Consider the following 57671-nt stretch of genomic DNA (forward strand, 5'->3'; position numbering starts at 1 on the left):
GGCTTATACTGGGCCCTATTCGAATACAACCATTAGAATTTACGAAACTAACGATCATTGTATATTTATCGGCTGTTTTTGCAAATAAACAAGAGTATATCAATGATCTAAAACGCGCTATTATTCCGCCTATCCTTATTGTGTTGTTTATTTGTTTCTTAATTGCTTTACAACCTGATTATGGTGGGATTCTACTTATTTTAGGAACCGTTTTAGCTATTGTTTTATGTTCAGGCATTTCAATAAAATCAATGCTAAAGATTGCTTTACTCGGAGTTGTAGGTGTGGTCGTTATGCTAATCATTTTATTAGTAACAGGACAGATGGCTACCGTTTTTTCTCCTGTTCGTTTGTCTCGTTTTACTGGTTTTCTCCATCCTTTTGCGAATCAGCAAGGAGATGGTTACCAATTGGTTAACTCCTACCTAGCTATAGGAACTGGGGGACTAGCTGGTCAAGGGTTAGGACAAGGTATTCAAAAGGCTGGTTATCTACCTGAGTCTCATACAGATTTTATTATGGCAGTTATTGCTGAGGAATTAGGTTTTTGGGGAGTACTGCTTGTATTAGGGTTACTATTTTTTATTATCTTGCAAGGCCTAAAAATAGCAAGAAGATGCAGCGATCCTTTTGGTGCCTTATTAGCTATCGGTATTTCGGTCATGATTGGCATTCAAGCATTTGTTAACTTAGGAGCAGTAACTGGCCTTCTTCCTATCACAGGTGTAACGCTACCTTTTGTAAGTTATGGTGGTTCTTCTCTTACATTGCTTATGTTTGCTGTAGGAGTGTTGGCGAATATATCCATGTTTAATAAATTTGAAAAGAAATACAAACACAAAGTAACAGATCCAAGGGAACTAAAAAGCGTCTAATGATTCACTTGAATGACATTTCTATAAAAATTATTCAGGATAAAATAAAATTATAAACAAAAGACATTGGTTAAGAGCCAGTGTCTTTTGTTTATATAAGGAGGTTAAGTTTGTAGTATTGTTAAAGGAATTCAAAGGTCTATTAGAAATCTTTTTATGTATGATTCATATACTTGCCTAAAAATCTTTATTTAGAAGATAGAAATTATGCCCTTCGGAAAAACTGTAAGGCGCTATAAACCATCCATAGAAAACAGGCCAAAATCACTTGTTTTTCTAGGCAAAGAATAATTGTCCATAGGATCACTAAGATTAAAATAGGAATAGATAACTTTCTTATCATTCAGATCTTCCCTTTCCTCATTCTTTTCCTATCTATATTCATGAAAACGTAGTGGATTGCCTTTTTTGTGCAAAAAAAGACGCCTATTATGGCGCCTATATCCAACAAAATAGGTTAAAAAAGGGGAAAAGTGTTAACTCCAAGAATTAACATGATCTTATTTGGTCCTTACCCTTTTTGAAAGAAAAAAACAATTGATATACAGAGCTACTTTACAGAAAACGTATTATCGGAAATTATTGTTCTTCCATCGCCTCCTCTAAATTTCAGCTTGATACTTAGGAGTGGGAATTCTATAATATAAATTATTAAAATAACTAAAAGCTGTAAAAGTCTGTTTACAGCAGGTGGATTTTTTGTTTAAATTTATTCTTTTACTTTTCGCCACCCATCTTCTATAGGAGATGGGTGGCTTTATTGTGTTTTATGGAGGATTTTATAATGAAAATTTTGAACTATGCTTTACTTGTTTTTCTGGGTGGTTGTTCTTATGGAGTGGTATCAACGTTTGTTAAATTAGGGTACAGTGAGGGGTTTAGACTAAGTGAAGTGACAGGAAGTCAATACTTCTTTGGTGCTATTATGTTGTGGGCTATTGCAGCCTTTGTTCCAAAGAAACGTTTGAAAGGTAAACAATGGCTTACTTTGGCCATAGGAGGCATACCGATGGGACTAACGGGTATTTTTTACAATCAAGCACTTGGTTATATTAATGCCTCATTTGCCATCATTCTTCTACTGCAATTCACATGGATAAGTATGGTTTTGCAATATGTCTTTACGAAAGAAGCACCAAGTCGAAAAAGCTTCATCTCAACGATAATTATTCTTGTCGGTTCTGTCCTTGCTTCTGGATTTTTGCAAACTGGCATCATTTTTTCTTTTGCTGGAATAAGCTGGGGGATACTTGCTGCTGTCTCCTTTGCTTTCTTTATTTATATAAGTGGGAACACAACTATACCTGTGCATCCTATTTATAAAAGCGCTATTATGACAACCGGAGCGTCATTGCTTATATTTATTTCGTTACCACCAGTATTTCTTATAAACGATGCACTTACAGATGGGCTATTCATGTATGGTCTTCTTACTGGATTCTTTGGTTCACTTGTTCCACCTATTTTATTTAATATTGGCATGCCTAAAATAGGGGGAAGCTTAGGCACGATTCTAAGTACATCAGAGTTACCAACGGCCGTAATTATGTCTACACTTGTTCTCCACGAAACCGTCACCTTCCTTCAATGGATCGGTGTGATCATCATTCTAGGTGGAATTGCGTATCCAAACGTTCAGATTCATAAGAACACTCGTTTAATAAAGAAAAACGTGTAACATTTATACTTATTATTTCTATAATTGAAAAGTTAGTTTTCCAAACAATCTATTTTGGCAGGCTAACTTTTCTCCTTAATGATATATAATATTCCATTCTAGCTCATATTGGGTAGGAGCTTTATTTTCTTCGCGATTATATACACGGCATAATAATGATGGAATATGCACAAATTAATCAATAAAACTAATTTAAAGGTGAATATAATGTCTTCTTCATTAAATAAATCTTCTCAAAATATTTCCAAGAGAATTGAAAGACAATTTCAAATCACAAGCGATTTTGAGAAAAGGACCATTTTAAAAGATAAGATTACACTATTTTATTTAAATACAATTGTAGAGAAAGACCAAATACAAAAATATATTATTGAACCTTTACAGCAAGCATGGGAAACGGTTAATGAAGATAATCCATCTATCCAGCAAATAAAGACTATTGTTAATTCTGCTTCTCTGAAAGAAACTCAGTCAGTTGAAGAGATTCAAGATGCTTTGGTTAAAGGAAATACCTTTCTTCTTATAGAGGGAGAAACAAATGGATTGCTTATACCTACAACTAAATGGATAGAGCGAGGGTTAGAAGAAACATTAGGAGAACGGGCGATAAGAGGACCAGCAGTAGGTTTCACAGAAAACCTAACGACCAATATAAATATAATACGACGTATTATTCAGACACCCCAATTAATCATTGATACAAAGCCCTATGGCACACATTTAAAAACAGATATATCTATTATTTATATGAAACACTTGGTGGATCAATCTATTTTGCAAGAAGTACAGCATCGAATCTCTAAGATAGATGTAGACTACATACTAGCTTCAAGAATAGTCGAGGATGCTATTGAAGGAAAGCCTAAAACTTTTGTTAACCTTGTTATGACGAAAGAGCGTGTGGACACAACCACTTCATCTCTCTTAGAAGGAAAAGTGATTGTATTAGTAGATGGGTCTCCTTATTCAATCATAGCTCCGAGTTTATTTGTCGATTTCTTTCAATCCCCAGATGATTTTCATTTGAAGACTGGACGTTTGGTCAATCGATTTATTCGATATTTTGGCTTTATCAGTTCAATTCTTATCCCTGGTATTTATGTTGGTCTAGAAAAATTCCATAGTGATAGATACAGTCAAAAAATCCAAAAAGATTTATTTAACCATGGAGAATTATTACCTACGTTTTGGGAAATAGCCATTTTACTTATTTTATTTCGCATATTAATTGATATAGGCACACGTGCTCCAAAAGGAACGGTTATTATTGTCACATTGTTAGCAACTATTGTGATTGGTGAAATGTCTGTTTCAGCTAAACTTATCCATCCTGCAAGCCTCGTAGTAACAGGGCTGAGTGTGTATCTATCTACTTTAGTTATTTATCGAGGGCAAACTGGAATAGGTTCATTAAGATTTTTATATTTTTTTACTTGCTATTACTTTGATTTGCCAAGTATTATGCTTGTTTCAACTATTGTTATTCTATACCTTGTACAGTTAAAATCAGTAGGTGTACCATATTTGTCACCACTTATTCCCTTTAGGTGTGATGAATTTCAAGATATATTCGTCCGTGGAAATTTGCGCAAACTCCAAAGAAAATCTCATGAATTTCCAAATGTTGAGTAAACAAAATATAAGCTTTTAACGATTTGAACAAACTACACAAGATGCCTGGAGGCATTTGCCACTGTTCTTATTTGAATTACGTCGTTCTAAACAGAAAAAACTCCCTACCGCCTGTGGAGTTTTTTCTGTTTTTTAGCTTTGTCGGGTATACACGTGCAGTTACCATAATGTAAATACTTCGAAGCTACGAAGAGAATAAAAGCAATGACCAACATTTTGAATAAATGGGTAGGATGTATAATAAGCAAAGGGCTGCCTTTAAAACGGAATTCTAGAATTTCGTTTTAAATATATCATACTCTGTAGTCCTTCAGTTTCTTAACTCCTCTCTTAGAGATAACTTTAAAGACTCACATTATAAAATCTACTTACTTAATTTTGTTTATTGCTAACAAGAGTGGCATAGGGAGTTTTACCTTTTGATTTCCTAGATGAAAGATAAACGCCAGCAAAGATAATAAGTAGTCCAATGACTACGTTTGGAGTAATTGTCTCTCCCAGTAGTACATAACCCCATACCATGGCCGTGGCAGGGATTAGGTAAGTAACCGTCGCTGCTAATTCAGGGCCACCATTTTTATTGATATAAAAATAGATTAACTGACCCAATCCTGAGCCAAAACAGCCGAGACCCACAATTGCCAGAATCGGAAGTGGATGAATTAACAAATCAGATTTGAATGGTTCAGTAATCAACATCCCAATTAAACCGATGATAGCGCCTGTTAGTAAGGTGAAGGTTGTTATAGTTAGTACGCTCACCTCAGACAAAAACCGTTTTGTTAACTGCCCAGCAAGCCCATAGCAAATACAAGCAACAAGCATTGTTCCAATTCCAACAAACCCTCTTCCGAAAATCTGACCAAATTGAAAATCCATAAGGACGAGTATCCCGAAAAAACCGATAAGAATACCGATCCACTGACGTCGGGTAAGTCGATAAGAAAAAAGAATAAATCCGATAAGACCTGTCCAGATTGGAGTGGTTGCATTCAGAATGGAGGCAGTCGTACTGTTTATCTCAGTTTCGCTTAAGGAAATTAACCCCCAGGCTAAACCACAGTTAAATATACCAACAATAATCAACGCCTTCCAGGGCAGTTTCTCTTTAACTTCTCTACGCTTCCACCATAGAAACGGGAGCAAGATGATAGTACCTGCTAGACAACGAAAAAATACAATTCCCCATATACCAGCTGAGGGAAGCAGCCACTTCATAAATACAAAAGATAAACCCCAAATTAAACTAAGCCCAATTAAGGCTCCATACAATCGAAACATAATACACCTCCTTACTTCACTTATTATGGCAAATTTTGTTGATTATTTCATTCTGAAATTTTGCTTTTTAGAACATTTTCTCATGTTTTTTTGTTTTCGTTATCTTGATATCTTTCTCTAGGTATATAAGGTATTTCTTTTTTAATAATAAATTCGAAGCTATTCATAGGAATAATGTCAAATTTAGAGTTTTTATTGAAAAGAGAACGTTTGTTCTTGTATGATATAGAGAACGAATGTTCTTTTTTTGAAAGTTCTTTCGATCGATTATGAGTAGCTACCAAACAGGTTCATTACATGTATCGACATGCAGGCATTCCTTGCTTTATTTTTTCTATTAAATGCAAACGTTGAAGAAGAGGAGAAAATGAGCTTGTTGGAGGATGTTGTAATCAGCGTGAAAGAAGCCCATGCGTTTGCTAAAACGATTGTTTAAATTTGGCTTTCCCTTCAAGAACACCCAACTATACCATCATCTTAAAGAGAAAAGATAACCAATATATAAATTATATAAAATTAGTTTTCTAAGGAGAAATAACATTGAACTCTACACTCAATAATTCAGAAGATATAAAAAGGGAAGAAGGACAAAAGCAGCTGCTTGAAAAAAGTCTTCAAGCTCATAGAAATAAAAAATGGATAATCAACTTTACTTGTACTATATCTCTTCTTTTATATGAGGGAAGATTAAAAAAGAGCCAATCAAACATTGATTTACTCTTTTTTATAAATGGCTGCTAAGAATACGCTTTATGTAAAGCGAAAAAATCTTTCACTGTACCTATATAAAAAACAATGATAGCTAAGAAATCACAAAGAAGGTTACAGAAAAAACTATAACCTCAATATTAAACTTCTACTCTTCTAAAAGTGTCCCCGAGGAAGTTATTCAATTCAATAAACTGTTTTTCGATAGGGGTAAATTCATAATTTAGCCGGGGAATGAGATAAAAGTCAGTGTACCGATAAGGTGGTGGAACTTCTAAATAATTATGGATGTTATAACGGTTTGCGATACGCTTAGATATTAAGGAAATTCCCATGCCCATTAACGCAAATTGTACTAATGTTTCTGGATCGCTGACTTCGATCATGTCACCTTGTTCAATATGTAAGCTGGCGTAAATAGTATCTAATATTGTCATGTACAAACACTTATCTGAAAGTACCAGTATATTCTTTTGTCTTACATAGTCATCGAATGTCGTGTGTTGATCAATATCGCGACCAATGACAACCATTTCTTCTACGCCTACTTTTTTATATTTTATCTTTTGGTTGTTTAATGATCCAATTGTATAAGCTACATCGATTTGTCCAAGTAGAATTTGATTTTCAATATATTCGGTTGAACCCGTTTTTAATGTTACTGCTAGATCTGGATAGGTGTTGTAAAGTTTGTTTAAAGCGCTTGAGAATTGAGTGCCCCCAACTGATATCATGGTGCCGATGCGGAGTTTTTCATCTTGTTTCTTCATCTTATTTTCAGTTTCTTCCCAAAGAAGCAATATTTTTTTAAATTGGTGGTACAATTTTTCTCCTTGCTTGGTTAATTTAACGCCCTTTGAGTTTCTAATAAAGAGTTCTTGATTATAATAGCTTTCTATTTTCTTTATTTTGGCAGTCATATTAGATTGAAGATGGTTCAATTTTATTGCAGCCGCAGATATATTTTTTAATTCGGCCACTGAAACAAAAGCTTTCATATTTTCAATATCCATTCATATTCACCCTCCATCAAAAAAAGTGATATAGCTATCATATTTTAATATTTAAAATGGTGATTCATTTTAATTATACTTGATTAAAAGGTAATGTTTTCTACAAAATGTTGGAGGAATGTCTAATGAAGGAGAAATTAATAAAAGTAGGGATTATAGGGGGATCTTTAAATAATCAATGGGCGAGCAAAACACATATTCCAGTACTGAAAGAAAGCCCTTTTTATCGAATAACCGCAATTGGAACATCAAAAGCAGAAACCGCCAAGGAAAGTGCGAGAGTACTTAATGCTTGCCATAGCTTTACAGATTATAAGGGACTAGCGCAATCTAAAGATGTTGATTTAGTAGTAGTTAGTGTAAAAGTTCCGTTTCATTACGAAGCTTCAATTGCAGCAATAGAGGAAAAGAAACATATTTATTGCGAGTGGCCTTTAGGTGTAGATACTAAGCAAGCAATTAAACTGGCAAAGTTAGCGGATAAGGCGGACATTCACCATGCGATTGGGTTACAAGCAAGACAATCTCCCGAGGTGAATTATGTAAAGCAGGCTATTAACCAAGGGGAAATTGGAAGAATTATCTCCTGTACCATGCAGGTAGCGACACAAGGAAAGGGTGGAATAACAGATGAAGCAAACAGCTATATCTTAAAAAAAGAAAATGGAGCGAACCTTCTTACAATCAATGGTGGACACTCGCTTGATGTTCTGTGCTACATCTTAGGTGACTTTAAAGAGTTATCGTCGATAATGAATACGCATTATACAGAAGCTCTCATACAAGGAGCAGAAGTTACGGTGTCAAAGGATACAGCGGACCAAATCTTAATACAGGGAACACTCAACGGTAACATTTCAGCTGCTGTTCATATTCAAGGCGGAGTTTATCCTGCTTTTCAATTAGAGATTAGAGGAGAAAAAGGTGTTTTCCGCTTAACCCAGAATTCTTCATCCGGTCACGTACAATTTGGTAATCTCAAAGTAGAGAAGGTTAAGTATCCTACTTATTTATTAAGTACTGAAAGTGTGTATGTTGAAGAGATAAACGTATCTTCGGTAAAAGATAATCATCCAAAAGATTACGTTGAAAAGGCTTATAAGGTGTTGGCAAAAGATATATTTGAACATAAAAGTCAAATTCCAAACTTCCACGATGCTGTTAAACTTCATCAATTATTAGATGCGGTTCGAACATCTGCAGAGACTGGTGAAAGGGTAACGCTTGATAAATAAACGAAAGCCTCTTTCTTATAAAGTTAAAATATTTATGATTTTAATAACTATCAAGTCAGTTGAAGAAGGGCATTTCCTGCATTTGAAGAATAGTAACACCATTAAATGAATTGAAGGTTGACTGTATGATTGCGAGAGAGACAGATTAAAAAATTGAATAGGAGTGTTCCTTGATGACAAATAGTAAAATGCATCCTAAGGTCGATGAGTTTTTAAGTAAAGCTAAAAAGTGGAAAGAAGAATATGAGACGTTGAGAAAGATTGTTCTTGACTGTGAGTTGACCGAAGATTATAAATGGATGAACCCTTGTTACACGTTTGAGAAGAAAAACATTGTTTTAATACATGGATTCAAAGAATACTGTGCGCTGCTGTTTCCTAAAGGTGCTCTGTTACAAGATTCTCATAGTATTCTAATCCAACAAACGGAGAATGTACAAGGAGCGCGGCAAATTCGCTTTACCAATGTGCAAGAAATAGCTGAAAAGGAAGCCGTCTTAAAAGCTTATATTTATGAAGCTATTGAGGTGGAAAAAGCCGGATTAAAAGTCAAAGACAAAAAGCATGAAGAACTCATTATTCCTGAAGAGCTACAGCATAAATTTGAGGAAATACCTGCTCTAAAAGATGCTTTTACTACATTGACTCCAGGACGGCAAAGAGCATATATTCTTTATTTTTCTGCGGCCAAACAATCTAAGACTCGAGCATCAAGAGTTGAAAAATGCATTCCGAACATTCTTAATGGAAAAGGATTAAATGATTAGTACATTTTATTTAAAACATGGCTAATATAAATTGTTAATGTATTTGAGTTAAAAATGAAATAAGGTTAAGTGAACTGACTGATGTTCCATTTGTATAAAAGTAGAGTAGATTAAAAAAATTATTTGAGGAGAAAATGCTATGGAAGTTTTTGCAGAATATTTAGCGCGTATAGATAGCCCTGACCACCGTGATCGAACAGAGGAAGTTTTGGCTTGGATTGCTAATACTTTCCCGAATTTGGAACCACAAATCAAATGGAATACGCCAATGTTTACTGATCATGGAACATTCATCATCGGCTTTGCCTCAGCGAAACATCATTTGAGCGTTTCACCTGAAGAAATAGGGATTGCGCACTTTAATGATGACATTGCCCAGGCTGGATACAGCGCTACCAAAGGCCTGTTTCGAATTCTATGGACTGAGCCAGTAAACTATGAATTACTTAAAAAAATAATTGAGTTTAATATGTTAGATAAGAAAGACTGTTCAACTTTTTGGCGGAAATAAAAAGCAGATTATGAACGGAGAAGAAGGAGGGTACAGAACGATGGATTTTGAAATGGTTATGAAAGAACTAGAAGCGCTTGGTACGGAACGAATTAAAAAGACTTACATAAACAATGGTGCACACGATCCGCTTTTTGGAGTGGCAACAGGAAAAATGAAGCCGATTGCAAAGAAAATCAAGAAAAACCAGGCTTTAGCTGAGCAGCTTTACGCTTCTGGCAATTACGATGCTATGTATTTTGCTGGTATCATTGCAGACCCAACAGAGATGACTGCTGAGGATTTTGAGCGTTGGATTGATAAAGCGTATTTTTACATGCTATCCGATTATGTAGTTGCAGTAACTTTGTCAGAAACCGATTTAGCGCAAGTTGTTGCTGATAGATGGGTGGCAAGCGGTGAAGAACTTAAAATGTCGGCAGGTTGGAGTTGTTACTGCTGGCTTTTAGGTAATCGTCCTGACGATGAATTTAGCACAAGCAAGATTGCCGATATGCTTAATCAAGTGGAAAACACGATTCACGATTCTCCAGATCGAGCGAAATCGGCTATGAATAATTTTATCTATACAGTCGGTGTTTCATATTTGCCACTTCATGAAAAGGCCCTTGCAACGGCAAAGACAGTAGGTCCAGTCGAAGTTAAGAAGGATAAGAAAAAAAGTAGTATTCTTCTTGCTTCCGAAAACATTCAAAAGGATATAGATCGAGGACGGCTTGGTTTCAAACGCAAACATGTAAGGTGTTAGCATAATTTGTAATGGAGCTGCACTACCTGAAATGAGACTAACAAGCATTCAATGATAATTAGCTTACTATACGCATGATGTTCTGTTTCTCCATAAACCATCCATTGAAGAAGTGGCAGGGGATAAAAGCTAAAAAATTCTTGAGCAAAGGAAAAATCAAAAATGAAAACCCAAAAGGACAACCTAAGAATCTGTCATAAAGGACACAAATATTATAAAAGCAGCAGCTGTCCGACCTGCCCAACCTGTGAGCAAGAACGCAAACCTGACAATGGATTTCTCTCCTTGCTATCAGCACCAGCAAGACGAGCATTGGAAAACAACGGAATAACTACTTTGCAGCAGGTATCAAAATTTAGTGAAAAAGAGATATTACAATTTCATGGTATGGGGCCGGCTTCTTTACCTAAACTTAGAACAGCTTTGCAGGCCAATGGATTAGCCTTTAAAAATTAAACAGATAGTTAAAGCAAGAAATAGATCTGGATAAAGTGTCCGAATACGCTGAATTTCTGGATATGGAAGGATGTTAAGAGATAAGTAGTGGAAAAAAGAAGGGTTGGAGATTTAAGTTGAATAACAAATTAGATAAAGCATTAGCGTTACGAAAGAATGGAAATCACAAAGAATCTAACGAATTGCTAAGTGAATTAGTTAAGGAATTTCCAGACGATGATTTATATAACTATCAATGTGCTTGGAGCTTCGACATATTAGGAGAAGAAGAAAAGGCAGTGCCCTTTTACGAAAATGCCATAAAGATAGGGTTACCTTCTAAGGATATGGAAGGTGCAGTATTGGGGTTGGGCAGCACATATAGAGCATTAGGGGAATATGAAAAATCAAAAGAGACATTTTTAAAAGGGATGGAATTATTCCCAGATAATCATGTAATTAAAGTTTTTTATTCCATGACCTTGTACAATTTAAAAGAACATAGCAAAGCGATGGAACTGATACTGCAATGCTTAATAAATACGACAAATGACAATGAAATACTAAGTTATAAAAAAGCCTTACATTTCTATTCAGATAAACTGGATCAGACTTGGAAGTAGCTTATAAAATTCGTTGAATATAAGTTCCTTTCCTGAAACGAGGAGAGGACTTTTTTTGAAACAATACTGGCAGACTTCCTTTGATAAAATGACTTTTAAAATGATAGATTGTGAAGAAATACATTTAAACTATAGGAGGCTTTGTTGGATAAGAAAGCCCTTACATATTATATATGTCTAATATGTAAGGACCCTTATAAGAATCAAGTTTGAAATAGGAGATCTTTTCTTTTAATCTTGCGGTTTTTGTTTTGTTGAAGTACTTATGTTTGTACCACTCTATCTTTACTAAACTCTTCTTCAATTAGCTTATCCATTAGAAAATGATAAAAAACGTGATAATTCGTTTTAGTTAGTTTGTCCAGTTCCTGGTGAGTGATGATATTATGTTGGATTAGTAAACCTATAGCAGCTGATATACAATTTACTTTTAAATCTTCTTCCCCTAACATATAAATCACCTTCCCTTATTTACTAAGTAACCCATTCTATATAATAGGCATACTTAAGACACGGACTGATGTAAGCTCTTTTCTCAAATTATGGCTCTCGTGCTGATAGAAAATGATCATAAAATTTTCTCAACACTTTTTGATGTATACTGTTATCTTTATATACTGAGCTTCCTTTTCCTGCAAAAAAACTAAACGATTTAAATTTTCCCTTATTTTGGAATGTTGTATTTGTTTTTAACAGTTAGAGAAGCTTTTGAGTGCTCAGTATGCATCTGAATGTCAACACCAAGAACTTATGAACACCATCCGAGGAAAGTGAATAATGGAATTTATTTTAATTGGTTCTTATTATTTAGCTTATGTAAATGTGAAATAAATGTGGTTTTCCTGTAAGTGAAAAAGGGGATTTTAACCATGCTATATAAACCTCCTTGTAGGTAATTATTAAATTATATAGGGGAATTTACATTTCAATAAAATACTGTTATTACAAGTTAGTGAGGTAGAAGTATGGAAGAAAACAATATTAAAAATTTAAAATCCGAAATTATAAAAAAGCATGAGGTATTATTTGCAAAGAGATTGGAACTTGAGAGTGAAGCAAGCCGTTTGATGCTAGAAATTAATTTATTAGATGCACAGAATACTCTTGATAAAGTAAGTCAGTTAAACCAACAGATAGATGATATAACCTCTGAAATGGATTATTTGAAACAAGCCCTTGAAGCCATTAATTAAGCTATATATATCAAAAAAGTGTAACTAATTCTATAAGTATGACCACGAGCAAATTTAAGAGGTATTCAAGCAACTCAAATTTTTCAGATGCAACTAGTGGAGAAACCAGAGTAATTTTAACATAATCCTTTTATATAGATGTAATTGCGTTAGTCTAATAAAAGCCAAATAGAAAAGAGTGATCAACTTGGAAGAAATAAGAGGCCAGATAAATTTCAACCTAATTGAAGCACTACATTCAAACAAACAGCCACTTGTTTCATACAAGTGGCTGTTTTACTTAATTCTCTCTAATATTATGTTTAATAACTTCATTGAATTCTTCTACTTCTTTTCGAATACTAATGGTTGGTCCCCAAGAATCGATAAGGTTTATAGCTTCTTGGATAGAATGTAATGCCTCTATATTCTCTCCTTTTCGTAATAGCAATTGGGCCATCCCGTAGTGATAGTATATTAATTCAATTTGGTTGGCTTTGTCTTTCTGATAAAGAAGGCTATTAAAGCATTTTTCTGCTTCCTCAAGCATATCACAAATGACATAAGCTACACCTAAATTAAAGTAAGCTTCAATGGTCTTTTCTCCTCCATATATTAAACTGATTTCATTAGCTTCTTCATATAATCGGATTGCTGCTCCATAATTTTTATAGACCATACATAGATCACCTCGCACTAATGAAATTCTATGTTGAATCACCGGTGTAGTGAAGATCTCCCTAACTTCTTCAAGAATACATTCTGCTTTGTTAGGATTATTTTTCTTCAACAAGAGCCTTGCTTTTAAGGCAAGTCCCCAAGCTTTCAAATCGTAAACATCAGACCTGTCTGAGCTTAACTGATCTAGTGTCTTTAGACCGGAATCTATTTGTAGTAGGGAACCATCTAGGTTATTGACCTCCATCAATGCCCAACCCAATGTATCAATTCTAAAAAATGCCTCATAGGTATGTTTTCTAAGTTGTTTTGCATAATCAGCTGCTATTTTTCCATATTTAATCCTTAATGGTAAATTAATTCGACTTAGAAAATGGCTTATGCGAAATACCAGTTCAATCAAAAGCTCTTTTTGATCGGATTCGTTTGCCCATTTTATAACCTTGAGTATATTTGGCCATTCTTTCTTAATTTCCTCTAAATCACGACCAAGCAAATAACTCCAATAAATCGAATCCGGAAGATCCCGTTTTAAATAGTTGTCTAAATAGTGGATATAGTATTGGCTCCAACGCTTACGTGCTACATTTTCAAATTGTTTATCTTCTAACAATCGTTGTTCACCATATGTTACTACGGTTTGATGACCTAGATAATGGATTTTTCCTTCTATACGTTCTCCTTGGATAAGCGCAAATAATTTCATTTGATCAACAGCAAAATGGAATTTTCGAGCGTCTAGTCCAGCCGCTGTTGCCCAACTTTTCTCGTCAGGAGGTTTGCTGAAAAAGCATAACACTTTCCAAAGATGTAAAGTATCTTCATTACATTTCTCCCATGTGCGTCCGAAAAGAAAATCAAATAATTCCAACAGTGAGTAACCGGCTTTTCCTAGTTCCTGAATAAGTTGCTGAGCAGGAATGTCATCATCTGCAATGTAAGCTATACTAAGAGCGATAGCTTTAGGATTTCCAGCAGTAGCTGAAATGAGTTGTTCACGAGTTTCAAGAGGGCTATTTAATAACTGTTTCATTTGTTCTTGTTTATTCGATGAATTAGACATTTTCATATGTTGTTTTACTTCGTAAGAAAGATAGTTAAGAGCATCGTCCTTTTCCAGTCCCTTTAGTTGAATGGTTATTATATCTCTAAAGTTGTTTCTATATTTTTGCTGTAGATTCTCGCGAGATGTGAGTAATACTTTAACGCCTTGTGGAAGATTAGTAATAAATTCATAAATTTCACTTTCAGCTGTATCGATGCTATCAATCACAAGTAATACAGGTTTTTCTTTTGCATAATTAGCTAATGCATTGCGAACCACAAAACGTTTCTCGTCAATGGATCGGTTGATTTGCTCTATCCGTCCAAGTTGGTAAGCAATTGTATTTAGAAAATCACTAAAGGTTAGTCCCTTCCAGTCAGCACTAAACCATACTATAGAATTGAGGTTTGGCCAATCCATCTCAAGGCTTTCTGTTTCCCTATAATTCTTCTGAATACACGCATATGCTACTTCAAGAGCAAGAGTTGTTTTCCAATACCAGCCCATCCGGAAATTAAACATAATGGAGAAGGGGAAGTTACCCACTGACGAATTGCCTCCAGGTCAAAGTGTCTTCCAATAAAAACTCCTGACCAGCGTGCTGGTAAGTTATGTATTGTAAAATGTTCCTTTGGAGTAGCAGCTTCAGTCTGAAGTTTATTATGAAATATTTTTTTTACTACTTCCTCAATATCTTTATTAAGGGGTGCACCAAATGAGTTGTCTGCCCCTAATATTTTTGCCTTTTCCAGACATGAAGATACCCAAGCTGGTAAAGCAGGTTTAAGAGTGGGTATAGAAGTTGTTTCCATCAGCTTTGAGAACCAACTGATATCTATATCCGTTTTTTTTAATATTATCCATATGATGCCGAAGAGCTTTCCATCGTCAATACGACCAGGAATATATTTTAATCCCATCTGACCTATCCAACTTTTAATTGTATTGGGAGATACACCTAGTTCATTTGCGATATTAGCTATATAAGATTGTCCTAGTGAGCTATCTTCGCCTTTTTTCCTTTTAATCTTATAATCAGGGTGAAGTTTTAGTTCTTTAACACCCAAAGATAACAGTTCTGCAAATGTTTCCCGATCTTCAATTTCAGCCATGAGAATCTTACACCTCCTATTAGCTTTATTTTAACGCTATATCTTTGTATGTATATAAAAAGAAAAGTACAGTGTTACTGTACTTTTAGACAGTATAAAAGGCTATTAATGGTGTGATGTTAGCAGGTAAAATTAGCTCATGTAATAAAAAACTCTAAAATGTATGCACTTACATAATAATAAAAATATATTTAAGGAACAGTCAAGTGCATTAGAAATTTATGAGTTGAAAGTAAATTCATATTTATTTTTACGTTATGGATTTATATAGAATTTCTATTAAAGAAAGGAAAATTATTGATGAATAACAACTTACCTAAAACTATGAAAGCAGCTGTCATGCACGGCACAAGAGAAATCAGTATTGAAACATTGCCTATACCACAAATTGATGAAAATGAAGTTTTAATTAAAGTAATGGCTGTAGGAATTTGTGGCTCAGACTTACATTATTATACCCAGGGTAGAATTGGTAAATACAAAGTAGAAAAACCATTTATCCTTGGACATGAGTGCTCAGGTGAGGTTGTAGCTATTGGATCAGCTGTTGAAAGATTTAGAGTAGGGGATCGAGTAGCCGTTGAACCAGGAGTAACCTGTGGACATTGTGAAGCATGCAAAGAGGGAAGGTACAACCTTTGTCCAGATGTTCAATTCTTAGCAACACCACCAGTTGATGGTGCCTTTGTTCAATATATAAAAATGCGTCAGGATTTTGTCTTTTTAATCCCGGATTCCCTTTCCTATGAAGATGCTGCCTTAATAGAGCCTTTTTCAGTTGGTATCCATGCAGCGACGAGAACAAAACTTCAGCCTGGGTCAACGATTGCGATTATGGGAATGGGACCGGTAGGGTTAATGGCTGTAGCAGCAGCGAAAGCATTTGGAGCAAGTACAATAATAGCAACAGACTTAGAACCATTGCGTCTTGAAGCAGCAAAACGAATGGGGGCAACTCACGTTATTAATATCAGAGAGCAAGATCCTCTTAATGAAATTAAAAATATTACTGAAAACGTAGGCGTTGACGTTGCATGGGAGACTGCAGGGAATCCAAAAGCATTACAATCTTCACTATCTTCAATTCGTCGTGGTGGAAAATTAGCAATCGTAGGTTTACCTTCTCAAAGCGATATTCCACTCGATGTACCATTTATTGCTGATAATGAGATTGATATATATGGTATTTTCCGCTATGCCAACACTTATCCAAAAGGAATTAAATTTCTTACTTCCGGTGCAATTGACACAAAGAATCTTGTAACAGATAGATATCCGTTAGCCGGCACACGTGAAGCGATGGAGCGAGCACTAAATTTTAAAAACGAATGTTTAAAAATTATAGTGTATCCAAACGAATAAAAACATTATACTTGAAAGCTAGATTTCTAGTTGATATTTATGACGAGATTCTTGAACTTTTAATTTTCAGATGCGGAGTTAAAATAAGACATTTGCAACTAAACCGCATCTGTTTTTTCTTTAAGGTAAATGTTTATAATACGGACTTTCTACTAGCTTTCTTAACATATCTTTGAAAACGCATTCTGGAGGTATTACCTATGTTAAACGCAGAACAATCACAAATATTAGAGGCTGAAAGTAAAGGTAAACCTAATTCTATTCCTAGGTTATCCTGGTTAGAACGGTTTGGATATGGATCGGGAGACATGGCATATAATATTGTTTTTCAATTCGTTAATGCCTATCTACTTTTTTATTATACTGATGTCGGAGGTATCCATCCTGCAGCTGTTGCAACGCTATTTTTAGTAGTACGAGTTCTAGATGCTATTTTCGATCCTATAATGGGAGTTATTTTAGATAAAACCAATACCCGTTGGGGAAAAGCAAGACCCTACTTATTATGGGTTTCACTTCCTTTTGCGTTATTTACCATCCTATGTTTTACCAACCCTCACTTAGGGTCAACGGGCAATGTTATATATATGTACATTACCTATATCTTATTAGGGATGACGTTTAGTATGCAAACGATTCCAGTTAATAGCTTAACAGGACGAATTACTAATAATGTTCAGGAACGCACAGTTTTAACAACTACTCGTATGATATTGGTTTATGTAGGAATCCTCCTTTCCATTTCATGCGCAACCCCTCTTGTAACAGCTCTTGGAGGAGGAAATCAAGAATTTGGATTCCAGATGGCTGCGCTAGTCTATGCTGTTGTAAGTATCATTTTAAATCTATTTAGCTTCTTTACAGTACGTGAGCGTATTGTTCCTAAAAAAAGTAAAAAACATGGACTTAAAGTAACTTTATCCGTTTTGTTTAAAAACAAGCCACTACTCGTATTAGTTTCATCTTTCTTAGCATTTGCTATCGGTTTTAATATCAAACTTAGTACAATGGTTTACTATTTCACTTACAATGTTCACCAAAAAGAATTAGTATTTTGGGGCACTGTTTTATTTTTTGGAGCTGCACTAATCAGTAACTTATTTATTCCTTTATTATCCAATAAATGGGGTAGAAAGAGTGTAATGATTGTATCAGCTAGCGTATCTCTTATTTCATATATAGGACTCCAATTTACTTCTTTTGATTCAGTAACTTTAATTTTATTTTGGCTGTTTGCTTCAGGATTTTTCACAACCCCATTAAACACTCTAGCTTGGGGAATGGTCGCGGATTGTGTAGATTATGCGGAATGGAAAACTGGAGTTCGAGCAGATGGCGTTGTTATTTCCTTAATGAGTTTTACTAATAAGTTAGGAGTTGCACTTGCAGGATCATTTTCAGCTATCTATTTAGGCATAGCAGGTTATGTAGCTAATGCAGAACAAACCGTAACTTCCCTAAATGCTATTAAAAATATGAATGCGTTAGTACCAGGAATTTTCATTTTACTTTCTGTATTAATCATATGCTTTTATCCTTTAACTGAAAAAACATACAAGAAAATGATTGTGGATTTGGAGAAAAAATCTAAGTAGGTAATTCAATTTTAAAATTTAGTAAATGAGTGTGATATAAATGCAAAATAAAATAAGCGAAAATGCTCCAGTTGTTTGTGTAGGAGAATTATTAATTGATTTCTTTTGTAGCGATATTGGTTCTAATTTAATAGAAGGACGCCAATTTTTAAAAAGTGCCGGCGGAGCACCAGCAAATGTATGCGCAACCATAGCGAAACTAGGGGGTAATGCATCATTTAGTGGTAAAGTAGGTAAAGACCCATTCGGTTACTTTTTAGAAGAAACCTTAAATTCATTAAACGTAGATACTTCGATGCTTGCTTGGGATGAAAAGGTAGCAACTACCCTAGCCTTTGTGTCACTGCAAGAAAATGGTGAGCGAGACTTTGTGTTCCATAGGGGAGCTGACGCTTTAATGACAATGGAGGACATTGACCTAAATAAAATAAATAAAGCTAAAATCCTTCATTTTGGTTCAGCCACGGCCCTGTTAACTTCTCCATTCCGTGAAACTTATTTAAGCCTTATATCTAGTGCTAGAGAGGACGGGAAATTTATTTCTTTTGATCCTAACTATCGAAGTGATTTATGGAAAGGAAGATTAATTGACTTCATCTCAATCGCAAAGAAAGCTATTGCGTTAAGCGATTTTGTGAAAGTAAGTGAGGAAGAATTAGAGATTATCACAGGCGTTAAGAATCATGAATTAGGTGTGGATACCCTTCATAAAATGGGTGCCAAAATTGTAGCAGTTACACTTGGAAAAAAAGGGACATTCATATCTAATAGTAGAAAAAAAGAACTCGTACAAAGTATCCCTATCAAATCCATTGACTCTACAGGAGCCGGGGATGCTTTTGTAGGTGCAACGTTGTTCAAATTAGCTAATGCACAGAATATCAAATCCATTAAAAATGATTTCGAGCAGCTACTCGACATTATTGCATTTGCAAACCGAGTTGGAGCGCTGGTATGTACAAAGATAGGAGCAATTGAAGCACTGCCAAATATTGAAGAAATAGAAATTACTAGTGTATAAACAGCCTAGCAATACAATAACTAGACATCATTTTATATTAGTCCTATAGCAAAGCCATTTTATACAATATACGCCTTGTCTTTGGCTATAAAAGAAATACCTCAGAGAACGTTAATTTAGTTCAGATTTTCCATATGGAGATCGATATTTACATCTACAGGCTGTTAAGCGTCATACATCTAGTCAAGAAGTTATAGATAGAGTATTAGGTGGGTCTCTATTAAATATATAAATTCAGCACCTTCTATTTGATGTTAGCCTAGGTACTATGAAAAGAACTTGAAAAATGTGTTTCAAGTTCTTTTTTATATTTATTAAGATTGTTGGTTTTCCACTGTCTCTAATTTTTTATAGTGCGCAATTTTTTCTTCAATTCTCTGCGAATTTAACTCTAGTTCCTCTATCTTGCCTAAGACATCTTTATAATGTTCTTCTAACAATTCCTTTCTTGCAGTAATAGTAGAATCTCCTTTCTGTCGCAAATCAGAAAACTGCTTCATTTTAAGTATAGGCATTCCTGTAACACGTAACCGAATTAAAAACTGAATCCAAGCTAGATCAAAATCTGTATATTGCCGATATCCGGTTTGGTCTCTTTGCACATTTTTTATTAATCCAATTTTTTCGTAGTAACGCAAAGTATGTGTAGAAAGACCGGTCATACTTGCTACTTGTTGAATACTGAATAAATTTTCCATATTTATTATTATAACATGAGAAATAAAAGGCTTGCTTTAGAGCGCGCTCTAAAGCGTAATATCTAACTTGTAAATAAAATAACTCAGTTGTAAGGAGAGATTCAGTTGATGAATGAACGTTACGAAAATGGTTGGAAAACGTTAATGGAGGTAGATGGAGAGGGTGGAAAACGAGTAATTGAATCATTAAAAGACATTGCTCCTGACATTGGGAAATATGTCATTGAATTTGCCTTTGGAGATATTTATACAAGAGAAGGACTTAACCTACAGCAAAAACAACTGGTTACAATAAGCGCGCTTACGACACAAGGAGGGTGTGAACCACAATTAAATGTTCATATTAATGCTGCGCTTAATGTAGGTCTCACACCACATGAAATAGTAGAAGCCATTACTCACTGTATTCCATACACTGGCTTTCCTAGAGCGTTAAATGCTATTTTTATTGCTAAACAAGTTTTTACAGAAAGAGAATTAACCGTAACTTTGAAATAAAGGCATATGTGTATAAGGCAAGTCGATTTTAATTGAACTTTTAAACAGAGGTACGTCTTGATTAGGATAAACACAATAAATCGTAGTAGTACTCTGAAAAACACGATTTATGGTATAAGGTTAACCTTAGAATGAATACATTCCTTTTTTATAGGAAGGATCTTAATTGCTTCCTAAAATCAAACTTATATAAAATAAGAAAATATCTCAAAATAATGGCAGAAAAGGAATCCCAAAAGAGGTTACAGAAAAAACTGGAACCTCGATATTAAACTTCTATTCCTTTAAAAGTGTCAATAAGAGAGTTATTCAACTCAATAAACTAAACTGTTTTTCGATAGGGGGAAATTCATAATTACTTGATTTTGAACAGAAGGTTCCAAAAAAATATTCCTTCATTACTTAACGATTATCTAATGTGAGATACTTTTTTTATTTGAATTCTGTTTCCATAATAGAATTCAAATTCTCTTTAGCTTGGTGCCTGTTTTTCGTATAATTCTTCTTCACTCTATAAAAGAAACCTCGGTTCAAGTCATAAATTTGAACTGAGGTTTCTTATTATCTTTGAAAGGTTAAATTTATTTTTTATTTACTTGGCGTCCACTTTTTTTCTGGCTCTGGGAACTTGTGTTGCCAGTTTGAAATTCATTGCCTAATTCGACATCATTTCTTTTATCTTGCTTCTCTACTTGCTCTCTTGTTTGATTCTTTTTCTGTATCCCTTGTTTTGACATTACTTATCTCATCTCGCTTTCATTTAGTATTGTTTTTAATATGTGCAACTATAAGAAAAAACATATAAATTAAATAAATAATTTGTTATTTGCTTCTGAATCAAAGCCCTATTTGCCACTAGGCGAACCCAAGCATATAAACAACCTAGCACATTTTATTTTGCTGCCTACACCTCACCTAATGCAGTAATTACTCTTTTTTAGTTTTAGGGTGAACGGACAAGCTTTATGGGATTAATTTGATTTTGGAATAGGTGAGAATAGTATCGTAAAAGAGACACATAATTAGTAAAACAATTACTGTTGTTTAAAGTGTCAAGAGATGAAGATTTTACTCATTTTTGGAGGAAGTTGTAATGGAGAAAGATCAAACGTTGAAAAACGCGATGAATGAATGGGCACGTGTAACTGAGGATCCCCAAATGTTAATGACTTATGAAGTAAACCAGGAATTCCAAGTAGATGAAAAATTGACATTAAAAAAAGCTGAAAAGCAAGGGGGAAAAAGAGCTGTTAAGAGAGTAGCATTAAGAATGCTGCAAAAAGGTATGGATAATCAAACAATATCTGAATTAACGGAGCTTACAGAAGAAGAGATTGAACAGATTCGTAAATAACGAATGTAAACCGAGGGTAGGAAGGAATAGATCCAAAACAACATTTTATTTTATCACGATAAAAAAAGGGCTACCCCAAAATAGGAAAGAGGTAGCTTGCTCTATTCAAGCAAAAAGTTGAATACATTGGTTGAGTTAAAACAACTACATTATCTTAACATGTATAATTTTTTAGTAAAACGCTATCATTTCCAGTTTTATTACCTAATTTCCTCTGCTAAAATGGAATCATAGGGATGAAGAGAGAAGGGTAGATGAGGCACATGAGTACGAGTCTATTGCTAACTTTAGGGGTTATATTTTTGGCAACTATAGCTATAGCCATTTTAATTAAGATTCCAGAAGAAGATTAAATTGAATAATAAAATAAAAAGCTATCTCAAATTATGAACGAGATAGTTTTTTTACTGCTTTATGTCTCATTTGAAAAATTAAAATTGATTTTGTATGGAGGAATTAAATGCATAAAAATTAATTAAAAACAAATACTTTCACTGTCATAAATAAAAAGGAGGCTAGATAAAGATGGATGCACAAAGAGCACAAGAAATTGCCGATTCAGTGGATATGGCGAATGTAATATATAACGGGAAAAGCATTTACATTGAGCATGTAGACCAACAAAATGGAATAGCTACAATTCATAACCTGGATGAACCAAATAATAAGCAAAGTGTTTCTATATCTGAACTAGCAGAACAATAATTTACTCTTAAAATAAAAAAGCCGCTTTATTTAGGCTTTTTTATTTTTCTGTTATTTTTATCGAGAGAGGATGAGAAGAAAAAATAACCACATCAGAAAAGTGTGGTTAGATCAAGGTTGTATAAAAATCTAATCATAATGAACTTCACTTTTAAGTGGATGACTCAATATAATGAAACGCGACTCCTTATAACTTCCATCTTTCAAAGAAATCCCTTCCCAACAACAGTACATCAATAAAACATTGAGGGTTAGGAGTTATTTTTTCGTTTATGTTGACTTCTACGAAATTTTATTGTAGGATAATCTATATCATCAATAAACACATTAAATACTTATCCTACGATGCACGTTATGCCCTATTTGTTTTGAACCGTACTGTTTATTGGGGGTTCCTACATCTGTTGACTGATGCCATGCCTGTCTTTGAAACAGGATTGCTAGAACGTTAATATGCGGAAACCCACCTGCGAGATCGCGGGTTCACAAAACAGATTGGGAGGACGACATAAGTGGGAATTCCTTAACTATACATACCGTGCTAGACGGGGAGATGGCGGTGCCCTGTAACCTGCAATCCGCCTTAGCAGGGTTTAATTCCTAACAGAGGTATGAGTCAGGTAAGATCTGACTTGGACAAGTGGTGTTGACAACTAGGTCCTGCACAACAGAAACCTATGAACATGGTCAGGTCCGGAAGGAAGCAGCCATAAGTAGATTCTTCTGTGTGTTGCAGCACAGCCCGGTCGAGCTAACTGTACAAGTAACGCTTATTTGATCATGTCAATGACGGGTGCACGGTGTTTTTACTTAGCAATTTTTATTTAGTGTTAAGAAAACTATCTTTAATAGGTCTGGTGGCGATAGCAGAGAGGTCACACCCGTTCCCATATCGAACACGGAAGTTAAGTTCTCTAGCGCCAATGGTAATGGGGACTTTGTCCTCGTGAGAGTAGGACGTTGTCAGGCAAAAAAACAGCCCATCATATCAATGATGGGCTGTTTTTTTGTATATTAATTTCGTTTAAATTGATTTCTACGAAATTAAATGTTATGTTTGACGTAATTTATTAGTGTATGTAGGAGGATTTAGAGTGAAAAAAAATAGCCTAGAAGTTATTCCGTTGATTGATGACTTTAGCCAATGGTTAATAGAATCAGGCAAATCTGATAATACGATTAAAACCTATAGAGCAGTGTTAAACCAATTTCATGAATGGCTTCTAAGTGAAGGTAAACATTTAGATCAAGTAACAAGAAATAATGTCCAAACTTATATGATTAACCTTGAATCTAATAATAAAAGTGCGTCGACTATAGAAAAAGCTTTTGTAACAATTAGCGTTTTTGCACGCTTTCTTGAAAAACCAGAAATTGTTCAAAATATTGAACGTAAACAAAAAGAGAAAAATAACGAGGTTGTACCACAGTCATTAGAAGCAAGTGAGCGTGACCGCCTTTTATCTGAAGTAAAGCAAGAGGGAAACCTTCGTGATATTGCTATTGTATATACTTTATTACATACAGGGATTCGGGTATCAGAGATTTGTGCTTTGAATCGTAAAGACGTAGAGATTAACAAATCTGATGGTTTTTTAATTATCCGTAATGCTAAAGGATGTAAAAAGCGATTTGTTCCTCTTTCTACAGAAGCAAGGAATAGTTTGAAGAAATATATTGATTCACTTGATTCTAATCATGAAGCTTTATTTGTTTCTAATTTTGATAGAAGAATGTCTGCACGTACGGTTCAGTACATGTTAAAAAAATATAATGTAAATCCTCATAAATTACGCCACACTTTCTGTCATGAGTTAGTTAAGAAAGGGATAGATATTGCAACAGTTGCCGAATTAGCAGGCCATTCTGATGTGAATGTTACAAAACGATACCTAAAATCTTCTACAAGAGATTTAGAAAGTGCGATTACGCAAACCTTTTTATAAAAATAAGCTCTGTAACAAGAATCATGATTCTTGTTACAGAGTTTTTTTATTTAGGTGTATGTTCCTACTTAATAATTGCAAAATTAAGTATTAAAACACAAATTACATAGATGTTGACTTCTACGAAATTATAAGGTAAAATAATTTTTGTTGGTAGCGAAACAGATATTAATTATTAAATTACTAGTCCATGTTTCATATGAAGGGGTAGCATACGGATAAATGTAACTGACTATAAATAATTTCCATACTTATTGTTGGCATAGTCAGGGTCTGCAATACCTTTATCACCGGTTCAAATCCGATTGCCGTATCCACATTCTAATAGAGAGCTTAGAAAGGACCTTTAGCTCAGCTGGTTAGAGCAGACGGCTCATAACCGTCCGGTCGTAGGTTCGAGTCCTACAAGGTCCACCATTGACCCTGAAATATGGAGGAATACCCAAGTCTGGCTGAAGGGATCGGTCTTGAAAACCGACAGGGGTGTCAAAGCCCGCGGGGGTTCGAATCCCTCTTCCTCTTCCATTATATCTTTGTTATTATCGCGGGGTGGAGCAGTTCGGTAGCTCGTCGGGCTCATAACCCGAAGGTCGCAGGTTCAAATCCTGTCCCCGCAACCATTTTTCACATGCGGATGTGGCGGAATTGGCAGACGCGCTAGACTTAGGATCTAGTGTCTTATGACGTGGGGGTTCAAGTCCCTTCATCCGCACCATTTTAGGAAGCGCCCGTAGCTCAATTGGATAGAGCGTTTGACTACGGATCAAAAGGTTAGGGGTTCGACTCCTCTCGGGCGCGCCATAAACGGGAAGTAGCTCATTTTGGTAGAGCCCAAGTCTGATAAGCGTGAGGTCGATGGTTCAAGTCCGCTTAGGCCTACTATTATTCCACAGTATCTCAGTGGGAAATCCATACAGAGAAGTACCCAAGTGGCTCAAGGGGCTCCCCTGCTAAGGGAGTAGATCGTTAACGCGATGCGAGGGTTCGAATCCCTTCTTCTCTGCCATTTTATAATTTTATCTGGTCCGTTGACCGAGTGGTCGAGAAATTGTCCTTTTAAAAAGGTAACACGGGTTCGAATCCCGGACGGGTCATTACAAAAAAGGCAGTTTGCTGATAAAGCAAGCTGTCTTTTTTATTGAATAAAAGATATTGCTTTAATCCATTATGTAAAACTAATTTAAATGTTATTAGAATGAAGATAAAAAGCATTTGATAATAGTGCGGATAACTCGGAGTATGGCAACAGAGATATTTAATAAATTTCAACATTGTAGAAACGCTCCAGATATAATCCCAAAAGAACCACCCCCAACAAAAAAGCACTCACTAAAAGTGAGTGCTTTTTCATTAAATAAATAATCCAACCATAATACCTGTTAAAATCGATCCCATTGTCGCGACTAACAGCATCTTCAAGCCGAACTTCGCAACGCGTGAAGCTTGTTCGCCGTTGATTGCTTGGATCGTACCAAGAACGATACCAATTGAGCTGAAGTTGGCAAATGAGATTAAGTAAGCTGATACGATCCCAACCGTTTTTTCAGAAAGGTGAGGCATCATTTTTTGGAAGTCAAGCATGGCAACGAATTCGTTTGCTACTACTTTTGTTCCCATTACGCCGCCGGCTTTCATTAGTTCATCTGCCGGAATACCCATGATAAAGGCAATTGGGTAGAAGATATAGCCTAAAATGTCTTGAACAGTTAATCCGATGACGCCGTTTAATACGTAGTTCACTAATGCTAAAAGACCAACGTACGTTACAAGCATCGCTGCTACGATTAACGCAACGCGTCCGCCGTCTAGTGCTCCGTCGCCGATTGCTTCAAACAGCGTGCCTTGCTTAGCAGGTGCTTTGATATCGACTTCGTTTTCATCTTCTACTTTTACTGGTGCAACGATAGAAGAAACGATTAAGCCAGAGAATACGTTTAGCGGAAGGGCAATTAAGACGTATTCCGCCGGAATCATCTGCATGTATGCGCCTAGAATTGAACAAGAAACGGATACTAATGATGTTGTTGTAACAATAAATAAACGGTTTGGTGTTAAACCTCCGATGTGGTTTTTCACCGCAATTAGCGCCGTTGTATCACCAAAGATCATCGCATTCACGGCTGTGAAGCTTTCAATTTGGGGAAGTCCGGTAATTTTTGAAACAAGTCCTCCGATATATTTGATCCCAAAGGGTAAAATACGAGAGTAGTTTAAAATACTTAATAATGCTGAAACGAATACAATCATAACTAACGTCTGGATAAAGAAAATGCCTTTTCCTGCAAGATCTCCAAACACGAACGAAATTCCGTCGTTACCAAATGATAAGATCTTTGTAAATACACTTGTGATAAAGTCAAGTACCTTGCGACCAATCGATGTATTCATCATAAAAGCAGAGATAGCGAGCTGAATAAGCAGCATAACTGCGATGCCTTTGTAGTTGATAAGTTTCTTGTCGTTTGACATGAGGAACGCAACTGCTAAGACAATTACAATTCCGATAATTCCCATTAAAATTGACATTTACTTTTCTCCTTACATGTACTCTATATTTATAAAAGAGGGACGTACATAGAAATGACTATGTAAATCGGCCTCTATTTTATATAAAAATCAGGACTTTCACGCTAATTTTAGTAAAAATGGGCAAAATTTTTTAGGCCATTAAAAAAATGACGTAATTGTAAAATAATATTTACTATGTGCTAATATGTAAAAAAACATGCAGAGCTGACATAATAACTTATATTTCGACAGCCTCTACTATCTTAAATCATTTCGAACAAAAGAAAAAGAGGAAATGAAGATATTTTTAATATAATTGTGAAATATTTTTTAAACTTTCATGATATTGCCAAGATTTTAGTGGAATATACGAAAAATAAGAGATCTATCTTTAAAATGTGGTAAAATATGACGTAATTAGTAAGGGAAAATGGGGAAGGGAGAGATACAAATGAATCAACGTAAAATAATTCATTTAGCAACCGGCATGCCTGAACAAATGGCATACAGTCCCGGCAAAGAAATACGTACAGGCATATGCAAGAAGCAAGTAGACGAAACGTTTTTAGCCAAAGAAGGATTTCAAGGCGACGGCGTAGCGGACTTAAGGTATCACGGCGGACGGGATCGTGCGGTGTGCGTGTATCCGTATGAACACTACAAAAAATGGAACGAAGAGTTTGATACGGAGCTGCCAATGTCTGCGTTTGGAGAAAATCTTGTGCTATCAGGCATGGTTGAAAAAGACGTATGCATTGGAGACGTTTATCAAGTAGGAGACGCCGTTATTCAAGTGACGCAAGGTCGAAATCCATGTGACACGATTACAAAAAGAACGGGCGTTAAAGGAATTTTAAAACGAATGATTGAGACAAGCTATACGGGCTATCTTTGCCGCGTGTTAAAAGAAGGTACGATTACGCAAGATGCGGAAGTGAAGTTAATTCAAGCTCATCCAGATCAAGTATCCGTGTGGTTCACACTTGATTTATATTTCCACCGTTCAAAAGATGTAGAAGGAATGCAGCGTGCTTTAGAAGTGGCTGAGCTAGCTGAAGACTGGAAGCATAAATTTCAAACGCGTATTGAAAAGGCGCTTTCAGTAGCGCAGCGATAAAAAGTAAATGCCCTCTAATCGTTAGAACGTATCTAACGATTAGAGGGCATTTTTTTCTTAGAAGCGTCCGTATCCTAAGAAATGATCTTGATAATAAGAAACATCTAGGTCAGCTACTGCTACACCGTGTGAACCAGCATGAATCATTTGGCCGTTTCCGATGTAGATTCCCATGTGAGATGGGCCGCTTGTGTATGTGTTTTGGAAGAATACTAGGTCGCCTGGTTGTGGAGACGAAATTTTTGTCGCCATGTTCCAGTAGTTGGCTACGCTTGTACGTGAAATGCTGTGACCGCTATGATTGAACACGTATGCGATAAAGCCTGAGCAGTCAAATCCGCTTGGTGTGTTTCCTGCCCATTGGTAAGGTGATCCTACTAAACTACGTGCAACATTTACTGTGCTTCCAGAAGCCGTGCTTGTTGTTGGAGCAGGTGCTGGTGTGCTTGTTTCTTGTGCTGCAGATGTAGATGCTGTAGAGGTAGAAGGAGTTGATGTGCTTACACCTTTTACTTGGCTTGCGCTTGGTTTACCTGATGCAATTGTTACGTAGCTTGAGCTTTTTGAAATCCATTTGTTTGGTGCAATTTCAACTAAGCCGTTTGCTTCTTTTAAAATAGCAAACTCTTGACCTTGTGTTGCAGTTCCAACGACTGGAGATGAAAAGCTAGCTCCTTGACGAATATTTAACGCACTCACGTTTACGATGACTTTTTGATTAGTAGTAGTAGTTGCTTGTTGTTGAGGTACGCTTGCCGTTACCTTTTCTTGTACGGGTGCTGGTGCAGCGCCTCCGTCATTTGCACTTGCTGAAGTTGTGCTAAATGTTAGGGCAGCGGGAACAAGTAATGCTGCTAACCCCATATTCATAACTGTACGATTTGCTTTCTTTAGCATGTTCTTTCTCCCTTTCCATAACTTGTTTTATTCACAACTGTGAGTCTATCAATCCTGACAGGAAAAGTAAACATCTAATTCCAAATTACGACATTTTGTAACATAGTTTTAATATTAAAGGGCGATATAAGTAGAATTGTCACCTTCTCTGTAATAATTCTGACAATTTATCTAGGTAGAAATGTTTAGGAGATTCATAGATTTATTAGAAAATATGTAAGGAGGATGGAATTTTTCTATTTTTTCGTTGAAAAAGGAGAGGGGAATAAAAAAACAACAGCTAAATAGCTGCTGTTTCTAGAGTATATAGTTCGATGGTAACATAGTTTGTATCGAACTTAGTGAATAACGGGGCAAATTTCAACTAATGTACATGGAGAGAATACCAAACCTAAATAAAAAACCGTATTCGCAACTCGAATACGGTTTTTCGTTTATTCAGCTACTTCAGTTTCATTTGCTTTTAGCTTTTCATAAAACACACCAAGCGAAGTTGTTACGTACGGAACGAGCCATAATAACCCAATACCAAGCGTGATGATACTTAAAATGCCCCAGCCGATAAAGCTTAAAAGGAGTAAAAAGTAGGTCCACTTGTAGCCGTTCATTAACCGTCTGCTTTCAGTAATAGATTGGTTCACCGAATAATCGGGGTTATCGCGGAATACGTAGTAAGCCTGTGAATAGGCAAGACTTTTGATGATGCCAGGAATGATTAATAAAATACTCCATAGCACGGTATAAATAATCGTTAGTAAGTAAAGTCCGAGTGTTCTAAAATATAGTCCCGCAGATGAAAACGAATCAAACACATTTCCTACACGTACACTTTCTCCTCGAACCAGACGCAATAGTACCCAGTAGTAAGAGAAAAAGAGCGGTACGAGCAGCAGGGATACCATATTAGCTAAGGTAGACTGAGAGTATTCAGTTTCGGACCCGCTTGGAAATCCGTTGATTAAAAAGTCAATAAGTCCTGGAATACCGGCAGCGATTAAATACGTAACGAACGTAAGCAGTACGGCAAATCCCCAGCGGTTTTTCAGCGCTGCGAGTGCACCTTGCTTTACTTCTTTTATTCTCATAACTTGATGTCCCCCTCTAGATGAGTTTATACAGAGAATTTAACCTGTACATTAGTCAATATATTAGCGATTTTTAAATATATGAATGCTTGCACTCATAAGTTGTGTAAAGATTTTTTAGACGCTTGAAATTTGTGGGAAGTTCTTTAAAATGGAAGTATAAGGATATTTTTAGCCGGAAGGAGGAGTGAAAATGACGCTTGTGTATTTGCTGATTTTGGCAGTCGTTTATATCTTTCTGGATCTTGTCATGCGAAAAAAGCTGCATACAAAGATGAAAAAAAGCTATTGGAGAAGCTTTGAAGGAAGGCGTCCGCTGTTTATCACCATTGAAATGGTGCTGCTTGCTTCGTTTTTAGTGCTGATCTTTGTTATGCCTCCAGCCTACACATCCGTTTTTATGTTTCTTTTCTTGTTTCTCCTGTACGTGCTTCGAGGTTTCGAAGAATGGAAGTTTGAAAGAAATCAAAAAGAGCACTATCACTCGTGGCTTGGAGCAACCTTTTTCATGTTTGCTTCGTTTTTAGTGTTGATGAGAGATATGTAAAACAAGGTTGAGACATAACGAAATGAACCGCTGTTGATTTCCGTGCAAGACTTCGCTTTCTGCGGGCGGCCGGTGAGCCTCCTCGTCGCAAATGCTCCTGCGGGGTCTCACTTGTTCCGCTTTTCCCGCAGGAGTCTTCGTCTTGCCCTCCAATCAACCATTGGAAGCACCTACATATATGAAACAAATCTACTTTCACCATAACCATAAAAAATCCGAACGAATTGGATTCTCCATCAAGAATCCAATTCGTTCGGATCTTCCTTCAATCAAACTACTTTTATACAAGCTTCTTTTTTTACGTAAAGTATTGAACAACTCTGCCTTTATTTTTCTCTACGTTAACACTCGCATACGCGCCGTTAATAAGCGTGAGCTGAGGAGGGAGGTGTCCGCAGTCGATGTCATAGATAACTGGAATATGTAAGTCAGAAGCAAGGTCGAGATACACGTCTTCAGCGGTGTAGGAATCAACGGGCTTATTAGCGCTGCTTCTGCCGAATAAAATACCTGAGCAGTTATCAAACCAGCCCGCTAGCTTAAGCTGAAGAAGCGAGCGGCGAAGGTCAGCGGTCGTGAGTTCACAGTTGTCAAAATACCAAATGACCGGCTCAGCAGGAATGTATTTTTCTAGAAACGTTTTTACATCTCCAAAAGGAGTTCCTACTAAGTGCCTGATCACGTCAATACATCCTCCGAGAAGACGCCCTTTGATGTGCACGTCGCTTAACTCCGTATGCTTCCAAGCGGTTTGTTCCGTTAAATGAAACACGCATGGTGACGGGTTGTCATGCTGCCATTCTTTTTGATAGCGATCAGAAGAAATTTGAACCACGCTTTCTCCTTTTTTGGTCGTCAGCACCTGCTGCCACATCGCAGTCGTTGGATCCCAGTGCTCTCCTCGCAAGTCCACAAAGTTGGTTCCATGAGCCGTTGCAATCCCGGTGTTAAGTGTAATAGCCAGCAAAAGAACGCTGGTGTCAGAATAGCCAAGCACCCATTTTGCTGTCCATTTTGTAAAGTCGAGATGTTCAAGAATTTCAATCAGCAGCTCGCCTCCCCAAGGCGGGATAATGATATCAATGTTTCTATCTTCTATCATGGCTTGAAGCTCATTTGCACGTTTTTTAGGAGAAGCGGATTTTGCTTTATGCTGCGTCCACACGGTTTCTCCCGGTATAACAGAAAAGCCTTTTTCTTTCATTTGTTCACACGATAAAGAAAACATGGAATGAAGAGCTTGAGGTACACCAGAAGAAGGTGCGGTTATACCGATGGTTGGGTTGGATGTAAGAAAAGGATAGGTAATCATAGCGGCCTCCTTCAAAGGTTTTAGCTTATTTTACCAGCAAGAGAAATACTGAACAAGCTTATTTGTCATTTAATTTAGGAAGATTGATAGGTTTTGTAAAAAGAATCCGTATTAATAGATGTAAAAGCAAGCGGAAAGGAGCAATGTCATGGAAGATGACTGGATTGTTGCGTGTATAACGCGAAAAAAAGAAAAAGGATTAGAGCTGTTAATCGATCAGTACGGAGGATTAATTACGGCCATTGTACGCAAGCATTTAGGCACGCTGAAAAGCTACGAGGAAGAGTGTGTAAACGACGTATTGTTAGCGGTGTGGCATCATATTGATCGCTTTGATTCGGAGAAAAATACGTTTAAAAATTGGGTTGCAGCTGTTGCTAAGTACAAAGCCATTGACTATCAGCGCAAATACATAAAAACGCAGCACGAATCGCTTAGCGAAGCGGGAATGGGTGAAACGTCAGAAGTTCATAACATTCAAACAAACGACGTGGAAGAACTCTTAGGTCACTTAAGCGAAGGAGACCGCGAGCTGTTTAAAGCGTATTACTTACAGGAAGTCGAGCTGAAGCAAATTGCTGAAAAACAGCAGACTACCATCAGCAATTTATACAACCGGCTGTCGCGCGGACGCAAAAAGTTAAAAGCGATTTTCAAATAAGAAACAAGGAGGGACAAAGATGAAAAATCAATATGACTTATTAAACGGATCTTCTGTAGATTTTGATGAATATGAAGAAATTGAGCTAACGGCAAGCGAGAAAAAGCGTATGAAAAAACGCTTAAAACATGACATAAAGCCGACTCGAAAAAAAGCGCGTCCGCTGATCGCCGCTGCGGTGCTGCTGCTTGCTGTGACGCCTGTAATGATGCAAAACGAAACGGTATGGGCATCGGCTGTGCGAATCAGTCAGCAAATTGGCCAGCAAATCGAGCTGCTTATGAACAAGCCTGAAGGCAGCTTGAGCAGCTATAAAAAAATGATAAATGAAACGGCGACTGACCAAGGCATTCAAGTAAAAGTAAATGAACTGATGCTGGATGACGGACAGGTGCTGCTTGGATTAACGATCAGCGCAGATGAATTTAGAAGAACTGCACTAGGGCTTAACCGAGACGCATCAATTCGACCGGGAGAGCTGCGCGTGAAAATTGGCAACATGTCGTTTTTTGATTCGGCTTCCAGTATTAGAAAGGAACCAATCAAAAACAAAGACGGAAGCTGGAACTATCTGTACGCTTTAAAACTAACGCAAGCGGACACGAACGGAGACGGGAAAATCGATGTGGAAGGCTACAATGTACTAGATCATATTGATCCAAATAAAAACTATCAAATCAGTGCGCAGTTCACAAGTCTAGAATTTGAAAAGAATCCTGCTCAGACGAAAAGCGGGAACTACCGGGATTCCTACGGAGAAATTAAAGGAAATTGGACGGTTCATACAAGCGTAAACGGCTCAAAAATCATTACTGATACAAAAGTGTATCCGTTGAATAAAGAAATTCCGATTAACGAAAAAGGAATAAAAGGCGTATTGTCCATCAAAGAAGTTCGCGTATCGCCTGTTTCGATTAAGCTACACTATACGTTTACATCGTCAACAGGAAGCATTCGAAACGGAACGAACGTGGGCGTAAAAATAAAAGACCAAAATGGAAGAGATCTTTCTGAAAGCGGCAGTGGAGGAGGAACAGACAAGGTGCTAGAGATGGACGGAGAGTACCGGAATGATAAAGACGTTATTATGCTTAGATTTATTCCGTATGTAAGTGATTATGAAAACGACAGTTCAAAAGATTTAACTTCAGACGCCTTTAATTTGAAGGTAAACAACAACTAACCAAAATAAAAACCAGATGCCTGCTTAGCGTGCATCTGGTTTTTTATTAGATATCCATTTTATTTAACAAGCGAAGAAACGTTTGTAATTCTTCATCCGTAAAATGGCTAAGCTTTTCACCATATTCTTTGGTGAGTACTTTTTCCATTTCTTCTGCAAACGCTTTTCCTTTATCCGTAATGGATAAGTAGACAACGCGGCGGTCTTTTTGACTGCGTACGCGCGTGACAAATTCTCTTTCCATGAGACGGTCGCTGACGCACGTCATGCTGCTGTTTGAGATGTGCATATGCTCTGCAATCTCAGAAACGATATGATTGCCTTCTTTATACAGCAGGCGAAGCGCTAAAAATTCATTTAAAGGAATATATGATTTTAAAGTGGGGATAACCGATAGCTGCATTTTTTTCGTTTGGTTTCGCATCGTGGAAACCACATTTTGGATAAGTTGATCTCGTGTATTCATAGAGGTTGTATGCTCCTTTTTCCGTTCAAACAATTCTTTTTCTTCTATTGTACCATATTGTACATAAAGAGAAGCGGCAGGTTTTTTAGAGAGAAAAAGAGAAGTAGTACATATCTGTTGCGATAGAAAGGGGCTTGAGTGATGGAAAAGGTAATTGAGTTTAAAACGACGCTGCTTCCTTTTGATGGAGCAAAAAAGCTTGTGAATGCAAATAATTCCGAAAGTGACTTATTATACAAGGAATATTATGATCTCGGAGACGGCAAGCAGATGTGTACGCTTGTGTTTGAACGCTATTTTTTCCGCACCGGCGGCAGAGGATCACTAACGATTATTTTAGAAAATGTGTCCGGTCCAAACAAAGTAAAGTGTATTCCTTCAGGAAGCGCAGAAGGGATATTAAATATTGATTGGAGAGCAAGCAAGGATTTTGTACGATGGGTAGAAAACGCCCTCTCATCGTACACGTTAGAAGAACCGCAGAGATAAAGGCAAAGCTGGAGAAGGCAATGAGCTTCTTCAGCTTTTTTTATAAAGCGAAGGGCGAGTAGAGAAATGAAAAGATGCAAAAGCTACTGTAGAAATAAGAACTTTATGTGGACAATAAGCATTTTTTCTCTTTTTACCGGATAAATAAGTATAATATGAAATTGCAGGAAGACTTCACATTTACATAATAAAGGAGAACAACATAATGAAAAAACTCAGCATCGTATTATTTGTTTTAATGATAGCTATAGTAGGCTGTTCAAAAAATGATTCAAGTTCAAAAGAAGTAAAAGGAACGATTGAAGTACCGGAATCAATTCAAGCAAATGAACAAGTCAAGCTTAAAGTCCTTGTGACGCAAGGAGATAAAAAAGTGGAAAACGCCGATGACGTGCAGTTTCAAGTTGAAAAAGAAGGCTATATCAATCAAGAAATGACAAAAGCGCCGCACGAAGGAAAAGGTGTATACAGCACGGACTATACGTTTAAAGAAGAAGGCGAATATATGATTACCGCTCACGTGACGGTGGACGGTGACATGAAAATGTTTACGAAAAAAGTAGAGGTAGGCAAGTCTGAAGAGTAGTACCGTAATAGCCATTTAAAAAGAGAATGCCTTATGCATTCTCTTTTTTTTATAAGCTCGCTTCTTCAATATCCTTTACCGTCAGCACAAAATGGTTTAATTTTTTAATCATTTCGTTTCTTCCTAGACAGCAAACCAAACGTTAGGGAATTTGTGGTAAAATTAGGATAATAACAGTAATCTTGTTCAACTAACGAGGAAGTAAAGTTGAGCAAGCCCTTTTTTCTAAAAAAGAATATTCTCTTTCCTTAGGGAATTACCAATTGGGGATGAAAAGAATGAATCATTTTCTGAATCAAATTGCCAAGGACTTAACTAACATGAGCTTAGAAAGGTATTGGCCAAATTTTGAACTTGTTGCCTATGCATTGTACGACGAAAAGAGTGTAATCCTGTTCAATCATCCTAGGTATAATAACATTCCTCCTAAATCATATGAAATTTTAAAACGGGGCGAGCAGTTTGTGGGAAATACGCTTATTCTATTTGATGGCTATCCTACGGCTATTGCTGATATGGAATTGTACGATGACTATGAAGGACTTTTTTCGATATTGGTCCACGAATTGTTCCACGAAAATCAGTATATAAAAGAGGAAAAACGCTTCCCTGATGAAATGCTGGGAATAACCTATCCCTTAACAAAAGAGAATGTAGAAATTCGAAATCGCGAAAGGAAAAGTCTTTATAATGCATTGTTAGAAACTGATATCAGTAAAAAGAAGCAGTATTTGAACGAGTTTATCAGCCTAAGGGAAAAAAGGGCAGAAGGAATAAAAGAGCATCTAACATATGAAAACTTAATTGAATCTGTTGAAGGACCTGCCTGGTACGTTGAAATAAAGGCTTTTTCAGAAAAATCTTCGCTCGCTAATGATTTAGTTTTAGAAATATATAGAAAAAATCTAATAAACGCCGTTGAATCCACTTCCAATATAAGGCGGAGCTGTTACAGTTCAGGCTTATTTATGTGTTTGTTGCTGGATGAATTGTCACCCGATTGGAAGGAAAGTTTTTTGGGTACTAAAACAACACTATTTGAGTTAATCAAATTTCTTGATATTGCCCCTCGAAAACAGGCAATTGAAGAGGTTCAAATAAGCCCGGAAACAGAAGCAGCAGTAAATTTTGCAATTGAATCAAGGAAGAAAGAACTTGATGAATTCGAAGCACAGATAGGAACCCATCTTTTTATCGAAGGAGAAATCATTGCTTTATCCTTTGATCCGATGAATATTGTCCCTTTTGAGAACAGGTTATTACATAAAAATTATATAAAAGTAAGGATAAATAACCAAGAATACTTTATTCAACAACCATCTCTTACCTATTGTGCGGATGGATTAAAAAATATAAATAAATTACTCATCCTATTAAAGGATAAACCATTGGAAACTGGTGATTCCCTTTTAATTGCTGGTATTGGAGAAATAATGGGGCAGTATACAATACAGGAAGATACGATCAATTTGGTTGTTAATTAGATTGTAAGGGCGCATTTTATAGGAAGCAAGGTCCCTTACATAATAAAGAAAACTTGCAAACTTCTATTGCGAGTTTTCTTTTGAGGTCTATGATATAGCAACAATATTTATGAAAACAGCTCTTTTTAAATAAGGACGCTTTAATCTACGTAATTGGATAGCTCAATCAAATTGTAGTCAGGATCCCGAATATAGACAGAAACAATAGGCCCTACAGCACCTGTACGTTTTACTGGTCCTTCTTCAATATTTACATTATGTTTTTGTAAGTGCCTAATTACGCTTTCGATTTTTTCTATTGTGGTTTTACACAATGCATTAAAGGGTTATGGGATTTTATATTAATATTGGATAAGGAGTGGCATTTATTTTAGTAACTTGGTCTGGAAAGTTTGTTGATTAGATGTGTTAAAAATTTAAATACATATATGAATGGAGAGGCTCGTATGTCTATGGGAATACTTTCTTTAATCACTTTTGTTATCTGGTTTGTAGCCATTCAAGAGTTTTTAAAACCTGAAAAGAATCAGAGTAACCGAAAAATAATGATGTTAACATCCGCAGGCTCCTTGCTGACGTTAGTTCTGACCATTTCACTTTTTCAATCACTATAAAAATACCTCAAAAAGCAGTTTTTCTCGGCTATCAGCAGCGTAATGTAGGCAGCCCTGAGTTCTTCTATGGCTGTATAATTTGATTTTCTGCAATATCCGAAAAAATGATGGTAAAAGGGAAGGAGATTAGGGATAACCTTTCTTTTTTGCTCCGCTTATTTTGCAGAAAAAAAGAAAAAGAAGCTTATGAACTGATGGTTCGCAGGCTTCTTTTTTGTTTTATAAGACAATCTTATTTATAAACGCTGGAAGGAATTTTAAACGTATGAATGCCGTTAGAATACGGGCCGTACTCATACTCACCAAATATAATGGCAATGCCGCTACTTGTGTAGTAAAACTGATCTTCTTTTAAGTTTACAGACTTAAATTCATTAACCCAGAACTGAGCACCTTTTTTATTGCGAGCAATCATTTCATTACGAATATAGTTATTAACTTTATTCAACTTAGTGTTGTTGTTAATAATATCTTTTAAGCTAATTTGTCGAGCTTTCAACAAATCGTAATTATAAGTATCAATCCAAGCGTTGCCGTGAGCGCCGCCAGCGTACGCATCATTCGTAATAGCAACACTTAAAATATTATCTTGGTTGTAAGGTACAGAGTATGTCATATTACGAGAATAAGGACCTGGTGCCCAGCCGCTTTTGCGGTCTTCCTTTTCTTGTTCTTTTAGCTCGTTGTGTTCTTTTTGTACTTCTTTTGCAATATTTAAAAATTTTCGATTATAGCTAGCTTCAAATGGTTTATTGATAAGGCCGGATACCTGCGGATAGCTAATGTTGCTTGCTAAAGATTTCTTTGTAACTGTTACTCCTAGTGCTTGAATTTTGTCACTAGGCGCTTTTTCATACTTAATACTTGATGACTTTTGAGCATAGGTGCCCTTTGATACCCCATACAGACCACCAAATTTGCTGGACTCAGAATACACGCGGAATACTTGCCCTTTTGTCACTTTTCTAGCCGCTACTAACTTGTTGTTTTTAATGTTGTAAAGATTAGTGTTCTTTAAAACGGTAACGCGTCCTATTTGCCCTTTAACCAGCTCCTGATTCCCCCACACGACTTTTGCTTCTGCAACTGTTTGCGGAGCAAGCGGCGTGAATAACAAAGCCAAACCTAAAACAACTGCGCTAACTCTTTTGAACCTTTTCATAAAAGCCTCCTAAAGTGATTTTTTGAGGTTTTAAAGCTAATCAATACTTTATTTTCAAAAAAAACCCATTCACTAGTATAGCATATTTTTACAGTTTTTTATTTTTATCAATTCGTTTTTACTAAATTATTTTTCGACTTGATTCCTCTTATTAAATGATTAAATAAAATAGACCAGCGCACTTTATGCCTTCAGTAGAAATAAGAAAAAACACAGTATTTTACCCTAGACTAAAAAAGTTTCCTGTGGTAAACTTTTGGTATCATAACAAGTAAAAACTGAAAATTTTAAATAAATTATGCTGACATGTTCATTTTTCTGCACCAGCAGAATACCCTATTAAAAATCAACGAGCATATTTTTTTTACCTTAAAAGTTGGTCTAATGAAAAAAACATAACCTTAGGTAAAAAATGAGAAGGGACGAAAAATAGATGGCTAGTGTAAATAATTATCCATTGTCTACATTTACGACAGGTGAAACGGTACAGCTAGAGCGAATCGAAATCGAGGGTGCCTTAAAGCGACGCTTGTTAGATTTAGGATTTATTCCAGGAGCAATTATCAAAGTGCTTCAAAAAAGCCCGTTAGGAGATCCTGTTGCTTATCAAGTCAGTCATACAACGATTGGTCTCAGAAAAGAAGAGAGCTCAAAAATTTATGTAAAAAAAGTAGGTGATGACGATGAGTAAGTATCGTATTGCATTAGCAGGAAATCCGAACACAGGAAAAAGTACGTTATTTAATAGCTTGACCGGTCTTAAGCAACACACGGGAAACTGGACGGGAAAAACGGTAGCCAAAGCAGAAGGGACGTTTGAACACCACCAGCAGCTCTACACAATTGTCGATTTGCCTGGAACGTATTCACTGTATTCAAATTCGGCAGATGAAGAAGTAGCGCGTGACTATATTTTATTTGAAAGACCTGACGTTACGGTTGTGGTGGTCGATGCAACGGCGATGGAGCGAAATCTTAATTTAGCGCTGCAAGTGATGGAAATGACTGAAAACGTCGTGATTTGCGTGAACTTAATGGATGAAGCAAAGAAAAAAGGAATTGTGATTAACGAAAAAAAGCTCGCTGAATCGTTAGGCGTACCGGTTGTGCCTATATCAGCACGTAATAGAAAAGGAATTATAAATTTGCTCGATGCAATTGAAGGAGTCGTGCGAGGGCAGGTAAAACTTAACCCTTACCAGGTACAGTACACAAAAGAAATTGAAGCGTCACTAAAGGAGCTAGAACCTCAAGTCGCTTCTATTGTTGGAAATCAATTTCCTTTGCGCTGGATTGCTTTACGGGTTCTTGATGGAGATACGTCATTTTTAGAAACGATTCAGCTGCGTCAGCAGCAAAACATCAGTCACACAGAAAGGAGGAACAGCGCATATGGGAAATCCGTTAATTCCTGAAAACTCATTAGCAATGGAACAATTAACGCGCTATGCCCAGCAGGCAAAAGAAAAAGATCATCGTTCAAATATGGTGGCAAGCATTTATCAGTCGTCACAGCAAATATGTAAAAAATCAGTTGTGTACGAAGACCGCTCAAAGCTTCAGCGCACAGAAAAGCTAGATAAAGTCTTTACCTCGCCAATTTGGGGATTTCCAATTATGCTTGGTATTTTATCAGTAATTTTTTATATCACCATAGCCGGCGCAAATGTTCCTTCTGGATTAATCGCACAAGGTTTTGGCTGGGCGGAAGGGTACTTAACAGCTTTCTTTCAAGCGATGCATGCGCCGGAATGGCTGCACGGAATTCTTGTACTAGGGCTGTTTCGAGGTACAGGATGGGTCATTAGTGTCATGCTGCCTCCAATGGCCATCTTTTTCCCGGTATTTGCCCTTTTAGAAAACTACGGCTACTTGCCTCGCGTCGCGTTTAATATGGATCGTTTGTTCAAACGAGCAGGTGCACACGGAAAGCAGTCACTAACGATGGCGATGGGATTTGGATGTAACGCCGCGGCGATTATGTCGACTCGTATTATTGAATCGCCTCGTGAACGTATGATGGCGATTTTAACAAATAATTTTGTTCCATGTAACGGCAGATGGCCTACGCTGATTTTATTAGCTTCTTTATTTATGGCGACCGGCTTTACAGGGAGTGCTAAAACTTTCGTAACGGCGCTTGTTGTAGTCGGAACAGTGTTATTTGGAATTGTGGTGACGCTGTTTGTATCGTGGGCACTGTCTAAAACGGCACTGCGCGGAGTTCCAACTCACTATACGCTAGAGCTTCCGCCTTACCGCAAGCCGAAATTTGTTGATACAATTGTGCGCGCGACGCTCGATAAATCGCTGTTCGTGTTAAAACGCGCGATTATTGTTGCAGCACCCGCAGCGGTGTTAACGTGGGTACTGGCCAACATCTATATCGGTGATACGAGTATTTTAATGCATTTTGTTCAGTTTCTTGATCCGTTTGCTAAATCGCTAGGACTAGACGGTTATATATTAGCTGCTTTTATCATTGGCTTGCCGGCTAATGAAATTGTGGTACCTGTTCTATTAATGGCGTATTTATCAACGGGTTCATTAATTGAAATTGAAGATGCGACTCGACTGAAACAAATTTTCCTTGATCACCACTGGACGTGGCTAACGGCTCTTAACATGATGTTGTTTTCGCTTCTGCATTTTCCGTGCGGAACGACGCTTGTGAATATTTATAAAGAAACCAAAAATGCAAAATGGACGTTTCTTGCTTTTGCGATTCCAACAGTGATTGCGATTGGCGTTACGTTTACGGTTGCTCAAGTGGTAAAAGCGTTTAACCTTATTTAAATATGAAATAAAAGTGCAGGGCTTTGAAAAGAGCCCTGTATTTTTTATGAGTAGTCAATGAGATAAAGAGTATGATAGGGTGAACTTGATTGCTATTTGTTAGGTTAAATGGTAATTTGTATGATGTAGATTTGCTTCATGCACAAAAAGAGATTAATAGAAAAAAGCGCCAATGAAATGCTAAAAGGAGGCTGACGGTGGGGATATTTTTTAATAAAATAGATTCAAAAAAAGCTAATAAGTATCAAACAAGACTATACTCTTGTTTCACCATTCTCATCATAGTGAATGTGATTAACAGCTGGTTTCTCGATTGGCTTTGGCTTTATATCACCACAAGTAGCGTTCTTGTTATACTAGTGATATTCCTGCTCAAAACACCTAAACGTGATTTAGATGAAGAGTGGAAGCAGCTAGAAATAGAGAAAGACGAGACTTTTGAAAATAAAGTCAATCTTTTGATTCGAAATGGCAGAAGAGACGTTGATGTTATTAAATATATACGGAAAGAAAAAAATCTTGGTTTGCTTCCTGCAAAGCAGTATTTTGATCGAATTAAAGCGTCAAGTGAATAATAAAAAACGACCTCTGGTAAGACGAGGTCGTTTTTAGTTACAGGCAAATGGAACCCTGCGATGTCTCAAGTTAGATTAAAATAAGTCCAAAATAGTTAGTAAAAGGAGAGAGAAATATGCTCATACTTTATGATGAGCTGTACGGGAAATTTGAAGCAGACGGCGTTCTTTTAGAACTCATTCAAAGTGATCCTGTACAGCGTTTAAAAGGAATTTACCAAGGCGGAGCGAGCCGGTTTGTAAATGAAAACTGGAATACTACTCGATATGATCATTCCATTGGTGCGATGATGCTTGTAAATAGACTCGGAGGCTCTTTGGAAGAGCAAATAGCGGCTTTATTACATGACGTTTCACATACGGCATTTTCTCATGTGATTGACTATGTTTTGGGACAAAAAGAAGAAAATTATCATGAAATGATTTACGAACAAATTGTGACTCAGTCGTCTATTCCTTCTATTTTAAAAAGCGCCGATTTAAACTGGCGAGAGATCTTACTCGATGAAAGCCAGTGGACGCTGCTCGAACAGCAAGCTCCGCACTTATGCGCTGACCGCGTGGATTATACGCTGCGGGATTTGTACGTATGCGGGGAGATTACTTTACAAGAAGTGCATGCGTTTTTGGATCAGCTTGTCGTATTTAATGGACAAATGGCGTGCAGTAATTTATCAGCGGCAGAGTGGTTTGTGGATGCTTACTACAAAGAAGTGATTGGCTTTTTTATGAATCCGCTTAATATGTTTGGAAATCATCAGCTGACGGAAACTATCAAGCTCGCTTTGCAAAAAGATATTTTATCTATCGAAGATTTTTTAAAGCAGGATGACGATGTGGTTTGGCTGCTGAAAAACGCTGGAGATAGCAGCGTTGAAGGGATGTTATCTGCTCTTTTTAACAGCAAAGTACAAAAAGGCACTGCTTCTTGTTATGATGTTCACCAAACGACAAAAATGCGCTGGGTTGACCCTCTTGTTATTAGTTCAAATGGGGCGAATTCTGTATCTCAGCTATCACTTATTGCTAAAAGACTAATAGAACAAGCAAAACAAAAGATCGAAAAAGGAGTATATCTCAACATTCAGGCTCCGTTATAAAGGGAATTAGTACATAAAGAAAGGGATGCATAATAATGTGCATCCCTTTCTCTCATAAGAAGTTTTATAGACCTCTAAGGGAGCCTTCTTTTAACGAACTTCATCACGCTTCGCATTTAACTCTTTAATCGTTTCACCTTCAACTAACACCGGCTGATAGTAGGTTTCGTTTGGCAAATCTTTTTTGCCCTGCAGCTTTTTAATGATCCAATCTGCCGCGTCGTGTCCCATTTGTTCTTGCGGGTGTGTTAGCGTTGTTAAATTAATCGTCGCATTTTTAGCGATGTACGAATTGTCTTGACCAATAATTGACAACTTGTCCGGAATGGACATACCAAGCTGTCTGCATACATTTACAACTTCTAATCCGACTTCATCGTTATAGCAGACAAGAGCCGTCATTTCGTCTTTGTTTTCAGTGAGAAACTCTTTTAAATTAGCGTACAAATCAAGCTTTGTTTCGGTGTTAAAAGACAGAATATGCTCAGGCTGAAAGCGGAGTTTTGCATCACCGAGCGCTTTTATGTAGCCTTTCATTCGGTACTTTCCCTGCAGGTCATCCATTTTTGCGATGAGCCCGATTTGAGTATGTCCTTTTGAAATTAATTCATTTGTGGCAAGGTAGCTTGACTGAACGTCGTCTAGACAAAAAAACGGAACGTCCAATTCTTCGTAGTAGGCGTTAATCATCGTAAACGGAACGTCTTGTTCTTTGAATGATAAATAATAAGAGATGTTTGGATTGTACAAATTACTTTTTGTAGGCTCAACAATTAGACCGTCTACTCCGTAGGAAAGCATCATTTCCAGCGCTTTTTTTTCTTGTTCCACATCGTTATTCGTGCTTGCCAGCAGCAGCGAATAATTATCTTTATTTAATCTGCTTTCAATTCCGCGAATAATAGAAGGGAAAATATAGTCGGAAATATACGTGGTAATTACACCGATTGTTTTGTTGGCAGAAGCCCCGCTAGATTTGGATTGATACTGATTGCTTACATAGGTGCCAGATCCTTTTTCGCTTCTTAAAAATCCTTCATTCGACAGCTCTAAAATGGCTTTTCGAACCGTATGTCTGCTGACACCATACGTTTCTTGCATGACCGATTCAGTCGGGATTTGTTCGCCCATGCTGTAATCGCCTGAAAGAATTTTGCTTTTTATATCCTCAATAATCACCTGATATTTTGGCTTCATGTTTTCACTTCTTTCGTAGTTGTATACATTCAACTTTTTTTATGTATAAAATTTGTATGGACATATTTTATCATGAACGTGAATAAATGAAAAGATTTCCTTGATTTTTAATCGAAAGGAAAATGATTTAAGGGTTGAATACCGATTTTTTAAAAGTTTAAGAAAGGAATAGTAGGGTGTTTTAAGTATTTGTGTGCATATATAATTTTTATATTGACAAATGTACGTACAAATAAATATACTTAAGTTGTTAACAAATTCAAACAGTGTTACATAAAACGGAAAGCGCTTCCTTACTGCTATAGGTATTGTTATAGCTATCAGAAAGGAGATTAAACGTGAAAACAACTCAAGAAAGCATAAAACAAGCAATTGCTAAAGGGAAAACGTCCCTTGGAATTGAACTTGGATCTACTCGTATTAAAGCGTTGCTGATCGATGAAAACTTTGAAACGATCGCATCAGGCAGTTATGAATGGGAAAATCTCTTAGAAGACGGTTTTTGGACGTACAACTTACTCGATATTATTACAGGTCTGCAAAGTGCTTACCGTGAAATGAAGCAAGAAGTGGAACGAAGCTACGGGATCACCATTCGAACAGTTGGCTCCATCGGCGTTTCAGCTATGATGCACGGATATATGGCGTTTGATAAAACGGGTGAGCTGCTAGTTCCGTTTCGAACGTGGCGTAATGCAACAACAAGCGCAGCAGCAAAAGAATTAACTGAACATTTCCAATTTAATATTCCTGAACGATGGAGCATTGCGCATCTGTATCAGGCAATCATCAATCAAGAAAAACATCTGCCGCGCATTGATTACATGACAACGCTAGCCGGCTATATTCACTGGCTGCTGACAGGCAGTAAGGCGCTTGGCATTGGAGACGCTTCAGGGATGTTCCCAATTGATGAACGTACGCAAAATTACAGTGAAGGTATGATGAAGCAGTTTAATGAGCTTATTTCTGACAAAGGATATCCATGGCAACTATCAGATATTCTGCCTGCAGTTCATACTTCAGGCGAGCAAGCAGGTACATTAACAGCGATAGGAGCCAGCATTTTAGATCAATCAAAAAATTTGCAGCCGGGCATTCCGTTTTGTCCTCCAGAAGGAGATGCGGGAACGGGAATGGTGGCGACAAACAGCGTAAGAAAACGCACGGGAAATGTTTCAGTAGGAACGTCCGTTTTTGCGATGATTGTACTAGATAAAAAGCTTTTAAACGTTTATCCGGAAATTGATTTGGTTACCACGCCAAACGGCAGTCCAGTTGCCATGGTTCATGCGAATAACTGCTCAAGCGACTTAAACGCCTGGCTCGGATTGTTTCGCGAATTTTCGGAGGCGATGGGGCAAAAAGTAGAGTCGGATAAATTATTTCAAGTAATGTTAAATAAAGCGCTAGAAGCTGATCCTGATGGAGGGGGCTTGCTAAGCTACGGCTATTTCTCAGGTGAAAATATTACCGGAGTAGAAAGTGGCCGTCCGCTATTTGTCCGTTCAGCAAAAAGCAATTTTAATCTAGCAAACTTTATGCGTACACATCTTTTTACAGCTTTTGGCGCTTTAAAAATAGGGATGGATCTTTTAGTCAAAGAAGAAAACGTAAAGATTCACAGCATTTTAGCGCACGGAGGATTATTTAAAACGCCGGTAGTTGGTCAAAAAATGATGGCAGCGGCAATCAACACGCCTGTTTCCGTCATGGACACAGCAGGAGAAGGCGGCGCGTGGGGAATGGCTATCCTTTCTTCTTATATGCTCAATAAAAGTGAGAATGAAAGTTTAGAAGATTTCTTGGATGATAAAGTCTTTAAAGAAGTGACCGCACAAGAGATTTATCCTGACGAACTCGATGTAAAAGGATTTGAAGCATTTATTAAAAGATATAAAAAAGGGCTAGTGATTGAAAAAGCAGCTGCAGAGCACCACAGCGAAGAACGGGAGGAGTTATTGTGCTAGATAAATTAAAAGAAGAAGTATTTCAAGCAAACGTCGATTTGCCAAAACACGGACTGGTCAAGTACACGTGGGGAAATGTAAGTGCCATTGATCGAGACAGCGGTTTGTTTGTGATTAAACCAAGCGGTGTGACGTACGAGAAAATGACGGCCAAAGACATGGTAGTCGTAGACCTAGAGGGGCGCGTGGTAGAAGGTGAGCTTAACCCGTCATCTGATACGCTGACGCATGCCGTACTCTATAAACATTACCCGCAAATTGGCGGTATTGCCCATACGCATTCAACGTGGGCGACGATTTGGGCTCAAGCAGGGCTTGATGTGCAGCCAATGGGAACGACGCATGCCGATACCTTTTATGGTTCCGTACCGTGCGCGCGCTTTTTGACCGAAAAAGAAGTGAATGACGGATATGAAGTGGAAACGGGCAAGGTGATCATTGAAACATTTGAAGAGCGCGACTTAGATGTGTTAGCGGTTCCTGGTATTTTACTTCAAGGGCACGGGCCGTTTACGTGGGGAAAAGATGCCAAATCAGCGGTGATGAACAGCGTCGTATTAGACGAAGTATCCAAAATGAACTTCTTTACACAAAAATTAAACGGGCTGGCTGAAGAGCTGCCGCAGCGCATATTAGACAAACATTATTTACGAAAACACGGAAAAAACGCGTATTACGGGCAAGGACAGTAAAAGACTTACATACAGAAAAGGGGATTATCATGTTAAAAACAGCTCAAAAAGAATTTTGGTTTATTGTTGGTTCACAGCATCTTTACGGAAAAGAAGCATTAGCAGAAGTAAAAGCACACGCGCAAACAATGACTGATGCTTTAAATGAAAGCGGTGTCTTGCCTTATCCGATTGTGCTGCAAGATTTAGCTGTGAGTGCTGATACGATTACAAACATGATGAAAGAAGTGAATTACCGAGATGAAGTTGCCGGTGTGATCACGTGGATGCATACGTTCTCGCCTGCAAAAATGTGGATTCGCGGCACCAAACTACTGCAAAAACCGCTGCTTCATTTGGCGACACAATTTAACGAAAGCATTCCTTGGGAAACGATTGATATGGATTTTATGAACTTGAATCAGTCCGCTCACGGTGATCGTGAATATGGCTTTATCAACGCGCGTTTGAACAAGCAAAATAAAATCGTAGTAGGCTACTGGGAGCGCCCCGAAGTACAGCAGCAAATTGCACAGTGGATGGACGTAGCCGCTGCTTATAACGAAAGCTTCAACATTAAAGTTGCGCGTTTCGGTGACAATATGCGCAATGTCGGCGTAACGGAAGGAGACAAAATTGAAGCACAAATTCAATTTGGCTGGACGGTTGACTACTTCGGAATCGGTGATCTTGTTCAATATGTCAATGCCGTTACGGAAGAAGAAATCAATGATTTATTTGCTGAATATGCCGACGCGTACGAATTTGTTTACGGCGGTTATTCTGCAGAAGACTGGGAGTCTAGCGTAAAAGTACAGGCAAGCTATGAAATTGCGATTAAACGTTTTCTAGATGAAGGCGGCTACAGCGCCTTTACCACTAACTTTGAAGATCTATACGGTATGAAACAGCTCCCTGGTCTAGCTGTACAGCGCTTGATGGCACAGGGCTACGGCTTTGCCGGTGAAGGAGACTGGAAAACAGCGGCGCTTGACCGCCTGCTTAAAGTAATGAGCCATAATCAGTCAACGGGCTTTATGGAAGACTATACGTATGAATTGGCTCCCGGACGTGAGTCTGTGCTTCAATCACACATGCTTGAAGTAGACCCGACGCTAGCGGTAAACAAACCAAAACTAATCGTTTCTCCGCTAGGTATCGGTAACCGCGAAGATCCGGCCCGCTTAGTGTTTGACGGTAAACAAGGAGAAGGTGTAGTGGTTTCCATGGCTGACTTCGGTACGCATTACAAGCTGTTAATTAACGAAGTATCGGCATTTGAGCCGGAAGTTCCTGCTCCAAATCTTCCGGTAGCGCGCGTGCTTTGGAACATTAAGCCGAACTTCCAAGACGGCGTTAAAGCGTGGATTGAAAACGGAGGAGGCCATCATACGGTTCTTTCATTAAATTTAACGACGGATCAAATCGTGAGCTATGCAAAGCTTGTTGATCTAGAGTACGTCATTATTAAGTAAGCATCACTACTTTCGAGGGAGCGCTGCTTCCTTGAAAGTGAAAATATAGCGCAACTTAGTAAAAGAACGCCGTTTTTAGAAATAAATGAAAGCGTTTTAAATTTGTGTGATAGGAAGCAAAACTAAGACAATACAAAGGGGATCTATAATCATGAGTAAAGTATCAAGTAAGTTTATCTTCTTCTTCGGCTCATTTGCCGGTATTTTATTCGGTTATGATATTGGGATTATTGCTGGTGCAGAAGGTCATATCCGTGAAGCGTTTCATTTAAGTCCGCTCTGGCTGGGAATTGTGGTTTCGTCGCTAATGGGAGGAGCAATTATCGGTTCCATTTTAAGCGGATTATTAGGCGATAAGTTTGGACGAAGAAAGTTAATTTTAATTTCGTCGATCATCTTTCTTTTAGGCTCCATCGGTTCAGCGATTGCACCAGAGGAAATTACGTTAACGATTGCGCGCGTCTTTTTAGGTACAGCAGTAGGAACGGCTTCTTCGTTAGTTCCTGCCTATATGTCAGAAATCGCACCTGCTAATATTCGCGGGAAGCTTTCAGGTTTAAATCAGCTAATGATTGTAATTGGATTATTATTAAGCTATATTGTAGCCTTTATTTTTGAGCCCGTTCCAAACAGCTGGCGATTAATGCTTGGCAGCGCCGGTATTTTTGCAATTGTATTATGCATCGGTATGATCAAGCTTCCAGAGTCGCCTCGCTACTTAATTAAAAATGGAATGCCAGATAAAGCGCGTGAAGTGCTGCGCACGCTTCGCCGGTCAACAGCTGAAGTGGAAGCTGAAGTGTCTGAAATTGAAAGCGTAGCTGTTCATGAACAATCAGGCATTAAGCAGCTGTTTCATAAAAAGTTTCGTTTAGCTTTAATTATCGGTGTCGGAATGGCAACTTTTCAACAGATTCAAGGCTCAAACTCAATTGTTTATTATGCAACAAGCATTGCTCGTCAAGTTGGTTTAGCCCCGCAGGTAGCTGCTGGCTTTACGGTTATTGTTGGGGTGATTTTTGTGGTGACAACACTTATCTTCCTGCAGTTTGTTGATAAATTCAACCGCCGTACCATTCTTACGATTGGCGGTGCGGGAATGGCTCTTTCATTTTTCACACCGGCTATTCTAGGAGCATTAGGCGTTAATGAAGTCGTCGTGAACTGGGTTACGTTAATTGCTCTTTGCTGCTTTATCCTTTGCTATGCGTTTTCTTGGGCGCCGCTTACGTGGATCATTGTAGGAGAAATTTTCCCGCTTTCTGTACGCGGAATCGGTGCTGGGATTTCATCTGCTTTTAACTGGACAGGATCGCTGGCAGTAGGGCTTGTGTTCCCAATTTTAGCTGATCAGTTTAGTTTGGGCGTTATTTTTTCAACGTTCGGAATCATTTGCATTCTCGGTTTATTCTTCATACGTTTTGTAGTTGTTGAAACAAAAGGACGTAGCCTAGAGCAAATTGAAACGGACATGGCAGCTCGTTCTGGAAGAAATTCTGTAAGTCCAGTTGAGCGTAATAAATATGTTTAATTGTCGTAAATGTTTTAAATGTAAGATGCTGAGATAAAAGTATTTTAGCTGAAGTGAAAAACGAACCACTAATCAAACACTTTGATTAGTGGTTCGTTTTTTTTGTTAGGGTAAACGTAGGTTTCATGTGTATAGATCTTTCTAGCAGGTGATTGGAGGACAAGACGAAGACTCCTGCGGGAAGCGAAGTCTTGTACGGAAATCAACTGCGGTGTCACAAGCGATTCAGCTCATGTATCCCATTTGCCTTTAGATTGAATTCATTTCGTTATGTCTCAACCTCTTTTGGGAAAATGTGCATAACTCTTAACGAAACCTTGTAGCAGAAGGTTCAGTCAAACGTTATAATAGATAATGAATGATGATATATTCTCTATATTTGTCATATATTTGTATTACATATGTAATTAAAGAAAAACATTCACTTGATATACTGTTTAATGACTTAACTTTATCTTAAAATTCACAGTGAACTGCCTGTTTATAGAGGCTTAGAATATACACAGCAAATGGAGGAGCAATCATGGCAAACGAAAAGATGCAAGAAGGACTTAATCGTTTTATCAAGGAAGATTTAAATGACCTTTTAGGTAGACTGTTCCCCTTAATGGACCGGGAGTGTGCCGAAGAAAAAAGAAAGCTTATTGAAACAGCAGTAGAGTACATTTATTCGTCAGGATATCACCAAGGAGCAAAAGACTTGATCGAAACACATCGAAAAGACGATTACAAATTGTTAAGACAAAAATTAGCGTCAGCACCTCCTGAAAACTAATTTTTTTGCAATTTCTTTTGACAACATAAATCTAAGGTGTTAAGATGACTCTACATTCAAAATATTATAAACAATTAAAACTCTTATTGAGAGAGGCGGAGGGACTGGCCCTGTGAAGCCCGGCAACCATTTAACATTCTTGTTAAAAAGGTGCTACATCCTGCAAAGCGTACAGCTTTGAAAAATAAGAGAGGATTTCATAGATACTATGCCTCTCTATTCATGATAGAGAGGCTTTTTATTTTATGTGAAGGTGTTTTGAATGAACAATTTTATAAAAATGCATCAGGTGCTGTGTAACGAATGTACGCAGCTTAAAAGGGAAGATCGGTGAAAAGCCGGCGCGGTCCCGCCACTGTAATGGGGAGCAACTTATTAACCACTGTTTCATGTTGAAATGGGAAGGGATAAGAAGCGATGAACCTAAGTCAGGAGACCTGCCTGTTGTATGCACTTAAGCTCTACGGGATATAGAGAGGAGTGAGGAATACGTGTTGAGAAAAACAGACTATCTCAACTTTAGTTAAGTATGCGTATCATCTCTCTTTTCATTTCGAAAAGAGAGATTTTTTAGTTTATCGATAAAAAAATATACAGGGAGTGGAAAAAATGAGCAGTGTAAAAAGTTCAAATGTAGGTTATCCAAGAATTGGTGAAAAACGAGAATGGAAAAAATCGCTTGAGCAGTTTTGGGCAGGAAAACTAGAGAAAGATATCTTTCTACAGGAAATTGAAGCTCTTCGTCTTGAGCATCTGAAAAAACAGCGTGACGCAGGAATTGAACTGATTCCAGTCGGCGATTTTAGCTTATACGATCACGTGTTAGATACAGCCGCTATGTTTGGTTTGGTGCCAAAGCGCTTTGAATATGACGGAGGACCGGTATCGCTTGAAACGTATTTTGACATCGCGCGAGGAACAAAAGGTGCGGTAGCTTCTACGATGACAAAATGGTTTAACACAAATTATCACTACATCGTACCCGAGCTTGAGGAATGTACGCCGGCACTTGTAGAAAATCGGCCGCTTCAATTTTACAAAGAAGCAAAAGAAAAGCTGAATATCAAAGGTAAACCCGTTATTTTAGGTCCAGTAACATTTGTGAAGCTGTCAAAAGGATATAAAGAAAGTGAGTTTGAAAAAGTAGTTGAACAATTTGTTCCGCTTTATGCAACTATTTTAGCGGAGCTGCAGGCAGAAGGCGTCGAGTGGGTGCAGATAGATGAGCCGGTTTTAGCTACAACGCTATCAAAAGAAGAAATCGCGCTGTACAAAGAAGTCTATCAAACTTTGAAGGAAGCGGCACCGAATGTAAAAGTCATTTTGCAAACGTATTTTGACAGCATTGATCACTATAAAGAAGTAGTTGCTCTTCCTGTTCATGGTATTGGCTTAGATTTTGTACATGACCGAGGCGAAAATCTCACGGCGCTTAATAAATATGGTTTTCCAACTGATAAAGTGCTGGCAGCAGGAGTGATTGACGGACGAAACATTTGGCGTGGAAATTTGGATGAACAACTTTTAACGATCAGTGAAATTGAAGAAGCCGTATCAAAAGACCGTTTGATTCTGCAGCCTTCATCAAGTCTGTTACATGTTCCTGTCACGGTGAAAAATGAAGAGACGATTGATCCAGTATTGAAAAATGCGCTCTCTTTTGCAGATGAAAAGCTACAGGAAATCACGCTGTTAACGAAAGCGGTACAGCAAGGAAAAGAAGCAATAGAAAAAGAAATAAGTGTAAGCAAACAAGCGATTCAAGCATTAAATGGATCATCTTTTCGAAATCATCAAGACGTGCAAAAAGAGCTGAAGCAGCTGCACAGTTATAAAGCAGAGCGCCAAGCGCCGTTTGACGTACGTCAACGCGTTCAACAAGAAGCGTTTCAGCTGCCGCTTCTTCCAACGACAACGATTGGAAGCTTTCCGCAAACAAAAGAAGTGCGAAAAGAGCGTCTAAAATGGCGTAAAGGAGAACTAACAGACGAAGCGTATGAAGCGTACATTAACGAGGAAATCAAAAAATGGATTGAAATTCAAGAAGATATCGGCTTAGATGTCCTTGTGCACGGAGAGTTTGAGCGTACGGACATGGTTGAGTACTTCGGTGAGAAATTAGGAGGCTTTCAGTTTACGAAGTTTGGCTGGGTGCAATCTTACGGTTCTCGCTGCGTGAAACCGCCGCTTATTTACGGAGATGTCTCGTACGAACAGGCGATGACGATAAAAGAAACGATCTACGCACAGTCTCTAACCGATAAGCCGGTTAAAGGAATGCTGACGGGTCCGATTACAATTTTAAACTGGTCGTTTGTGCGTGATGATATCCCGCGCTACGACGTGGCAAATCAGATTGCGCTTGCTCTTAGAAAAGAAGTAGAAGCACTTGAAAGTCGGGGCATTTCAATGATTCAAGTAGATGAACCGGCGCTGCGTGAAGGATTGCCGTTAAAACGAGAAAACTGGAACAGCTACTTAAATGCTGCGGTGTATGCGTTCAAGCTAGCGACGGTATCGGTGCAAAATGAGACGCAAATTCACACGCATATGTGCTATTCAGAATTCGAAGAGATTATTGATGCGATCAAAGCGCTTGATGCCGACGTCATTTCCATTGAAACGTCTAAAAGCCACGGTGAATTAATTTATGCGTTTGAAGAACATACGTACAATCAAGGAATTGGACTTGGCGTATATGATATCCACAGTCCGCGCGTGCCGAAGCTTGAAGAGCTGACACGAAACATTGACCGCGCTCTAAAGGTGCTTGATCCTGCATTATTTTGGATTAATCCCGACTGCGGCCTTAAAACAAGAGGAATCAGCGAGACGGTTGAAGCTTTAAAAGTGATGGTTGAGTCTGCAAAACAAACAAGACAAAATTTATTACAAAACGTTTGATAACAAGAAAGTAAAGACCAAGCAGTGTAAACGCTACACTGCTTGGTCTTATGGGTTTTTAAAGGCCAAAAATATCCATTGACACTTCCCGTAGATTTTTGTATCTTTTTAAAGGTGTTTTTAAAATCAGGGAGGTAAAACATGAGTAACAACAGTACGCAGCACGTTAAAATTGTAACAGCAGATCCATCAGCGCTAGGCCTATTCGGACTTGCCATGGTGACACTTGTTGCATCGTTTCAAAAGCTTGGGGTAACCGATGGTGTTTCATTGGTATTGCCATGGGCAATTTTTTTAGGCGGGATAGGGCAGCTAATCGCGTCTATGCAAGATTTCAAACATAATAATATCTTCGGCGCAACGGCTTTTGGTGCCTTCGGTTTATTTTGGTTAGGTGTCGGCATGACATGGCTTATTCAGCTTGGAGCATTTGGGGAAGCGCTCGCAAAAGAAGCGGATCCGAAGCAGCTCGCATTTGCTTTTGTCGGCTACTTAATTTTCAGCGTTTTTATGACAGTTGGCGCAATGGGCACTCATAAAGTATTATTTATTATTTTTGTGTTGATTGATTTCTTATTTATTGGATTATCGCTAAGTACATTTGGTGTGGCATATGAATACACGCACTTACTAGCGGCAGTGTCAGAGCTATTGATTGCTCTGTTTTCATTCTATGGATCTGCAGCGGCTGTATTAAATACTCACTACGGTCGAGCTGTGCTTCCGTTGGGCAAGCCGTTTGGTGCATTTATCAAATAATCAAGACGTTAATTAAAAAGCGAAGTAGGATTGAATTCTGTATGCTGCAGAGGTCAATCCTTTTTTGTTTGGGCATTTTTATATATAGTAGAAAGAGATAGTTATATGTAATAGAAGCTTTTAGAGAAAAAAGAGAAATACATAATGAAAGGAAACGTTCCAATGATTATAAGACAAGTGGATAAAAAAGATTTAAACCAATTAATTACGTTAGAAAATAAAGGCTTTACACCCGAAGAAGCTGCCTCAAAAGATGCATTTATCACGCGGATTAACACCATTCCTGATACGTTTATCATCGCCCAAGAAAATGAAGAAATAATCGGATATGTGAACGGTCCCGTCATTTCAGCACCGTTTATTACGGATGATTTGTTTGAAAAAACGATTTCGAACCCTGAGACAGGCGGTTATCAAAGTATTTTAGGTATCGTTGTAAATCCCAAGCATCATCACAAAGGAATTGCCAGTATGCTGCTAAGGGAGTTTGAAAAACAAGCGCAGAACAAACAGCGCTTAACGGTTACGTTAACATGTAAAGAAGAATTGATTCCTTTTTACGAAAAGAACGGATATGTGAATCAAGGAGTTGCGGAGTCTCAGCATGCAGGCGTCAAGTGGTTTAATATGAGTAAGAAGCTTTAATGTTACTACTATGAATTGCTTCTTGCACCGCTGATGATTTCCGTGCAAGGCTTCGCTTTCCGCGGGCGGCCGCTGAGCCTCCTCGTCGCTTGCGCTCCTGTGGGGTCTTACCTGTTCCGCTTTCCCCGCAGGAGTCTTCGCTTTGCCCTCCAATCATCAGCTAGAAGCACCTGCATACACGAAACCTATGTTCACCATACCTATAAAAAAATTAGTACGAGGTGAATTCTTAATCAAACTCGTTCGCATTGTCCTTCAACTAACCTATTTTTGTTCCAACCTCTATTTCAGTTATGTAAAAGACTCTATTTTGTCAAACATATTTGACAGTAACAAAGGAAATAATATAAGATATGGATGTAAAAAGTTTTTTACATTTTAGAGATGAGTGATGAATGGTGGAAAATCGAATTAAAGAACTGCGTAAAAGCAAAAAGATGTCTCAAGACGAACTGGCAAAAGTATGCGGCGTATCGAGACAAACGATTAATGCAATTGAAAACAATAAGTATGATCCAAGCTTAACGCTGGCTTTTCAGCTGGCTGAGGAGTTGGGAGCAACAGTAGATGAGCTGTTTTTATTTCATAAATCATGATGAGTTAGTTAAAAAGAGAAGGTAATGTGAAGTAGTGATCTTACTAGTAGAAGTTTTGACATTTCTGTACTATAAGCTAAAAGCACATAAGTAAATAGTAGATCAATATTATTTCTATCACTTTATAAAAAGAGATTTACAGAGCAACGGTGGTGAAAGGAATGAAAAATCGAGCTGCCGGAGTAGCTCTTACAAGTACGGGCATGTTACTGTTGATGGTAACGTTAGTACTTCCTGTTCCGGGATTAACGTATAGTTTACTTGTAGGAAGCAGCATTCTACTAAAGGGCTGCGGAACAGGAGGAATAAAAAGGTGTATCACGTGAATGCAGCGTGATGTAGAAAAGGAGGTTCCTTTTGAAAAAAAGAACGATTATTATAGCTGCACTTTTATTTATCGTCGTATTTTATTTTACATATACCGGGAAAGCCCATCAGTTAAAAGACGTCATAAAAGTAGATGAAGCAAACGTTACGTGTATTGAAATAGATACAGACGAAGGAAAGCGTGTAGTAGACGATAAAAAGAATACAAAAGAGATCGTACACTCTTTGTCACAGCTAGAAGTGAAAAAAAGCAAAGAACTCGATCCAAAGTTTGACCAGGCTTACTGGGTAAAAATCGTCGAAAACGGAAAAGACGCGTACGGCTTAACGATTTACGATAATGACTACATAAAAGCGTTTAGCTTTGAAGATAAAAAACAGGCGACATATACGATTGTTAAAGATCAAAAAATGGATGTTAAAAAGCTGTTTTCAACTAAGTAAACGTGTAAACCTACTAAAAAAGACAGCCTGCGCTGTCTTTTTTTATAAAATAATAGATTGAAAATTTAGATTATTTTAAGCGGAATTAATCCTTGCCTATATAATTAATAAATGATTGAATTAGGTCAATATCAGGGTTAACTAATAGTGCTGGAAGAAGGCCAAATGTTAATAATACAAGGACGTTTGATCCAATAAAGATGCGAAGTGCTTTTTTGATTTTCATGATATTTCCTCCCTTTTTTATATTTTCGTATAAAAAGAGAAAAAAATCAATATAAATGTGACGAAATTGTGAACTTTTTGTCTGATAGTCCCTGATAGATGATAAAAATTCCCTCTCTATACTAGATAAAGAGGGGATATAGCACGTCATATTAAAAATACATGCGCAGATTCCCAATAAACCGGTAGAGGAAATAGCATGAAAAACCGATTAAGATACATCCTGCCGCAACAGAAGCTCATTTAATATAAAGCTGATTCAGCACTTTTCTAGTTCCGGAGACAATCGTCATTAAGCCTAGGTCATGAATTAAAATCCCTGTTAATATTCCGGCAGCAATCAGCAGGAAATGAAAAGAATGAGAGGATTGAAGCGAATTGGTCAGCACCGTTCCAAACACGCTGAGCCAAAAAATGAGATTGCTAGGAGAAATCGCAACAAAGATCCCGTTCACATAAGAAGAGGCAAATGACTTTTTTACGTGCTCTCCAGGAGCCGTTATATCATTGTCGGCATGTTTAATGCTGTCATAGCCAATATAAAGTAAAAAAAGCGCTCCTATAAGCCACATGATAAGCTGTATAAAAGGAGCCGATAAAAAAGAAGCTAGTCCAGAGTAAAGAAGTACAATTAGTAATAAATCAACCGTCATGCCCCCGAGTCCGACAACCCAACCGTGAAGAAACCCGTTTTTTAAACCTTGCTTTGTCATTTCAATTGTCACCGTGCCAACGGGGAGGGCAATCGAAAGACCGAGCAGCACATTTGTTAAAAATAACGTCACCAAAAACAAAACCTCTTTCAATCTCGTATCTACTATTGTTTTCCGTTTAAGTGGTCTTTCATTATATAATGTAATAAAATTCAATATTATGTA

At 37.5% G+C, this 57671-nt stretch carries 56 protein-coding genes, 6 tRNA genes, 1 rRNA gene, 2 other RNA genes, 3 pseudogenes and 2 riboswitches; of the genes and pseudogenes, 50 read left to right on the plus strand and 18 right to left on the minus strand.

Annotated features, from left to right (window positions below; translation table 11 throughout):
- The 3 genes from AC0C45_RS12355 to AC0C45_RS12365 all read left to right on the plus strand — a co-directional run.
- Positions 1–875 (plus strand): FtsW/RodA/SpoVE family cell cycle protein (locus tag AC0C45_RS12355; protein WP_472928167.1); only part of this gene is annotated, 875 nt, incomplete at its 5' end.
- Positions 876–1659: 784 nt separating this feature from the next.
- A complete protein-coding gene (locus AC0C45_RS12360) occupies positions 1660–2553 on the plus strand; it encodes an EamA family transporter (protein WP_472928168.1) in 894 nt (297 codons plus the stop codon).
- Between the two features lie 207 nt (positions 2554–2760).
- Positions 2761–4185 (plus strand): spore germination protein, encoded by a 1425-nt coding sequence (locus AC0C45_RS12365; protein ID WP_237892699.1) that lies wholly within the window; start codon positions 2761–2763, stop codon positions 4183–4185.
- 372 nt (positions 4186–4557) lie between these two features.
- On the opposite strand, the gene AC0C45_RS12370 is transcribed toward AC0C45_RS12365, so the two are convergent.
- Both AC0C45_RS12370 and AC0C45_RS12375 read right to left on the minus strand, forming a co-directional pair.
- Positions 4558–5466 carry a DMT family transporter gene (locus AC0C45_RS12370; RefSeq protein WP_237892698.1) on the minus strand — a complete coding sequence of 303 codons (909 nt, stop codon included), beginning with the start codon at positions 5464–5466 and terminating at the stop codon, positions 4558–4560.
- A gap of 848 nt (positions 5467–6314) precedes the next feature.
- Positions 6315–7187 (minus strand): LysR family transcriptional regulator, encoded by an 873-nt coding sequence (locus AC0C45_RS12375; RefSeq protein WP_472928169.1) that lies wholly within the window; start codon positions 7185–7187, stop codon positions 6315–6317.
- 125 nt (positions 7188–7312) lie between these two features.
- Between AC0C45_RS12375 and AC0C45_RS12380 the strand changes: the two genes are divergently transcribed.
- The 6 genes from AC0C45_RS12380 to AC0C45_RS12405 all read left to right on the plus strand — a co-directional run bounded on the left by AC0C45_RS12380 (position 7313) and on the right by AC0C45_RS12405 (position 11506).
- Complete coding sequence (locus tag AC0C45_RS12380; protein WP_237892696.1) at positions 7313–8422, plus strand: Gfo/Idh/MocA family protein; 1110 nt, start codon at positions 7313–7315, stop codon at positions 8420–8422.
- Positions 8423–8595: 173 nt separating this feature from the next.
- On the plus strand, positions 8596–9189 hold the full coding sequence (locus AC0C45_RS12385) for a YdeI/OmpD-associated family protein (protein ID WP_237892695.1): 594 nt from the start codon (positions 8596–8598) through the stop codon (positions 9187–9189).
- 139 nt (positions 9190–9328) lie between these two features.
- A complete protein-coding gene (locus tag AC0C45_RS12390; RefSeq protein WP_095378952.1) occupies positions 9329–9700 on the plus strand; it encodes an iron chaperone in 372 nt (123 codons plus the stop codon).
- A 40-nt stretch (positions 9701–9740) separates the two neighbouring features.
- On the plus strand, positions 9741–10448 hold the full coding sequence (locus AC0C45_RS12395) for a DNA alkylation repair protein (protein WP_047931321.1): 708 nt from the start codon (positions 9741–9743) through the stop codon (positions 10446–10448).
- A 162-nt stretch (positions 10449–10610) separates the two neighbouring features.
- Positions 10611–10904 (plus strand): RNA polymerase alpha subunit C-terminal domain-containing protein, encoded by a 294-nt coding sequence (locus tag AC0C45_RS12400; RefSeq protein WP_472928170.1) that lies wholly within the window; start codon positions 10611–10613, stop codon positions 10902–10904.
- A 116-nt stretch (positions 10905–11020) separates the two neighbouring features.
- Entirely contained in the window at positions 11021–11506 is a 486-nt protein-coding gene (locus tag AC0C45_RS12405) for a tetratricopeptide repeat protein (protein WP_280168629.1), read from the plus strand.
- A gap of 263 nt (positions 11507–11769) precedes the next feature.
- Here the strand turns inward: AC0C45_RS12405 and AC0C45_RS12410 are convergent, their stop codons facing one another.
- Positions 11770–11958 (minus strand): hypothetical protein, encoded by a 189-nt coding sequence (locus AC0C45_RS12410; protein WP_014458940.1) that lies wholly within the window; start codon positions 11956–11958, stop codon positions 11770–11772.
- Positions 11959–12471: 513 nt separating this feature from the next.
- Here AC0C45_RS12410 and AC0C45_RS12415 point away from each other — a divergent pair.
- Positions 12472–12699, plus strand: a complete 228-nt coding sequence (locus tag AC0C45_RS12415) for a hypothetical protein (RefSeq protein ID WP_280168628.1) — start codon at positions 12472–12474, stop codon at positions 12697–12699.
- Between the two features lie 280 nt (positions 12700–12979).
- Here AC0C45_RS12415 and AC0C45_RS12420 read toward each other — a convergent pair.
- A pseudogene (locus AC0C45_RS12420) lies at positions 12980–15513 on the minus strand (NB-ARC domain-containing protein).
- A 300-nt stretch (positions 15514–15813) separates the two neighbouring features.
- Here AC0C45_RS12420 and AC0C45_RS12425 point away from each other — a divergent pair.
- From AC0C45_RS12425 to AC0C45_RS12435, 3 genes are all read left to right on the plus strand, one after another.
- Positions 15814–16875 (plus strand): NAD(P)-dependent alcohol dehydrogenase, encoded by a 1062-nt coding sequence (locus tag AC0C45_RS12425; protein WP_128820090.1) that lies wholly within the window; start codon positions 15814–15816, stop codon positions 16873–16875.
- A gap of 200 nt (positions 16876–17075) precedes the next feature.
- Positions 17076–18470 carry an MFS transporter gene (locus AC0C45_RS12430; RefSeq protein WP_472928171.1) on the plus strand — a complete coding sequence of 465 codons (1395 nt, stop codon included), beginning with the start codon at positions 17076–17078 and terminating at the stop codon, positions 18468–18470.
- Between the two features lie 40 nt (positions 18471–18510).
- Positions 18511–19491: a carbohydrate kinase family protein gene (locus AC0C45_RS12435; protein WP_472928172.1), complete on the plus strand. Its 981-nt coding sequence runs from the start codon at positions 18511–18513 to the stop codon at positions 19489–19491.
- 314 nt (positions 19492–19805) lie between these two features.
- On the opposite strand, the gene AC0C45_RS12440 is transcribed toward AC0C45_RS12435, so the two are convergent.
- Positions 19806–20189 carry a MerR family transcriptional regulator gene (locus AC0C45_RS12440; protein ID WP_237892689.1) on the minus strand — a complete coding sequence of 128 codons (384 nt, stop codon included), beginning with the start codon at positions 20187–20189 and terminating at the stop codon, positions 19806–19808.
- 108 nt (positions 20190–20297) lie between these two features.
- Here AC0C45_RS12440 and AC0C45_RS12445 point away from each other — a divergent pair, with 108 nt between their 5' ends.
- Positions 20298–20687 (plus strand): carboxymuconolactone decarboxylase family protein, encoded by a 390-nt coding sequence (locus AC0C45_RS12445; protein WP_034650044.1) that lies wholly within the window; start codon positions 20298–20300, stop codon positions 20685–20687.
- Between the two features lie 581 nt (positions 20688–21268).
- Here the strand turns inward: AC0C45_RS12445 and AC0C45_RS12450 are convergent.
- Positions 21269–21424, minus strand: a complete 156-nt coding sequence (locus AC0C45_RS12450) for a hypothetical protein (RefSeq protein WP_013058266.1) — start codon at positions 21422–21424, stop codon at positions 21269–21271.
- A 356-nt stretch (positions 21425–21780) separates the two neighbouring features.
- Here AC0C45_RS12450 and AC0C45_RS12455 point away from each other — a divergent pair, with 356 nt between their 5' ends.
- The 12 genes from AC0C45_RS12455 (at position 21781) to AC0C45_RS12510 (ending at position 25698) form a co-directional block, all read left to right on the plus strand.
- Positions 21781–22041 carry a hypothetical protein gene (locus AC0C45_RS12455; RefSeq protein WP_237892688.1) on the plus strand — a complete coding sequence of 87 codons (261 nt, stop codon included), beginning with the start codon at positions 21781–21783 and terminating at the stop codon, positions 22039–22041.
- Positions 22042–22566: 525 nt separating this feature from the next.
- Complete coding sequence (locus tag AC0C45_RS12460; RefSeq protein ID WP_029714236.1) at positions 22567–22746, plus strand: small acid-soluble spore protein H; 180 nt, start codon at positions 22567–22569, stop codon at positions 22744–22746.
- Between the two features lie 334 nt (positions 22747–23080).
- A non-coding RNA gene (gene ssrS / locus AC0C45_RS12465) (6S RNA) lies at positions 23081–23269 on the plus strand.
- A gap of 13 nt (positions 23270–23282) precedes the next feature.
- An RNA gene (gene ffs / locus AC0C45_RS12470) (signal recognition particle sRNA large type) lies at positions 23283–23547 on the plus strand.
- A 52-nt stretch (positions 23548–23599) separates the two neighbouring features.
- A 5S ribosomal RNA gene (gene rrf, locus AC0C45_RS12475) occupies positions 23600–23715 on the plus strand.
- Positions 23716–23840: 125 nt separating this feature from the next.
- Complete coding sequence (locus AC0C45_RS12480) at positions 23841–24692, plus strand: tyrosine-type recombinase/integrase (RefSeq protein WP_047931330.1); 852 nt, start codon at positions 23841–23843, stop codon at positions 24690–24692.
- Between the two features lie 340 nt (positions 24693–25032).
- A tRNA-Ile gene (locus tag AC0C45_RS12485) sits at positions 25033–25109 on the plus strand.
- Positions 25110–25124: 15 nt separating this feature from the next.
- Positions 25125–25217 (plus strand) — tRNA-Ser (locus AC0C45_RS12490).
- 18 nt (positions 25218–25235) lie between these two features.
- A tRNA-Met gene (locus tag AC0C45_RS12495) sits at positions 25236–25312 on the plus strand.
- A gap of 10 nt (positions 25313–25322) precedes the next feature.
- Positions 25323–25407: transfer RNA gene (locus tag AC0C45_RS12500), tRNA-Leu, on the plus strand.
- A gap of 9 nt (positions 25408–25416) precedes the next feature.
- Positions 25417–25493: transfer RNA gene (locus tag AC0C45_RS12505), tRNA-Arg, on the plus strand.
- 114 nt (positions 25494–25607) lie between these two features.
- Positions 25608–25698, plus strand: a tRNA-Ser gene (locus AC0C45_RS12510).
- 344 nt (positions 25699–26042) lie between these two features.
- Here the strand turns inward: AC0C45_RS12510 and AC0C45_RS12515 are convergent.
- Positions 26043–27218: a NupC/NupG family nucleoside CNT transporter gene (locus AC0C45_RS12515; RefSeq protein ID WP_016765042.1), complete on the minus strand. Its 1176-nt coding sequence runs from the start codon at positions 27216–27218 to the stop codon at positions 26043–26045.
- A 433-nt stretch (positions 27219–27651) separates the two neighbouring features.
- Here AC0C45_RS12515 and AC0C45_RS12520 point away from each other — a divergent pair, with 433 nt between their 5' ends.
- Entirely contained in the window at positions 27652–28317 is a 666-nt protein-coding gene (locus AC0C45_RS12520; RefSeq protein WP_016765041.1) for an MOSC domain-containing protein, read from the plus strand.
- A 57-nt stretch (positions 28318–28374) separates the two neighbouring features.
- Here AC0C45_RS12520 and AC0C45_RS12525 read toward each other — a convergent pair whose 3' ends face one another.
- Together AC0C45_RS12525 and AC0C45_RS12530 are read right to left on the minus strand one after the other, a co-directional pair.
- Entirely contained in the window at positions 28375–29214 is an 840-nt protein-coding gene (locus tag AC0C45_RS12525; protein WP_237892687.1) for a C40 family peptidase, read from the minus strand.
- 434 nt (positions 29215–29648) lie between these two features.
- Positions 29649–30299, minus strand: a complete 651-nt coding sequence (locus AC0C45_RS12530; RefSeq protein WP_237892686.1) for a DUF975 family protein — start codon at positions 30297–30299, stop codon at positions 29649–29651.
- Between the two features lie 193 nt (positions 30300–30492).
- Here AC0C45_RS12530 and AC0C45_RS12535 point away from each other — a divergent pair, with 193 nt between their 5' ends.
- Positions 30493–30846: a DUF4181 domain-containing protein gene (locus tag AC0C45_RS12535; protein ID WP_237892685.1), complete on the plus strand. Its 354-nt coding sequence runs from the start codon at positions 30493–30495 to the stop codon at positions 30844–30846.
- Here AC0C45_RS12535 and AC0C45_RS12540 read toward each other — a convergent pair.
- The gene (locus AC0C45_RS12540) at positions 30806–31003 is read right to left on the minus strand and encodes a hypothetical protein (RefSeq protein ID WP_237892684.1); all 198 of its coding nucleotides are present in this window, start codon (positions 31001–31003) and stop codon (positions 30806–30808) included. The genes AC0C45_RS12535 and AC0C45_RS12540 overlap by 41 nt on opposite strands.
- Positions 31004–31144: 141 nt before the next feature.
- The gene (locus AC0C45_RS12545) at positions 31145–32158 is read right to left on the minus strand and encodes a S66 family peptidase (RefSeq protein ID WP_237892683.1); all 1014 of its coding nucleotides are present in this window, start codon (positions 32156–32158) and stop codon (positions 31145–31147) included.
- Between the two features lie 148 nt (positions 32159–32306).
- On the opposite strand from AC0C45_RS12545, the gene AC0C45_RS12550 reads away from it, so the two are divergent.
- Positions 32307–32819, plus strand: coding sequence for a sigma-70 family RNA polymerase sigma factor (locus AC0C45_RS12550; RefSeq protein ID WP_016765037.1), 513 nt, complete (start codon positions 32307–32309; stop codon positions 32817–32819).
- A 19-nt stretch (positions 32820–32838) separates the two neighbouring features.
- Positions 32839–34002, plus strand: a complete 1164-nt coding sequence (locus AC0C45_RS12555; RefSeq protein WP_237892682.1) for a DUF4179 domain-containing protein — start codon at positions 32839–32841, stop codon at positions 34000–34002.
- 46 nt (positions 34003–34048) lie between these two features.
- Here the strand turns inward: AC0C45_RS12555 and AC0C45_RS12560 are convergent, their stop codons facing one another.
- Positions 34049–34468 carry a MarR family winged helix-turn-helix transcriptional regulator gene (locus tag AC0C45_RS12560; protein WP_016765035.1) on the minus strand — a complete coding sequence of 140 codons (420 nt, stop codon included), beginning with the start codon at positions 34466–34468 and terminating at the stop codon, positions 34049–34051.
- Positions 34469–34609: 141 nt separating this feature from the next.
- Between AC0C45_RS12560 and AC0C45_RS12565 the strand changes: the two genes are divergently transcribed.
- The 3 genes from AC0C45_RS12565 to AC0C45_RS12575 all read left to right on the plus strand — a co-directional run bounded on the left by AC0C45_RS12565 (position 34610) and on the right by AC0C45_RS12575 (position 37027).
- A complete protein-coding gene (locus tag AC0C45_RS12565) occupies positions 34610–34957 on the plus strand; it encodes a DUF6054 family protein (protein ID WP_237892681.1) in 348 nt (115 codons plus the stop codon).
- A 205-nt stretch (positions 34958–35162) separates the two neighbouring features.
- Positions 35163–35543 carry a FixH family protein gene (locus AC0C45_RS12570; protein ID WP_472928173.1) on the plus strand — a complete coding sequence of 127 codons (381 nt, stop codon included), beginning with the start codon at positions 35163–35165 and terminating at the stop codon, positions 35541–35543.
- A 278-nt stretch (positions 35544–35821) separates the two neighbouring features.
- Positions 35822–37027: a hypothetical protein gene (locus AC0C45_RS12575; protein ID WP_472928174.1), complete on the plus strand. Its 1206-nt coding sequence runs from the start codon at positions 35822–35824 to the stop codon at positions 37025–37027.
- Between the two features lie 140 nt (positions 37028–37167).
- On the opposite strand, the pseudogene AC0C45_RS12580 reads toward AC0C45_RS12575, so the two are convergent.
- A pseudogene (locus AC0C45_RS12580) lies at positions 37168–37323 on the minus strand (VOC family protein); the annotation flags it as partial.
- A gap of 150 nt (positions 37324–37473) precedes the next feature.
- Between AC0C45_RS12580 and AC0C45_RS12585 the strand changes: the two are divergent.
- Positions 37474–37641, plus strand: a complete 168-nt coding sequence (locus tag AC0C45_RS12585; RefSeq protein ID WP_168797082.1) for a hypothetical protein — start codon at positions 37474–37476, stop codon at positions 37639–37641.
- A gap of 232 nt (positions 37642–37873) precedes the next feature.
- Here the strand turns inward: AC0C45_RS12585 and AC0C45_RS12590 are convergent, their stop codons facing one another.
- Positions 37874–38803, minus strand: a complete 930-nt coding sequence (locus tag AC0C45_RS12590; protein ID WP_472928175.1) for a DUF3298 and DUF4163 domain-containing protein — start codon at positions 38801–38803, stop codon at positions 37874–37876.
- A 433-nt stretch (positions 38804–39236) separates the two neighbouring features.
- On the opposite strand from AC0C45_RS12590, the gene AC0C45_RS12595 reads away from it, so the two are divergent.
- The 5 genes from AC0C45_RS12595 to AC0C45_RS12615 all read left to right on the plus strand — a co-directional run bounded on the left by AC0C45_RS12595 (position 39237) and on the right by AC0C45_RS12615 (position 43274).
- A complete protein-coding gene (locus tag AC0C45_RS12595; protein WP_013084241.1) occupies positions 39237–39494 on the plus strand; it encodes a FeoA family protein in 258 nt (85 codons plus the stop codon).
- Positions 39487–40218 (plus strand): FeoB small GTPase domain-containing protein, encoded by a 732-nt coding sequence (locus AC0C45_RS12600; RefSeq protein WP_171776846.1) that lies wholly within the window; start codon positions 39487–39489, stop codon positions 40216–40218. The genes AC0C45_RS12595 and AC0C45_RS12600 overlap by 8 nt, the downstream gene beginning before the upstream one ends.
- 13 nt (positions 40219–40231) lie before the next feature.
- Entirely contained in the window at positions 40232–41599 is a 1368-nt protein-coding gene (locus AC0C45_RS12605) for a nucleoside recognition domain-containing protein (RefSeq protein WP_053487989.1), read from the plus strand.
- A 197-nt stretch (positions 41600–41796) separates the two neighbouring features.
- Complete coding sequence (locus AC0C45_RS12610) at positions 41797–42174, plus strand: hypothetical protein (RefSeq protein WP_013084238.1); 378 nt, start codon at positions 41797–41799, stop codon at positions 42172–42174.
- 116 nt (positions 42175–42290) lie between these two features.
- Positions 42291–43274, plus strand: a complete 984-nt coding sequence (locus tag AC0C45_RS12615) for an HD domain-containing protein (protein WP_237892679.1) — start codon at positions 42291–42293, stop codon at positions 43272–43274.
- 90 nt (positions 43275–43364) lie between these two features.
- Here AC0C45_RS12615 and AC0C45_RS12620 read toward each other — a convergent pair whose 3' ends face one another.
- A complete protein-coding gene (locus AC0C45_RS12620; RefSeq protein WP_034650115.1) occupies positions 43365–44471 on the minus strand; it encodes a GntR family transcriptional regulator in 1107 nt (368 codons plus the stop codon).
- 338 nt (positions 44472–44809) lie between these two features.
- On the opposite strand from AC0C45_RS12620, the gene AC0C45_RS12625 reads away from it, so the two are divergent.
- The 8 genes from AC0C45_RS12625 (at position 44810) to AC0C45_RS12660 (ending at position 55201) form a co-directional block, all read left to right on the plus strand.
- Positions 44810–46441, plus strand: coding sequence for a xylulokinase (locus tag AC0C45_RS12625; protein ID WP_034650116.1), 1632 nt, complete (start codon positions 44810–44812; stop codon positions 46439–46441).
- The gene (locus AC0C45_RS12630) at positions 46435–47133 is read left to right on the plus strand and encodes an L-ribulose-5-phosphate 4-epimerase (RefSeq protein WP_034650117.1); all 699 of its coding nucleotides are present in this window, start codon (positions 46435–46437) and stop codon (positions 47131–47133) included. Before AC0C45_RS12625 ends, AC0C45_RS12630 begins: the two co-directional genes overlap by 7 nt.
- 29 nt (positions 47134–47162) lie before the next feature.
- A complete protein-coding gene (gene araA, locus AC0C45_RS12635; protein ID WP_034650118.1) occupies positions 47163–48587 on the plus strand; it encodes an L-arabinose isomerase in 1425 nt (474 codons plus the stop codon).
- Between the two features lie 151 nt (positions 48588–48738).
- Positions 48739–50118 carry a sugar porter family MFS transporter gene (locus AC0C45_RS12640; protein WP_013084232.1) on the plus strand — a complete coding sequence of 460 codons (1380 nt, stop codon included), beginning with the start codon at positions 48739–48741 and terminating at the stop codon, positions 50116–50118.
- Between the two features lie 523 nt (positions 50119–50641).
- Entirely contained in the window at positions 50642–50893 is a 252-nt protein-coding gene (locus tag AC0C45_RS12645) for a hypothetical protein (RefSeq protein ID WP_034650120.1), read from the plus strand.
- 80 nt (positions 50894–50973) lie between these two features.
- Positions 50974–51084, plus strand: a riboswitch (SAM riboswitch).
- A 79-nt stretch (positions 51085–51163) separates the two neighbouring features.
- A riboswitch (cobalamin riboswitch) is annotated at positions 51164–51352 on the plus strand.
- Between the two features lie 150 nt (positions 51353–51502).
- Positions 51503–53797, plus strand: coding sequence for a 5-methyltetrahydropteroyltriglutamate--homocysteine S-methyltransferase (gene metE / locus AC0C45_RS12650; RefSeq protein ID WP_257061777.1), 2295 nt, complete (start codon positions 51503–51505; stop codon positions 53795–53797).
- 141 nt (positions 53798–53938) lie between these two features.
- Positions 53939–54556, plus strand: coding sequence for an acetate uptake transporter (locus tag AC0C45_RS12655; RefSeq protein WP_257061779.1), 618 nt, complete (start codon positions 53939–53941; stop codon positions 54554–54556).
- Between the two features lie 144 nt (positions 54557–54700).
- A complete protein-coding gene (locus tag AC0C45_RS12660) occupies positions 54701–55201 on the plus strand; it encodes a GNAT family N-acetyltransferase (RefSeq protein WP_016765020.1) in 501 nt (166 codons plus the stop codon).
- Here AC0C45_RS12660 and AC0C45_RS12665 read toward each other — a convergent pair.
- The gene (locus tag AC0C45_RS12665; protein ID WP_257061780.1) at positions 55179–55358 is read right to left on the minus strand and encodes a hypothetical protein; all 180 of its coding nucleotides are present in this window, start codon (positions 55356–55358) and stop codon (positions 55179–55181) included. The genes AC0C45_RS12660 and AC0C45_RS12665 overlap by 23 nt on opposite strands.
- 238 nt (positions 55359–55596) lie before the next feature.
- On the opposite strand from AC0C45_RS12665, the gene AC0C45_RS12670 reads away from it, so the two are divergent.
- The 3 genes from AC0C45_RS12670 (at position 55597) to AC0C45_RS12680 (ending at position 56568) form a co-directional block, all read left to right on the plus strand.
- Positions 55597–55797 (plus strand): helix-turn-helix transcriptional regulator, encoded by a 201-nt coding sequence (locus AC0C45_RS12670; RefSeq protein ID WP_013084227.1) that lies wholly within the window; start codon positions 55597–55599, stop codon positions 55795–55797.
- A 161-nt stretch (positions 55798–55958) separates the two neighbouring features.
- A complete protein-coding gene (locus AC0C45_RS12675; protein ID WP_013084226.1) occupies positions 55959–56123 on the plus strand; it encodes a hypothetical protein in 165 nt (54 codons plus the stop codon).
- 31 nt (positions 56124–56154) lie between these two features.
- Positions 56155–56568, plus strand: a complete 414-nt coding sequence (locus AC0C45_RS12680; RefSeq protein ID WP_257061781.1) for a DUF5301 domain-containing protein — start codon at positions 56155–56157, stop codon at positions 56566–56568.
- A gap of 85 nt (positions 56569–56653) precedes the next feature.
- Here AC0C45_RS12680 and AC0C45_RS12685 read toward each other — a convergent pair whose 3' ends face one another.
- Positions 56654–56794, minus strand: a complete 141-nt coding sequence (locus AC0C45_RS12685; RefSeq protein ID WP_013058226.1) for a hypothetical protein — start codon at positions 56792–56794, stop codon at positions 56654–56656.
- A 151-nt stretch (positions 56795–56945) separates the two neighbouring features.
- A pseudogene (locus AC0C45_RS12690) lies at positions 56946–57578 on the minus strand (LysE family translocator).
- Positions 57579–57671 lie beyond the last annotated feature (93 nt).

The sequence above is a fragment of the Priestia sp. VA7 genome, from assembly GCF_055710015.1.

Bases quoted from the DNA above. Each gene is read 5' to 3' on its own strand.
- AC0C45_RS12445 (WP_034650044.1), top strand. From the start codon at position 20,298: ATGAATGAACGTTACGAAAATGGTTGGAAAACGTTAATGGAGGTAGAT.
- AC0C45_RS12565 (WP_237892681.1), top strand. From the start codon at position 34,610: ATGGAAAAGGTAATTGAGTTTAAAACGACGCTGCTTCCTTTTGATGGA.
- AC0C45_RS12375 (WP_472928169.1), bottom strand. From the start codon at position 7,187: ATGGATATTGAAAATATGAAAGCTTTTGTTTCAGTGGCCGAATTAAAA.
- AC0C45_RS12365 (WP_237892699.1), top strand. From the start codon at position 2,761: ATGTCTTCTTCATTAAATAAATCTTCTCAAAATATTTCCAAGAGAATT.
- AC0C45_RS12590 (WP_472928175.1), bottom strand. From the start codon at position 38,803: ATGAAAAGGTTCAAAAGAGTTAGCGCAGTTGTTTTAGGTTTGGCTTTG.
- AC0C45_RS12600 (WP_171776846.1), top strand. From the start codon at position 39,487: ATGAGTAAGTATCGTATTGCATTAGCAGGAAATCCGAACACAGGAAAA.
- AC0C45_RS12415 (WP_280168628.1), top strand. From the start codon at position 12,472: ATGGAAGAAAACAATATTAAAAATTTAAAATCCGAAATTATAAAAAAG.
- AC0C45_RS12595 (WP_013084241.1), top strand. From the start codon at position 39,237: ATGGCTAGTGTAAATAATTATCCATTGTCTACATTTACGACAGGTGAA.
- AC0C45_RS12380 (WP_237892696.1), top strand. From the start codon at position 7,313: ATGAAGGAGAAATTAATAAAAGTAGGGATTATAGGGGGATCTTTAAAT.
- AC0C45_RS12640 (WP_013084232.1), top strand. From the start codon at position 48,739: ATGAGTAAAGTATCAAGTAAGTTTATCTTCTTCTTCGGCTCATTTGCC.
- AC0C45_RS12515 (WP_016765042.1), bottom strand. From the start codon at position 27,218: ATGTCAATTTTAATGGGAATTATCGGAATTGTAATTGTCTTAGCAGTT.
- AC0C45_RS12535 (WP_237892685.1), top strand. From the start codon at position 30,493: ATGACGCTTGTGTATTTGCTGATTTTGGCAGTCGTTTATATCTTTCTG.
- AC0C45_RS12575 (WP_472928174.1), top strand. From the start codon at position 35,822: ATGAATCATTTTCTGAATCAAATTGCCAAGGACTTAACTAACATGAGC.
- AC0C45_RS12395 (WP_047931321.1), top strand. From the start codon at position 9,741: ATGGATTTTGAAATGGTTATGAAAGAACTAGAAGCGCTTGGTACGGAA.
- AC0C45_RS12440 (WP_237892689.1), bottom strand. From the start codon at position 20,189: ATGGAAAATTTATTCAGTATTCAACAAGTAGCAAGTATGACCGGTCTT.
- AC0C45_RS12675 (WP_013084226.1), top strand. From the start codon at position 55,959: ATGAAAAATCGAGCTGCCGGAGTAGCTCTTACAAGTACGGGCATGTTA.
- AC0C45_RS12615 (WP_237892679.1), top strand. From the start codon at position 42,291: ATGCTCATACTTTATGATGAGCTGTACGGGAAATTTGAAGCAGACGGC.
- AC0C45_RS12660 (WP_016765020.1), top strand. From the start codon at position 54,701: ATGAAAGGAAACGTTCCAATGATTATAAGACAAGTGGATAAAAAAGAT.
- AC0C45_RS12555 (WP_237892682.1), top strand. From the start codon at position 32,839: ATGAAAAATCAATATGACTTATTAAACGGATCTTCTGTAGATTTTGAT.
- AC0C45_RS12605 (WP_053487989.1), top strand. From the start codon at position 40,232: ATGGAACAATTAACGCGCTATGCCCAGCAGGCAAAAGAAAAAGATCAT.
- AC0C45_RS12360 (WP_472928168.1), top strand. From the start codon at position 1,660: ATGAAAATTTTGAACTATGCTTTACTTGTTTTTCTGGGTGGTTGTTCT.
- AC0C45_RS12520 (WP_016765041.1), top strand. From the start codon at position 27,652: ATGAATCAACGTAAAATAATTCATTTAGCAACCGGCATGCCTGAACAA.
- AC0C45_RS12450 (WP_013058266.1), bottom strand. From the start codon at position 21,424: ATGTCAAAACAAGGGATACAGAAAAAGAATCAAACAAGAGAGCAAGTA.
- AC0C45_RS12530 (WP_237892686.1), bottom strand. From the start codon at position 30,299: ATGAGAATAAAAGAAGTAAAGCAAGGTGCACTCGCAGCGCTGAAAAAC.
- AC0C45_RS12460 (WP_029714236.1), top strand. From the start codon at position 22,567: ATGGATGCACAAAGAGCACAAGAAATTGCCGATTCAGTGGATATGGCG.
- AC0C45_RS12370 (WP_237892698.1), bottom strand. From the start codon at position 5,466: ATGTTTCGATTGTATGGAGCCTTAATTGGGCTTAGTTTAATTTGGGGT.
- AC0C45_RS12645 (WP_034650120.1), top strand. From the start codon at position 50,642: ATGGCAAACGAAAAGATGCAAGAAGGACTTAATCGTTTTATCAAGGAA.
- AC0C45_RS12560 (WP_016765035.1), bottom strand. From the start codon at position 34,468: ATGAATACACGAGATCAACTTATCCAAAATGTGGTTTCCACGATGCGA.
- AC0C45_RS12410 (WP_014458940.1), bottom strand. From the start codon at position 11,958: ATGTTAGGGGAAGAAGATTTAAAAGTAAATTGTATATCAGCTGCTATA.
- AC0C45_RS12585 (WP_168797082.1), top strand. From the start codon at position 37,474: ATGTCTATGGGAATACTTTCTTTAATCACTTTTGTTATCTGGTTTGTA.
- AC0C45_RS12525 (WP_237892687.1), bottom strand. From the start codon at position 29,214: ATGCTAAAGAAAGCAAATCGTACAGTTATGAATATGGGGTTAGCAGCA.
- AC0C45_RS12435 (WP_472928172.1), top strand. From the start codon at position 18,511: ATGCAAAATAAAATAAGCGAAAATGCTCCAGTTGTTTGTGTAGGAGAA.
- AC0C45_RS12620 (WP_034650115.1), bottom strand. From the start codon at position 44,471: ATGAAGCCAAAATATCAGGTGATTATTGAGGATATAAAAAGCAAAATT.
- AC0C45_RS12400 (WP_472928170.1), top strand. From the start codon at position 10,611: ATGAAAACCCAAAAGGACAACCTAAGAATCTGTCATAAAGGACACAAA.
- araA (WP_034650118.1), top strand. From the start codon at position 47,163: ATGTTAAAAACAGCTCAAAAAGAATTTTGGTTTATTGTTGGTTCACAG.
- AC0C45_RS12425 (WP_128820090.1), top strand. From the start codon at position 15,814: ATGAATAACAACTTACCTAAAACTATGAAAGCAGCTGTCATGCACGGC.
- AC0C45_RS12455 (WP_237892688.1), top strand. From the start codon at position 21,781: ATGGAGAAAGATCAAACGTTGAAAAACGCGATGAATGAATGGGCACGT.
- AC0C45_RS12685 (WP_013058226.1), bottom strand. From the start codon at position 56,794: ATGAAAATCAAAAAAGCACTTCGCATCTTTATTGGATCAAACGTCCTT.
- AC0C45_RS12545 (WP_237892683.1), bottom strand. From the start codon at position 32,158: ATGATTACCTATCCTTTTCTTACATCCAACCCAACCATCGGTATAACC.
- AC0C45_RS12430 (WP_472928171.1), top strand. From the start codon at position 17,076: ATGTTAAACGCAGAACAATCACAAATATTAGAGGCTGAAAGTAAAGGT.
- AC0C45_RS12570 (WP_472928173.1), top strand. From the start codon at position 35,163: ATGAAAAAACTCAGCATCGTATTATTTGTTTTAATGATAGCTATAGTA.
- AC0C45_RS12390 (WP_095378952.1), top strand. From the start codon at position 9,329: ATGGAAGTTTTTGCAGAATATTTAGCGCGTATAGATAGCCCTGACCAC.
- AC0C45_RS12385 (WP_237892695.1), top strand. From the start codon at position 8,596: ATGACAAATAGTAAAATGCATCCTAAGGTCGATGAGTTTTTAAGTAAA.
- metE (WP_257061777.1), top strand. From the start codon at position 51,503: ATGAGCAGTGTAAAAAGTTCAAATGTAGGTTATCCAAGAATTGGTGAA.
- AC0C45_RS12670 (WP_013084227.1), top strand. From the start codon at position 55,597: ATGGTGGAAAATCGAATTAAAGAACTGCGTAAAAGCAAAAAGATGTCT.
- AC0C45_RS12655 (WP_257061779.1), top strand. From the start codon at position 53,939: ATGAGTAACAACAGTACGCAGCACGTTAAAATTGTAACAGCAGATCCA.
- AC0C45_RS12665 (WP_257061780.1), bottom strand. From the start codon at position 55,358: ATGATTGGAGGGCAAAGCGAAGACTCCTGCGGGGAAAGCGGAACAGGT.
- AC0C45_RS12550 (WP_016765037.1), top strand. From the start codon at position 32,307: ATGGAAGATGACTGGATTGTTGCGTGTATAACGCGAAAAAAAGAAAAA.